Origin of the sequence: Mesorhizobium sp. WSM3866, assembly GCF_002294795.1 — a bacterium.
In the GTDB taxonomy this organism is placed as follows: Bacteria; Pseudomonadota; Alphaproteobacteria; order Rhizobiales; family Rhizobiaceae; genus Mesorhizobium.
The window spans coordinates 1-57,671 of the sequence record NZ_NSGC01000014.1 but is presented as its reverse complement, the minus strand read 5'-3'; the positions used below and the strand labels follow the sequence as shown (position 1 = coordinate 57,671).

51 protein-coding genes and 2 pseudogenes (1 of these 53 running past the window's edge) are annotated in these 57,671 nt (G+C 62.1%); 43 read left to right on the top strand and 10 right to left on the bottom strand.

Features of this window, described 5'->3' with window-relative positions; genetic code table 11:
* A protein-coding gene (locus CK222_RS25870) for a phospholipase D-like domain-containing protein (RefSeq protein ID WP_095776567.1) crosses the window boundary here: on the top strand, positions 1 to 981 show its 3' portion. Its footprint begins 759 nt before the window's first position; the window shows 981 of its 1,740 coding nt (coding positions 760-1,740); its start codon lies beyond the left edge, outside the window; it ends in the stop codon at positions 979 to 981.
* An 18-nt stretch (positions 982 to 999) separates the two neighbouring features.
* Here the strand turns inward: CK222_RS25870 and CK222_RS25865 are convergent, their stop codons facing one another.
* Positions 1,000 to 1,425 (bottom strand): topoisomerase DNA-binding C4 zinc finger domain-containing protein, encoded by a 426-nt coding sequence (locus CK222_RS25865; RefSeq protein ID WP_245420472.1) that lies wholly within the window; start codon positions 1,423 to 1,425, stop codon positions 1,000 to 1,002.
* Between the two features lie 387 nt (positions 1,426 to 1,812).
* On the opposite strand from CK222_RS25865, the gene CK222_RS25860 reads away from it, so the two are divergent.
* Together CK222_RS25860 and CK222_RS25855 are read left to right on the top strand one after the other, a co-directional pair.
* Positions 1,813 to 2,151 (top strand): hypothetical protein, encoded by a 339-nt coding sequence (locus CK222_RS25860; protein WP_095776566.1) that lies wholly within the window; start codon positions 1,813 to 1,815, stop codon positions 2,149 to 2,151.
* Between the two features lie 339 nt (positions 2,152 to 2,490).
* Positions 2,491 to 3,507, top strand: a complete 1,017-nt coding sequence (locus CK222_RS25855) for a restriction endonuclease (protein WP_170954334.1) — start codon at positions 2,491 to 2,493, stop codon at positions 3,505 to 3,507.
* 130 nt (positions 3,508 to 3,637) lie between these two features.
* Here the strand turns inward: CK222_RS25855 and CK222_RS25850 are convergent, their stop codons facing one another.
* From CK222_RS25850 to CK222_RS25835, 4 genes are read right to left on the bottom strand one after another with little or no spacing between them, the layout of a single operon-like run.
* Positions 3,638 to 6,946, bottom strand: a complete 3,309-nt coding sequence (locus CK222_RS25850; protein WP_095802354.1) for a UvrD-helicase domain-containing protein — start codon at positions 6,944 to 6,946, stop codon at positions 3,638 to 3,640.
* On the bottom strand, positions 6,943 to 9,594 hold the full coding sequence (locus tag CK222_RS25845) for a PD-(D/E)XK nuclease family protein (RefSeq protein WP_095776563.1): 2,652 nt from the start codon (positions 9,592 to 9,594) through the stop codon (positions 6,943 to 6,945). The genes CK222_RS25850 and CK222_RS25845 overlap by 4 nt, the downstream gene beginning before the upstream one ends.
* Positions 9,595 to 10,299, bottom strand: a complete 705-nt coding sequence (locus tag CK222_RS25840) for an RES family NAD+ phosphorylase (protein ID WP_095776562.1) — start codon at positions 10,297 to 10,299, stop codon at positions 9,595 to 9,597.
* Between the two features lie 2 nt (positions 10,300 to 10,301).
* The gene (locus CK222_RS25835; RefSeq protein ID WP_095776561.1) at positions 10,302 to 10,691 is read right to left on the bottom strand and encodes an antitoxin Xre/MbcA/ParS toxin-binding domain-containing protein; all 390 of its coding nucleotides are present in this window, start codon (positions 10,689 to 10,691) and stop codon (positions 10,302 to 10,304) included.
* A gap of 156 nt (positions 10,692 to 10,847) precedes the next feature.
* Between CK222_RS25835 and CK222_RS25830 the strand changes: the two genes are divergently transcribed.
* From CK222_RS25830 to fni, 16 genes and pseudogenes are all read left to right on the top strand, one after another.
* On the top strand, positions 10,848 to 11,555 hold the full coding sequence (locus CK222_RS25830; protein WP_095776560.1) for a multiubiquitin domain-containing protein: 708 nt from the start codon (positions 10,848 to 10,850) through the stop codon (positions 11,553 to 11,555).
* Positions 11,552 to 11,881, top strand: coding sequence for a hypothetical protein (locus CK222_RS25825; protein WP_095776559.1), 330 nt, complete (start codon positions 11,552 to 11,554; stop codon positions 11,879 to 11,881). Before CK222_RS25830 ends, CK222_RS25825 begins: the two co-directional genes overlap by 4 nt.
* Entirely contained in the window at positions 11,878 to 12,396 is a 519-nt protein-coding gene (locus CK222_RS25820; protein ID WP_095776558.1) for a hypothetical protein, read from the top strand. The genes CK222_RS25825 and CK222_RS25820 overlap by 4 nt, the downstream gene beginning before the upstream one ends.
* Positions 12,383 to 13,279 carry a ThiF family adenylyltransferase gene (locus tag CK222_RS25815; RefSeq protein WP_095776557.1) on the top strand — a complete coding sequence of 299 codons (897 nt, stop codon included), beginning with the start codon at positions 12,383 to 12,385 and terminating at the stop codon, positions 13,277 to 13,279. The genes CK222_RS25820 and CK222_RS25815 overlap by 14 nt, the downstream gene beginning before the upstream one ends.
* Positions 13,280 to 14,717: 1,438 nt before the next feature.
* Positions 14,718 to 15,071: a hypothetical protein gene (locus CK222_RS25805; RefSeq protein WP_141245930.1), complete on the top strand. Its 354-nt coding sequence runs from the start codon at positions 14,718 to 14,720 to the stop codon at positions 15,069 to 15,071.
* A 705-nt stretch (positions 15,072 to 15,776) separates the two neighbouring features.
* Positions 15,777 to 16,211 (top strand): hypothetical protein, encoded by a 435-nt coding sequence (locus CK222_RS32510; RefSeq protein WP_176477741.1) that lies wholly within the window; start codon positions 15,777 to 15,779, stop codon positions 16,209 to 16,211.
* Between the two features lie 15 nt (positions 16,212 to 16,226).
* Positions 16,227 to 16,616 (top strand): hypothetical protein, encoded by a 390-nt coding sequence (locus tag CK222_RS31905; RefSeq protein WP_141245931.1) that lies wholly within the window; start codon positions 16,227 to 16,229, stop codon positions 16,614 to 16,616.
* A 230-nt stretch (positions 16,617 to 16,846) separates the two neighbouring features.
* On the top strand, positions 16,847 to 18,049 hold the full coding sequence (locus tag CK222_RS25795) for a cytochrome P450 (protein ID WP_095802352.1): 1,203 nt from the start codon (positions 16,847 to 16,849) through the stop codon (positions 18,047 to 18,049).
* A gap of 91 nt (positions 18,050 to 18,140) precedes the next feature.
* Positions 18,141 to 19,430 (top strand): cytochrome P450, encoded by a 1,290-nt coding sequence (locus tag CK222_RS25790; protein ID WP_095776553.1) that lies wholly within the window; start codon positions 18,141 to 18,143, stop codon positions 19,428 to 19,430.
* Position 19,431: 1 nt separating this feature from the next.
* Positions 19,432 to 19,740, top strand: coding sequence for a ferredoxin (locus tag CK222_RS25785; protein WP_095776552.1), 309 nt, complete (start codon positions 19,432 to 19,434; stop codon positions 19,738 to 19,740).
* Positions 19,727 to 20,572, top strand: a complete 846-nt coding sequence (locus CK222_RS25780; protein WP_095776551.1) for an SDR family oxidoreductase — start codon at positions 19,727 to 19,729, stop codon at positions 20,570 to 20,572. The genes CK222_RS25785 and CK222_RS25780 overlap by 14 nt, the downstream gene beginning before the upstream one ends.
* A complete protein-coding gene (locus CK222_RS25775; RefSeq protein ID WP_095776550.1) occupies positions 20,572 to 21,915 on the top strand; it encodes a cytochrome P450 in 1,344 nt (447 codons plus the stop codon). The genes CK222_RS25780 and CK222_RS25775 overlap by 1 nt, the downstream gene beginning before the upstream one ends.
* A 136-nt stretch (positions 21,916 to 22,051) precedes the next feature.
* Positions 22,052 to 23,059 (top strand): polyprenyl synthetase family protein, encoded by a 1,008-nt coding sequence (locus CK222_RS25770; protein WP_170954335.1) that lies wholly within the window; start codon positions 22,052 to 22,054, stop codon positions 23,057 to 23,059.
* Positions 23,060 to 23,368: 309 nt separating this feature from the next.
* Entirely contained in the window at positions 23,369 to 24,919 is a 1,551-nt protein-coding gene (locus CK222_RS25765) for a hypothetical protein (RefSeq protein ID WP_095776548.1), read from the top strand.
* A pseudogene (locus CK222_RS25760) lies at positions 24,916 to 25,817 on the top strand (hypothetical protein). Before CK222_RS25765 ends, CK222_RS25760 begins: the two are co-directional and overlap by 4 nt.
* 85 nt (positions 25,818 to 25,902) lie before the next feature.
* A complete protein-coding gene (fni, locus tag CK222_RS25755; protein WP_095776547.1) occupies positions 25,903 to 26,952 on the top strand; it encodes a type 2 isopentenyl-diphosphate Delta-isomerase in 1,050 nt (349 codons plus the stop codon).
* Positions 26,953 to 27,062: 110 nt separating this feature from the next.
* Here fni and CK222_RS25750 read toward each other — a convergent pair whose 3' ends face one another.
* Entirely contained in the window at positions 27,063 to 27,989 is a 927-nt protein-coding gene (locus CK222_RS25750; protein ID WP_095802376.1) for a dihydrodipicolinate synthase family protein, read from the bottom strand.
* A gap of 18 nt (positions 27,990 to 28,007) precedes the next feature.
* Entirely contained in the window at positions 28,008 to 28,646 is a 639-nt protein-coding gene (locus CK222_RS25745) for a LysE family translocator (RefSeq protein WP_095776546.1), read from the bottom strand.
* A 746-nt stretch (positions 28,647 to 29,392) separates the two neighbouring features.
* On the opposite strand from CK222_RS25745, the gene glmS reads away from it, so the two are divergent.
* A complete protein-coding gene (glmS, locus tag CK222_RS25735; protein WP_095802351.1) occupies positions 29,393 to 31,216 on the top strand; it encodes a glutamine--fructose-6-phosphate transaminase (isomerizing) in 1,824 nt (607 codons plus the stop codon).
* Positions 31,217 to 31,415: 199 nt separating this feature from the next.
* Here glmS and CK222_RS25730 read toward each other — a convergent pair.
* Positions 31,416 to 31,688: pseudogene (locus CK222_RS25730) on the bottom strand (coproporphyrinogen III oxidase); the annotation flags it as partial.
* Positions 31,689 to 32,282: 594 nt separating this feature from the next.
* On the opposite strand from CK222_RS25730, the gene hemN reads away from it, so the two are divergent.
* The 15 genes from hemN (at position 32,283) to CK222_RS25645 (ending at position 48,030) form a co-directional block, all read left to right on the top strand.
* On the top strand, positions 32,283 to 33,608 hold the full coding sequence (gene hemN, locus CK222_RS25720; RefSeq protein WP_095802350.1) for an oxygen-independent coproporphyrinogen III oxidase: 1,326 nt from the start codon (positions 32,283 to 32,285) through the stop codon (positions 33,606 to 33,608).
* 421 nt (positions 33,609 to 34,029) lie between these two features.
* Entirely contained in the window at positions 34,030 to 34,419 is a 390-nt protein-coding gene (locus tag CK222_RS25710; RefSeq protein ID WP_095776542.1) for a hypothetical protein, read from the top strand.
* A 565-nt stretch (positions 34,420 to 34,984) separates the two neighbouring features.
* Complete coding sequence (locus CK222_RS25705) at positions 34,985 to 37,015, top strand: conjugal transfer protein TraG (RefSeq protein ID WP_095776541.1); 2,031 nt, start codon at positions 34,985 to 34,987, stop codon at positions 37,013 to 37,015.
* A 116-nt stretch (positions 37,016 to 37,131) separates the two neighbouring features.
* Positions 37,132 to 37,545, top strand: a complete 414-nt coding sequence (locus CK222_RS25700; protein ID WP_095776689.1) for a CopG family transcriptional regulator — start codon at positions 37,132 to 37,134, stop codon at positions 37,543 to 37,545.
* Positions 37,542 to 38,510 carry a P-type conjugative transfer ATPase TrbB gene (gene trbB / locus CK222_RS25695; protein WP_095776540.1) on the top strand — a complete coding sequence of 323 codons (969 nt, stop codon included), beginning with the start codon at positions 37,542 to 37,544 and terminating at the stop codon, positions 38,508 to 38,510. The genes CK222_RS25700 and trbB overlap by 4 nt, the downstream gene beginning before the upstream one ends.
* 11 nt (positions 38,511 to 38,521) lie before the next feature.
* The gene (locus CK222_RS25690) at positions 38,522 to 38,830 is read left to right on the top strand and encodes a TrbC/VirB2 family protein (protein ID WP_095776539.1); all 309 of its coding nucleotides are present in this window, start codon (positions 38,522 to 38,524) and stop codon (positions 38,828 to 38,830) included.
* Positions 38,830 to 39,102, top strand: a complete 273-nt coding sequence (locus tag CK222_RS25685; RefSeq protein WP_095776538.1) for a VirB3 family type IV secretion system protein — start codon at positions 38,830 to 38,832, stop codon at positions 39,100 to 39,102. The genes CK222_RS25690 and CK222_RS25685 overlap by 1 nt, the downstream gene beginning before the upstream one ends.
* Positions 39,096 to 41,546 (top strand): conjugal transfer protein TrbE, encoded by a 2,451-nt coding sequence (gene trbE, locus CK222_RS25680; protein ID WP_095776537.1) that lies wholly within the window; start codon positions 39,096 to 39,098, stop codon positions 41,544 to 41,546. The genes CK222_RS25685 and trbE overlap by 7 nt, the downstream gene beginning before the upstream one ends.
* A complete protein-coding gene (gene trbJ / locus CK222_RS25675) occupies positions 41,543 to 42,268 on the top strand; it encodes a P-type conjugative transfer protein TrbJ (protein ID WP_095776536.1) in 726 nt (241 codons plus the stop codon). The genes trbE and trbJ overlap by 4 nt, the downstream gene beginning before the upstream one ends.
* Positions 42,269 to 42,301: 33 nt before the next feature.
* Complete coding sequence (gene trbL / locus CK222_RS25670; protein ID WP_095802349.1) at positions 42,302 to 43,624, top strand: P-type conjugative transfer protein TrbL; 1,323 nt, start codon at positions 42,302 to 42,304, stop codon at positions 43,622 to 43,624.
* Positions 43,625 to 44,356 (top strand): conjugal transfer protein TrbF, encoded by a 732-nt coding sequence (gene trbF, locus CK222_RS25665; protein ID WP_095776534.1) that lies wholly within the window; start codon positions 43,625 to 43,627, stop codon positions 44,354 to 44,356. It begins immediately after the preceding gene.
* Positions 44,346 to 45,374 (top strand): P-type conjugative transfer protein TrbG, encoded by a 1,029-nt coding sequence (gene trbG, locus CK222_RS25660; protein ID WP_095776533.1) that lies wholly within the window; start codon positions 44,346 to 44,348, stop codon positions 45,372 to 45,374. The genes trbF and trbG overlap by 11 nt, the downstream gene beginning before the upstream one ends.
* 11 nt (positions 45,375 to 45,385) lie before the next feature.
* Positions 45,386 to 46,603, top strand: coding sequence for a TrbI/VirB10 family protein (locus CK222_RS25655; RefSeq protein ID WP_095802348.1), 1,218 nt, complete (start codon positions 45,386 to 45,388; stop codon positions 46,601 to 46,603).
* 13 nt (positions 46,604 to 46,616) lie between these two features.
* Positions 46,617 to 46,904 carry a DUF2274 domain-containing protein gene (locus CK222_RS25650; RefSeq protein ID WP_095776531.1) on the top strand — a complete coding sequence of 96 codons (288 nt, stop codon included), beginning with the start codon at positions 46,617 to 46,619 and terminating at the stop codon, positions 46,902 to 46,904.
* Positions 46,905 to 47,271: 367 nt separating this feature from the next.
* On the top strand, positions 47,272 to 48,030 hold the full coding sequence (locus CK222_RS25645; protein ID WP_095776530.1) for a Crp/Fnr family transcriptional regulator: 759 nt from the start codon (positions 47,272 to 47,274) through the stop codon (positions 48,028 to 48,030).
* Here CK222_RS25645 and CK222_RS25640 read toward each other — a convergent pair.
* Positions 48,027 to 48,446 (bottom strand): hemerythrin domain-containing protein, encoded by a 420-nt coding sequence (locus CK222_RS25640; protein ID WP_245420474.1) that lies wholly within the window; start codon positions 48,444 to 48,446, stop codon positions 48,027 to 48,029. The two genes, CK222_RS25645 and CK222_RS25640, sit on opposite strands and share 4 nt — an antisense overlap.
* A 240-nt stretch (positions 48,447 to 48,686) precedes the next feature.
* On the opposite strand from CK222_RS25640, the gene ccoN reads away from it, so the two are divergent.
* The 8 genes from ccoN to ccoS all read left to right on the top strand — a co-directional run bounded on the left by ccoN (position 48,687) and on the right by ccoS (position 56,761).
* Positions 48,687 to 50,297, top strand: coding sequence for a cytochrome-c oxidase, cbb3-type subunit I (gene ccoN, locus CK222_RS25635; RefSeq protein WP_095776528.1), 1,611 nt, complete (start codon positions 48,687 to 48,689; stop codon positions 50,295 to 50,297).
* An 11-nt stretch (positions 50,298 to 50,308) separates the two neighbouring features.
* Positions 50,309 to 51,040, top strand: a complete 732-nt coding sequence (ccoO, locus tag CK222_RS25630; RefSeq protein WP_095776527.1) for a cytochrome-c oxidase, cbb3-type subunit II — start codon at positions 50,309 to 50,311, stop codon at positions 51,038 to 51,040.
* 10 nt (positions 51,041 to 51,050) lie between these two features.
* Complete coding sequence (locus CK222_RS25625) at positions 51,051 to 51,206, top strand: cbb3-type cytochrome c oxidase subunit 3 (protein ID WP_095776688.1); 156 nt, start codon at positions 51,051 to 51,053, stop codon at positions 51,204 to 51,206.
* On the top strand, positions 51,203 to 52,066 hold the full coding sequence (gene ccoP / locus CK222_RS25620; RefSeq protein WP_095776526.1) for a cytochrome-c oxidase, cbb3-type subunit III: 864 nt from the start codon (positions 51,203 to 51,205) through the stop codon (positions 52,064 to 52,066). The genes CK222_RS25625 and ccoP overlap by 4 nt, the downstream gene beginning before the upstream one ends.
* Positions 52,067 to 52,297: 231 nt before the next feature.
* Positions 52,298 to 53,839, top strand: a complete 1,542-nt coding sequence (gene ccoG, locus CK222_RS25615; RefSeq protein ID WP_095776687.1) for a cytochrome c oxidase accessory protein CcoG — start codon at positions 52,298 to 52,300, stop codon at positions 53,837 to 53,839.
* Entirely contained in the window at positions 53,836 to 54,333 is a 498-nt protein-coding gene (locus tag CK222_RS25610) for a FixH family protein (RefSeq protein WP_095776525.1), read from the top strand. Before ccoG ends, CK222_RS25610 begins: the two co-directional genes overlap by 4 nt.
* A complete protein-coding gene (locus CK222_RS25605) occupies positions 54,330 to 56,609 on the top strand; it encodes a cation-translocating P-type ATPase (RefSeq protein ID WP_095776524.1) in 2,280 nt (759 codons plus the stop codon). Before CK222_RS25610 ends, CK222_RS25605 begins: the two co-directional genes overlap by 4 nt.
* Positions 56,606 to 56,761, top strand: coding sequence for a cbb3-type cytochrome oxidase assembly protein CcoS (gene ccoS / locus CK222_RS25600; protein WP_095776523.1), 156 nt, complete (start codon positions 56,606 to 56,608; stop codon positions 56,759 to 56,761). Before CK222_RS25605 ends, ccoS begins: the two co-directional genes overlap by 4 nt.
* 253 nt (positions 56,762 to 57,014) lie before the next feature.
* Here the strand turns inward: ccoS and CK222_RS25595 are convergent.
* The coding region (locus CK222_RS25595) for a TCP-1/cpn60 chaperonin family protein (protein WP_280951792.1) at positions 57,015 to 57,671 on the bottom strand (657 nt) is incomplete at its 5' end.

The window sequence follows — 57,671 nt, the reverse complement described above, 5'->3', positions numbered from 1 at the left end:
ATCGTCGGCGCTGCGAAATCCAACATATTCGTCCTGTCCACGTTCGTTGCTTCTCAGTCCGATGAACAGGGCCGGGATCGTCGGGAACGCATCGTGCGAGCCCTGGAGGATGCGTGTAAGCGCGGCGTGAGATGCCACCTCTTTTTCGGCACTTCGCTCGATCGCGCCAAGCATGCCGCAGCCATGCAGGAACTCTATCTGCGCCTGTCTGCGGCGCGGCAAACCAGAGGATATCTCTTGGTGCAGAGGGATCCCGTCGAGAGCCATGCAAAGTTCCTCGTTGCCGACGACGGCCACGACGGTGCGGTGGTGCTGATGGGATCGTGCAATTGGCTTCACTCTCCCTTCTCGGCCGTTGAAGTCTCGGCCGAACTCAGAGAGGCCAACGCGGCCGCAGAAGGGCTGGATCTGCTCCGCGAGATTGTCTCCAGGCTTTCAAGTGCCAGCCGATCCGTGGAGGTACTGCAGTTCATGGCGTCCGAGCTGCGGCGCCAGCGAAACATGCTGTCGACCTCTGAAGAGGCGCAAGCGCCGGCCGCGACGCTGACGATCCTGCATGCCGCTGACCACGAGCGCTTGTTGCGCGCTGCGGCCCACGATGCGCAACAGCGCTTCATCTGCTGTACCAACAAGGTGGGCGCGAACATGGTGCCGGCGCTGTTCGATCCCGCCGAGGTCGCCGGCCGGCGGCTCAGCCACGTGCGCATCTATTATTCGCGCCGAACCGGACCGGTGAAGCGCAGCCACGTCACAAAGCATCGAGAACGGCTCCACGGCATCGTGGACCTCACAGGTGTGCCCGAACCGCAGTTGCATGCGAAGTTTCTGGCCTGGGACTCCGACCACGTCGTCGTCAGCAGTCTGAATTGGGGGTCCCAGTCAGGACTCGAGGACAATCCGCTCGATGAAATCGGCCTCTATCTCGAGGGACCCAAGTTGGCCACGTCCTTGCTTGAGACCTTCGAGCGTGAACTCGAATGAGATGGGCGCGGCGCTCTGCTATTTCAGCGGTGCCGTATGCTCGCAGTTGGGGAACTGGCTGCAGCCCAGGAAACGGCGATTGGCAGGTCCAGTTCGCTCGACCAAGTGACCGGCGCGACATGCTGGGCATTGACGCAGAAGCTCGCCGTCTATCGTCTCAAAGCGGAGGTCGTTGCCGGCAATCTCGGAGAGCTCACGGATGTAGCGGGATGGTTCCCGAACGTTGGCGAGCAGGAAGACGCCGCGGCTGGCGCGAGTCAGGGCCACATAGAACAAGCGCCGCTCCTCCGCATATTCGAACGCTTCGGGTCGCGGCATCACGAGATTGAGCAGCTCATCGTCCTCGATCCGGCTCGGTACCCCATAGTCGCCTTCGCTGACATCGAGCAGAATCGTGTAGTCCGCCTCCAGCCCCTTTGCCCGATGGAACGACAGGCCCGACACCTCGATGTTGTCGAACCGGGGCGTTGAACCCTTCGAATTTCGGAGGCGTCTACGAGCCGTTTGGTGATCCTGGGCACACCTAGTCTCCCATCGGCCCTAAGATCCCGCGTAAGCACCACGTAAGCACGGGGGAAAGTCAGGGCGTAGTTTTGGATAGGAACGGTCGCATCAAAGGTAGGAAATATCCAGCGCTTTCAAATGGATATCGTACTGCAGCGTGCCCTATTGTGTTTTTCGGATAAAGCAGCTTTAATTGCTCCGAACGCGCCATCAAGGAGGCGATATCCTTGAGAGCCCAGAACGAGGCGAAGGCCTTCGCGAAACGTGCAACGGACGAGGTGGATTGTCGCCGGCAATCGCTGATCAGGCTCAGTGGACAGGCCTTGGATGAACAGGATCGCGCCGATTTCTTTCGCACGCCGCTTGCCGATCAGGGCGGAATCCTTCCACTCGATCCTTGCCGAGAGAAGCTCCGCCGACTTTGGGATAGCTGAAGAGGTCCTGATGAGGTTTGCGAAGACGCGACGTACGGAACGCGTTGCGGCAGAGTGGCGATTGAGACTGGACGATGAGGCCAAGAAGCTTTTTGGAGATGGCGCCGCGCGTATCGTCAGGCAAGCTGTTGATGGCAAGCTCGATGGGCGCCCGCCGCTGATCTATTGCCGGGACGAACGCACTTTTCTGGCTGCACTCGGTGTGCTGCAATGGATAGCGCAAACGCTTTGACGGGGTTTCATCGACTCCTTCTGAGTGGCTTGTTGGATAGTTCCTTGATCTTATGACTACGTTACGATGCGGTTCATGCAGCGGGCACCATGCCTTCCACGAGGTGCCATGACGATCAGGCAGGCGATTTGCGCTTCCGTCTACAACTAGATTCGCTGGTAGCTTATGTTTCTTCATACTTTGCGGGTAGCGAATGATCGTCAGGATCTTCGGTTGAACTCGGACGTCTAGATGCGCGCGCTAGTCGAGCAGTGGAACCATCTCGAACCTCCGCCTACAATCGGGCGTGAGAGGGAGCGTGCCAGGCTTCTCGAGGCACTGCGGCAACCGGGACAAATCGTGGAACTCGTGGCATCAGTCGGCATGGGAAAGACCACGCTGCTGAAGCGAGTTTCCCTCGATGCGCAGGAGACTTTCGGGGGAGTGGTGGAGTACTTCGCGGGTAGCGATGCCTTCCCTTTGAGCGCAGCGGTCGATGTGATCGCCCAAAACCTTCGCGAGGCGCGCGGGCACAGTGTCCTTGTGATCGATGCAGCCGATCCGTTGGATCCAACTGATACGCTCAAAGCGATCGATCGCCTCTCCTCGGGGCCGTGGTCCTTCTCAACGGTTATCGCCTCCCACAAGGGACTAGGGCTCAGCGGTCCCATCGTCGAACTTTCTCCGCTTGGTGGTTCGGCATTTCGGGAACTGCTTGAGTCTCAGTTCGACGGAGCCTTGGACGCGGCCGGCATGGAACGGTTATGGGAGGCGACGCGCGGCAACCCGCTGCTTGCCCGGCTGCTGGGAGAGCATTGGCGAGCTGGGAAGATCAGAGAGGTTGGTGAATTCACGCGGCTCTTCGATCCCTGGAACAGGTCTGGGCTGCTCGGTCCAGATGGTCGGCCGTTGCAGCAAGGCAGCAAATCGGAGCAACGCATCATCACCGATGTGCGTGAGGTCAGCGACGCCCTGCTCCTCCAAGTTGCGAGCAATCCGCGGCTTCTATACGAGATGCCGCCGCGCCGGTTCGAGGAACTAGTAGCCGAGCTCCTGGAGCGTGCCGGCTACTCCGTCACCCTGACGCCCCAGACGCGAGATGGCGGCAAGGATATGTACGCGGCTCGTAGCGACCAGTTTGGCGCGTTCCTTTATGTCGTTGAGTGCAAGCGGCACTCGCCTGACCGACCTGTTGGCGTCGGGGTCGTTCGGGCACTGTACGGCGTTGCGCAACGCGAGCGCGCAACCGCTGCAATGCTGATGACGACATCCTACTTCACTGGCCCCGCGCGTGAGTTCGCCGAAGACCTCCAATATCAGATTGCACTCAACGACTATTTCAATCTACGCCACTGGCTCGATCAGTACGGCCAGTGACGGAAGCCGTTCGAACGTAATCACCCGAATTTCGACTAGGCGACACCATTGCCAAAGCAGCACATCACCTTTCGGAGCGCCGCCAATGCAATCACCTCGGTGCAAGATGCCTCCTGCCAGTCGCTCGTTCTCAGCCCGGACGGTCAACTTGACTCCGGCTGGCGCTTTCCACCTGAACAATTTCGCTGAGAGTTAGGAAAACCAGCATCCCTTGGTCAGCACCCGTTGCGGCTAGATAGTCTCTCAGCTGACCGGCATAAGCGCTTCGAACGGCGGGGGAGGGGTTGATGTCTGACTTCCAATCAATCACCACCTCGACCTTTCCAGTTCTGATTGCGAGCGCATCAGCGCGGCCTGCGAGGAGGAAACCCTCGCCTGACGCCCAAATCGCCACTTCGGGCACCAGCCAGGGACGAAGCGCTGCGACCTCCGGCAAAGCGATCGCCCGCAAGGCACAACCCGCCATTTCTGATGGGTCAGGTCGCGGTTCTTCGTCGGTCTCCGTTACGAGTTGGCCTAGCAAAGCGCGCGCTCGGGCAACTACTGCCTCACCTTCAGTCGGAAGCTCGCCAGTGAGGAACTCCTCCATGAGCTTATGCAGGACAATTCCACGCAATGCGCCCGCACCCGCGACCTCTACAGTTTGACCCGGTGCGTCGGTGACGATGACAGTATTGAGCGGATCATCTGGGCGATCCTGATCATGGTCGCTCGGGCGACGCCAGACGATCGACGGAGCGCTCTCTTTGACCTTGCGCTGTTCCAAGGCGAAGACATCTGCCGTCTGCTCATTGCCGCTGGTGCTTTCTGGGCGGACGTCGGCGGCCACGAAGTCCGAAACGTTCAGTTCCGGGAGATCCACCTGCCGCAGATCGATCGAACTGAACCACGAGCCTTTCGAAGCCTGCGGGATGTGCGGAAGGATCAGCAGGTCGCGCGCCCGAGTACATGCGACGTACCAAATTCTCTCGCGCTGATTGGCGTCTTCCTGACTTTCTTCGGCGCGCGCCGCTGCCAGGTCCAGTGGAGACACGCCTCCAAGCATCCAGTGCAAGCTGTCGTCCGACTGCCGGTGAACAAACCGGTCTGGCCGATAGAGCTCTGTCGTCGAATTGATGGGGATCACGATGGGCCACTCCAACCCCTTCGCGCTGTGTATCGTGACAACCTCGATTGCATGCTCGGCTGCGTCGATGCGTCCTTCGGGTGCCCTTGCCTTACGCTGCCAATCGGCCTGGAGATCGCGCACAAACGCGCCCAACCCTGAAACTCCATAGCTTCGCGCACGCTCGATCAATGCATCGAGGTTCGCGATCGCACGCGCGTTCCGGTTCCGGTGCCGGGCGGCCACGATCACCCGGGCGTTCAGACGTTCGATAGCCTCCGCAAGAATCAAACTCGGCGTCGAGATCGACACTCGGCGTCTTAGGTGCTGCAGCTGCTCCAGGATCGATCTTGCGAGCGGATGCCGCACGAGGGTCGCATCGGTTCTCGCATTGAAGAAGCTGGGCCGACCTTCGATGGGAGGAAGGGCAGCGGTGATATCGAGAAGCTCTTGTTCGGCCAGCCCGACCAGTGGTCCGCGCATGAGCGCACCGAAAGCGAGGGTGTCGGATGAGTCCGCCAATACACGGAGCAGTGCAAGGATGTCTTGCGTTTCCTGACGCCGCATAAGGCTTTGGCCTGCCTGAGAAGAGACGGAGAGGTCACGCTTCTCCAGTGCACGCTCGTAGCGCCAGAGCTCGGTATGACCCGGAGAAAGAAGCGCAATATCCCCAGCGCGAAGCGGAGAGAGGGAGCCATCCGCACGTGGAATCATAACATTGCCGATCAGGCGCTCGCAGATGTCGGCAACCCGCTCCGCCTCCGCCTCCCGGAACATGTCCGCGTAGACGCGCCCCTCGGTCTCCACATGAATCGTGAATCTCGTCACGCAAGGCACGGGATAAGCACCATCCGGTATCGTCGGAGCCAAAGCGACATATCTGGGCTGCGAGCCCATGCCAAAGATCCCCTCGAAGCACGTGTTCACATGCTTGATGATGGCGCTCTGAGATCTGAAGTTCGCTGTGACGTCGATGACGGCACCGTCATCTTGTGCGCTGATCAGCCGACGAGAGAGTTCATAGGCCTCGATATCGGCGCCGCGGAAACGATAGATGGCCTGCTTCGGGTCGCCGACGAGAAACAGCGATCCCGGCCGCAATCGACTGTCTTCCCAACGCTTCAGACGATCTTCGTTTGCAGCAATTGAGAACAAAATCTCGTTCTGGATGCGGTCGGTGTCCTGAAATTCGTCGACCAGGATATACCTGTAGCGCTGCCCAATGGCGCGGCGCACCGCTTCGTGGTCACGGACCAATGTACGCACATGGAGGAGCAGGTCATCGAAATCGAGCACCGCAGCAGCCCGCTTCTGTCGCTCATAGTTATCGAGAAGCAGATCCAGTGACGATGACAGTTCACAAACCAATCTGCTCGCGATGTGACCGATCAGCTCGTTCCAGGCGTCACTGACGACTTGGTAGCGTTGAAGAGTAAGATCGCTGGCCGTCTCTTCGCGATAGGCACCGAGGACCTCGGCGGCTTCGCCATAGGCCTTGAGTTGAAGGCCTTTGCTGGTGAATAGCCGTGAGTGACCTGCGTCGCAGAGCTTCCAAAGCGTTGCGAAATCCGGTGGCCGCTCAAATGCGTTCTTGTATCGAGCAGCCAGTCGCTGCAGTTCCAGAGCGATTTCTCGCGGCCAACGGTGATCACCAATACTCGCCTGCCACTTGTCGAAGTCATCGACGGCCTGGAGGAATACGATGTCTGGACGCCGGTCCGCCGGTGGCGCGATCGGCGTCGCGTCGGGGTGTTTCCTGCGGAGCAGGGCGAGCTCTCGGATCAGATCTAAAACCTGAAGCGGGATTTGCTCGGCGAGGACGACAATAGGGTCCTCGTCGACCGCATGCTCGCCGAGGCGCCGCGAGAACCAAGCGGAAAGTTCGCCAAGGAAGAGCCAGTCCGCGACGGTCGCATCAACGATGCGCGCACCTGGGTCCAGTCCGGCCTGAACGCCATGGCTATGAATGATGGCTTGACAGAAGCCGTGGATGGTCGTTGCCGTAAGTTCGTCAAGCCGAGGGGCTGCGGCCGCGAGTGCTGCGCGCTGGGCGGATGTCAGTCGATCCGGCAGCACCGGTTCGAGGAATGCGGGTATCGCATCCGCCAAGAGCGCGTCGACTGTTTCCCTGATGCGACGATTGAGCTGGCTTGCAGCGAGTTCTGTGAAGGTGATCGCCGCTATATCCCCAGGCAGATGACCGCTGGCGAGCATCATCGCGACACGCCCCGCCATAAGCGAGGTCTTGCCGGTTCCAGCGGCGGCCTCGACCAGGAGGATAGAGCTGAAATCGGTCATCGCCCGCCGACGGTTCTCCTGATCGACCAGCGTCATGTGGTGGAATTCCAGAGCTTGCCGAGCTTCTGGTTGGCCGCGCGGAATTCGGAGCTTTTGCGGCGAAGGTAGCTCTCCCGGTCCGCCGGCAGCGCCAGGCGCATGTCGTCATAGTGAACGTCCTGCTCCCACCGAGGCGCGATCTGTCCGCTGCGAACAATCCCGACCGCCGCGACGAGATAGCTCGTCGCTTCAGCGATGGCGCTATCGAGCTCGTCACCTCTCAATTCGAATTTGGCAGGATCGTCAGCGAGATAGATCAGCCTGGCGACGATCGTCCTAATTTCAGGAAGAAGTGTTCGGACCGCCATCGCGTATAGGACCCGCTGCAGCTCGCGTCCCTGGCCGAGGGCGATGCGCTGGGTCTTCGGAGGCGGTTTGGCGCTCTTGTAGTCGGTGATCTGAGCGCCGTCGCCAGACGCCCGGATATCGAGCCGATCCATTCGGCCACCATAGACTAGACCTGCCTCCGCAATTGGGATCTTGACCGTCGCATCCCATGGCAGTTGGACCGCCACAGGCTGTTCCTGGCCGAACGGTATTTCACTCCAGCTACGTGTGTCGGCCCTGGTGGGATCATCCGAAGCAAGTCCCCTGGATGTCCGTCGAGCCGCCTCTTTCACCGTATGACGCCAGAGAACGGGTGGCGGGACCGAGCGTTGCAAGGGCCACGACGTCAAGATTGTCGCCGATGCGGCCGCGATGGCGGCCTCGATTTCCTCTAGAGTTGCACGCGCAAACCCGGGTTTCGGCTCAAGGCTGGAGATTGCACCGCTAATCAGCTCGTGTACGAGCTCGCCAAAGGCGATCGGGTCGAGCTGGAGCGGTTCGGGCTCCAGGCGGATCGAACGCCAGTCAAGCGCGTAGCGCCACACGAAGCCGAGGGGATCCCGCAGCAGACGCTGGAGCGATGTTGTCGATTGCGTTCGAGACAGAGCGGTCACGATTGCCGGATGATCTGGTGCGACCAAGCCGTCATGGGGTGTCAACCCAGAGTTCCATTGCCAATCTCGCCAGCAGAGCTGGCTCTGTCGGACGTGCTCGACTTGCGCTGCGTCCCGCGGCCGGGCCAAGAGGCGGTCCGCCTCGCTGAATGCATGCCCGGGAATGCGATCTCGCTTATGAAGTATCTCGTCCGCGGGCCATAGTGAGCTTGGTGACAGGAGGCTGCCTTTCGCACTCCGCTCCGGCCGCGACAGGACTAAAGCCTCGCGCGTTCCAGCCCGAATGACTTCGAAGTGTTGCCGATCACGTTCGGCCATCGTGACCGGATGAAGCCTGCGCCGGTCGAGAAGATGGTCCGGCATAAGGGGATCGTCGTTCTCGAAGCGTGGCCATGATCGGCTGGTCAGGCCGAGCAAACGGGTGAACGGTCGCGGGCACGCCGCCAGATGGGACGCAGGGCACCACACGACGCTGTTGGCCGGCTCGCGACCGTCGCTCACCCGCAAAGCCTGCAAAGAAAGCGCGACAGCGTGGGGCGGTGTGCTTCTCAACGCCTCGTTCCACATAGCTAAACTCGCACCTGAGAGCAGCAGGAGGCCGGCTTCCCGGCCCGAATCAGGCCCGCGCGCGAGAAGTTCAAGAAGCGGGAGAAGAATGCGTTCAGTGAGGTCGTTCGTCTGGCGCTGCGGCCGGGCCGCCGCCAGAGCTTCACGCCATTGGTCGAGGGTCTTGAGACCAGCGCGGCGCGGTATCGCCGTGAACCAATCGTCCGGAAGAGAGCTCACGAAGGGCCGAGCCGGCAGGCGCCTGAAAAGCCTCCACACGCGCTCCTGACTAAGGCCGCTGATCAGGATGTCGGCTAACGCCGCACACGCTTGCCCGTCCGGCGTGCTGAGCGCGGGAACGCCGTGCGAGAAATGGAGCGGGAGAGCAGCATCGCGTGCGTAGGCAAGGAAATGCTCATCCCAATCTGGCGTCGCCGTTGCAGCGATGGCAATTTCCTCGGCCTTCACCTCGCCCGATGCCAGAAGCTCACGCACCCATCGCAATGCTTCTACAACTTCGGATTTGGGGTCGGCGCTCACCTCCGCGGTCGAGCGCGATGGGCTGGACGGTACTCGGCTGCGCACCTTGCCGTCGAACCATCCGTTTTCGACTTTGCCCGGCATATCCCACGCCACGTCGGTGAAACGCGCAATCGCATTCAGCAAGGGACGCCATATGGGGTCGACGTCGACGATCCCAGCGAGTGTTACCGGTCCAAGCAGGACGTTCGCCAGGGAAACACGCGCGAGCGCTTCGTCGCGCAGGTCGCGGGGTAGCAGTCGAGATGGAGGGAGACGGCCGCGTATGCGCTTCTCGACCAGATGCAGATCGGCGAAGCGGCCGACCTCTTGAGGAAGAGACGATAGGTCAATATCGGCCCGCCATGCTGCGTCGAGAGACTGAAGGAGCGCTCGCGGCATACCTGGCAGGCTCGCAACGCGACTGATGTCGCGAAAGCCGCCAGCCGCCAATGCCGCCTGAATGGCTGGATAGAGAACATCCGTGCCCGCAGGAGTTATGAACCCGCCGGCGAGGCGGGCTGCAAGGAACGGAAGTGTCAGGATATCACGAACAAGCCTGCGCTCGCGCGCCGCCGTGGCACGCTGACTACGAAATGCTAACGGGCCATCGACAACCAGCGTCTCCCGCATCAACATCTACGCGGCCGCCATCGGCTGCGGGATGATTTCGCTACGCTCTATGTCTCGATCGGCACCGAAATCATAGAGGCGACCAATCCGCTGGCCGTCCCAACGGAACCGGTAATGGGCGCCTTGCACGCCCTTCTCCAAAAGAACGTCATCGTTGAAAATACTGATGAATGCGCTGCCGGGCAATTCGGCCATGTTGAAGATGACGCCATCGACACCATCCTCATACAGGCGCTGGCCGATTTTCCATCTGGCGGCCTGAGAAGTGTCTGGCGTCACTCCCCGCAGGTCGACGAAGCTTCCCATGACTTTGTTGGTTATCATCCGCATGTCAACGCCGCAGGCCGGCTCGTCAGTGCGAGAAAGAAACTCCTCACGTCTGATGATCGCTCTGGCGAGAGCGCCGCGCTCGTCGGATGCCAGCTCCATGACTGAATACGGGGGAGGCAGGAAGTGCGTCCCTTCCGGCATGGGATACGAGAAGGGTGCGTGATTCCAGTTCTGAAGTTTCGGCGAACTGGAATCCGCAGATATGTTCCCACCGGTAATCCGAGACTTGGCGGCAAGACGCGGGTTCGTGATCGTCTCGAGCTCGGCGGCAAGCGCCTGCATCTCCCGAGAGCCGAATTTCTCGTAGATGTCGATCGTAGGATATTTTGAAGGGATCAGTCGGCGATAGTGCCCGTCGACTGCGATCTGCGGATGTTCCAAACTTACCCTCCGCGTTGGGCATCGACATATTGTCGTACCCTAATAATGTCGCTCAAATTCCCGTTCAGCATGATGTCCAGGGCGGACGTTCCCTCGAAATATCGATTTGGTCGGCGAATCCACTTCACGGCAGCATCAGGTGAGTCGAGCAGGATAGTAAGGGCCTTATAGATAGAGCCCAAGTGTGAGATCCGCTCCAGCGTATCCACAGAAACGTCGCCGCCATCTTTACGCCAACGGAAGTATGTCGAGCGGGCCGGCGATCCCAGCAGCTTGATCTGCTGATCGGTGCTCAAGTCCCAGATTTCCGCGAGTTTGAAGAAGAAGTCGAGGGGGGTGGGCTGTGCCCTGTGAGGCTGGTCTGTGGGTGCTGTCCATTTTTTCGTATCCATCGGGGCTCCTCGATGAGTGTCAAATCGGACTTGATTTGCAAAATCAGTCCGATTATACACAGTCTCATAACGGACTGAATCGAGACTATCTGTCCCTTCCGGGATTTCGTCAAGGTCTGGAGCGTTTGTCCGTGCGCTCCGAAATGGAGAGAGAATATGGAAACGATTCTGATGAAGGCCGATGGCGACCGGAAGCATGGCAACGGTACCTTTCAAGTCGAGGTCGGCGATAAGAACTTCGATTTCGCCGCGGTCACGTTCGACGACGCCAAGATCACAGGCGCACAGGTCGCCATGTCGATCGGCAAGCATCCCGTCGAAGACTTCGTCGTGTTGCGGCATCTGAAGACGGGCGAGTTGGAAACCTTGCGCCCGACCGAAACGTCTGAGCTGGATAAGAGCAAGGTCAACCGCTTCTTCGTGGTGGAAGGCGGCGTCACGCACCGCTTCTTCATAGAAGGCCTGGCGATGGAGTGGCCGCGCAAGAAGCTGATCGCCTCGCAGATCAAGTTTCTTGCCGGCGCCGGCGACGAGCTGGCGCTGATCCTTGAGCGCCCGGGCCTCGACCAGATTTTCGACGATGATGACGAGGTCAATATCGGCGGCGACGAGGTCGAGCGCTTCAAGCTGCGCAAGCGCAAGAAGACGGTGACGGTAATCTACGGCGGCGATGTCGAGTTCGAACTCGAGCGCCGCGTTTACACCACCGAAGAGCTGATGAGCGTCTTCGGAGTTCCCCCTGGCTACAAGCTCGACATCATTGGCTCGGATGGCGTCTTCCGTGAGATGGCTCCGGGCGAGCGCCTGAAGGTGAAGGACGGGATGGAATTCGCCTCCCATCCGCCGGTGGGGCAGTCGTCATGACGGCCCAGCTCCAACTTGCGGCATTGCGGCGGATTAATCGCCTGGCAGAACTGTGGGACGAGGGGGGCCAACCCCTCGTCTTTCTCCCGAACATGAACGTCCTGCACAACGGGGGTACCGTGACGATAGACGGTCTGCTCTGTCCGCGCAGCCATTCGAGCTACACGACGCGCCTCTTCCTGTCGAAGCCCTTCCCGAACCGCGGTCAGAACTGGACGGTCCACCAGATCATGGGCCGCGCGTGGCACGCGATGTCCTTCAACAATGTGCCTGCCTCGTTGCCCTGGACAGAAATCCTCGCAAACCACCTGGGGCAGCTCAAATGAGAGTAAGCCTCAAGATCGCCGGTCCGCTGCTCGACCAGGTTCGGTGCGACCTAGCAAGGCCGCACGTCTTCGCGCACGAGCGTGTCGGCTTCCTGACGGCAGGCGCAGCCATAGAGCCAGATGGCCTGTTGCTGTTGGTTCGCGGCTACGTGCCGGTCGACGACGAAGACTACGAAGTCGCTCCCGGTGTCGGCGCAAGGATTGGCTCTAACGCCATGCGCAAAGCCGCGCAGGCGGCCTATCGGCCGGCCTCGACCCTCCTCCATGTCCATACCCACGGTGGTCGCGGCCTTCCGCGTTTCAGCGGCGTAGATCTTGAGAGTGGCAACACGTTCGTGCCCGGGTTTTTCCAGTCGTGCCCGAAAATGCCGCACGGACTGCTGGTTTTGAGCAACGACGGCGCAACTGGCTTGCTGTGGCTTGAGCCCGGCAAGCGCTCCGTTCCGATCGACCGTTTCATCCGCGTTGACCAACCGGTCGTCGCGCAATGGAGTGCGAAATATGAGCTGGCTTGATCGTCAGAGCTTTTTGGGCCCGCACAGCGAACGGCGATTGGGTGAAGTGACCGTCGGCTTGGTGGGCCTCGGCGGAGGCAACTCGCATGTTGCTCAGCAACTGGCCCATGTCGGCATCGGCAACTTCGTGCTGGTGGACGAGGACCGCATTTCGTTGACCAATCTCAACAGGCTGATCGGCGGCACCTGGTGGTACGTGCTGAAGCGCGCAGTCAAGGTCGAGGTCATGAGGCGAATGATCGAGGCCATCAATCCGAGGGCCCAGGTCGAAATCCATCGCCAGCAGTGGCAACTCGTGGGTGACGCGCTCAAGTGCTGCGACGTCATCGTGGGCGGCCTCGACAACGTGCGGAGCAAAGACGAGCTCGACGCCTTCTGCCGACGCTTCCTCATCCCATACATCGACCAGGGCATGGACGTACACAAGCTTGAACCTGGGCACGGACATCTTGTTGCAGGTCAGGTTGTCCTGTCCCAGCCGGGTAGTCCGTGCCTACGCTGCCTTGGCATTGTCACCGAGGAGGCGTTGGCCGAGGAAGCCCGTAAATATGGCGCTGCCGGCGGGCGTCCGCAGGTCGTGTGGTCCAACGGTGTGCTCGCCTCGCTGGCGGTAGGACTGGTCGTTCAGATGGTCACGCCATGGAACCGACGGGCCAGGGCAGGTGCCTATCTCTCGTATGACGGCAATACCGGCCTGGTCTCCGAGGCCGACCGGTTCCGGCGTTGGTCGGCGCCTTCTTGCCCGCACTATCCGCCGGCGGCGGTCGGCGACCTGAGCTTCGACATTCGCAGGTATGTAGAAAAGAATCCGAAAGCCAAACGGCCTACAGGTTGGATTCGCTGGGTGCCTAGTTGGATTCCAAGGTGTATGCGCAACGGTTGAATTTGGCCCAATGTCGCCCCGCATAGCAGTTTGCAGCTGACGGCCCGAGGCGAGGGGTACATTGCCGCCCGTAGATGTTTCTCCTCGGACGATTGCGGCACCTTCGGCGTTCACCATCTGTGCTCGAAAAGTCGCATAAAGGGCATTATGTTATGATGTCCGGAATTATTTGGCATTTCATGGGGTTTACCCAGTCCGGAATTATGGCCGCGGGTGTTCCGCCTATACCATTGAAAACAAGAGAGTCTTCAGGTCGTGCATAGGGACTCCCGATCTAAACACCGGGTTTACCAATGGCCCCCATCACAGCTAATTCTGGATTGGCGTTAAGTCGTTGGATTGGCGTAGAATCTGAGCGCCTTTATTGGTCAACCCGCTTGCGGTAGGCAACGGATTGGTCAACCCAAAAACCCAGGATTGGTAAACCGAAGTAGCAGCCCTATCGACCAAGATTCAGCTCTGTACTTCCCCGCGAGCGCGGCGGCACATTGGGCGAACAGCACAGTGCCAGAACTCGACAAACAGACAAGGGCCTACCAAAGGTCGTCCGATCGTCTGGAAAGGATGCTCTCTCGATTGTAGCTGGATACGTCGGGGGAGGTAAGATATTGTTCCCTAGCCCAGCTAGTGACCAGTAGTAGGCCTATGACTTTTTCTTCGTTAGTTCTAGAATGCCGCCGACTATGACTGCGACGCTAAAAGCTCCCAACAATGCCAGAGAAGCCACCCGCCAGAAGTCGAGGATGCCTCTGCCCGAGTTAGCTCGGTCGCGCCATATACAGACACGTCCGTATTCATCGTTTCTCCTTCTAGCACATGAAGATCAGTCAATGTCGACTGCCGGAAGGCAGAATCGCCGCCGTGCAATGAGAACATCAAGACTCGTGCCAACCGCGCAAGGAAGCTTCGCGGAGGTTCTAATGCTTCCGAATGGCGCCGCTTCTGAGGCGAACTCCATTGTGGCCGCCATGAACATGTGCGCAAACACCCTCAGGATACTGCCCGTCCACGCATGAGCCGGGTCGGCAATTGAATGGGGTCCGAAGCGGGTCGCTCACAACCATTCGAATTGAGCTGCCTTGGCTGATGGTTCCATCATCGTCATCGGCGGCAGCTCTTCCGGAATCGCCATCGCCTGGAGTTGCTCCGCGCCCGACGCAGGGCTGCGGCGAACCGTTTGCCAGCAACGTTGTCAGCGGCAGCATCCCAACCGCATGTAGATGGTGATATGCGATTGACCATGGCGATCCTGTCGCCATACTCAGCGGTCTTAGCGTTGGAGCCAGCCTCGGCGATCATGGCTTCGGTGGTGACGAGCAGGCCGGCGACCGGGGCGGGGTCCTGGAGAGCAGTGCGCACGACCTTGACCGGGTCGACCGGTGGTGGCCAGCGAAGCGCGCAGCAGCGCGACGCCGCCGCCGTGCGGAAGCCTCGATCGTTGGCACGCGCCTACCGGCATCGCCGACAGGCGCCGAATGGTGAGATGGTCATCCTGCGAACGGACGAGATCTCGCTGACCCGCCCGGTGTGCCTGCTTCGAGGTCGCGCCCTTTGTTCTCAAGGATCTTGCCGGCAAGTCAGCGGCGCCAACTCCGACCAGACCTGCCTGCACGACCAGTTGCGCGGGATGGTCCAGGCGACCGTTCGTGATCTCGACCGGATCGACGCCGTCCTGGGACAGGAAAGCAGGCGCGCCAGCTACGAGGAAATGGCCGACCACATCCGGCGCGCAGCCATCTCGACCGGCGAACTGGAGGTGACCCCCGGCTACAAGGAACTTTTCGCAAACTGACCAGCTTATGGCGCCGTACCGACCCACGCTTTGCGGGCGCGTTCCGGTTCACGCTCCGGGTCGATGCCACATGACGAGTCTAACAACCCTTGTTAAGTTGTCCTTTGCGCCTTTCGTGTTTCCGGACTTGACATCCTGACTTCTGGGACGGACGGCTGTCGAGATCGGTCGCGAAGGCTAACGAGGTCATCGGGCGGGTCGCGACAGACGAGCTCCCGTATCCTGGCCAGTGGTCAGCCACCGACCTTGCGTTCCTCGCGGACTGCAGACGCTTCAACGCGGAAGTGCGAACGCGGTTCGAAGGGGATTACCCGGACGTACGTCAGCCGACACGCGCAATCGAGGCGTTCGTCGACTCAATTGACCGCTATTCATGTTCAGTGCTGCAAGTTCCGGCTGCGCCGAAGGTGAAGGAGGCGCTTGCCCGGACTGCGGCCCGCGCTGTGACCTTCGCGCTCGTCGGACTCTCTGTCGCGACTTACCCCGTCGTACCTGATTTCGCCATTTCCATCGCAAGGAGTCTGGGCTAGGGCTTCGCAAGCTCAGCTGGTTCGACCGCAACTGGATGGCCGAGCCAGTCCGTCTCTCTGCAAGCCATGACCCGGGCGGCCGTTGAATAGCCGATCAAAGACTTCGCGCGTTCACCGCGGTTTCGAGAATCAACCCAAGGACGCGAGCAAGCCGGGTGCATCGTGGGCTTCGTCTTTGATCAGCCTTGTCACCGAAACGACGCCGATGTCGTCCGGCTCGGCGAAGTCTGAAGTGTTGATGGCCTTCAAAAGCGCGGCTAAACGACAACAAGAGTTGGTTGTGTTGCAAAATTTTTTCTGTGTCATGAAGGTCAGTCGGGACCGGCCGCTTTCATGCCGCGAGTACGGCCATGAACGGAGGCTGACGCGACTCAGAAAGAGGCCTACGGGTGCGTACGTGGGGTGCTTTTTGCGCTACAGCCGCGCCTCCACGCGCCCGAAGGCAGCGGACGGTAGATCCGCTTCCGAGCGATTGGTAGTGGATCAAAAGCTCCGGAGATCTGCGCCGCTGACCATCGAATTCCGATGGTTCTTCCGCGCCGCCCCACATGATTTGAGCGCCAACATCAGCAATCGCTGGTGCCCTGATGTGCCGGTCAGGCTTCAATGACGGGGAAGTGGGAGGATGGCGCGTTTGCGGGGTGTGTCGCCGGTCTGGGGTGGGATGATCGTATACTATCCGACACTGTTCTGTCGCTTTTGTTGGGTCCCTGCCACCGGTCTTTTTCGCCGAGCTCTTGTCTGGCCTCACGATAATCCGCTCAAAAGCAATCACAATGTTTTTTCTTCTGCCGGGTCGGCCAAGTTGGCACGAATTTTGAAACTCCTTCGTTGGGAGCCGAGGCCGCCGGCCGACCTTCATTTCGTGGATGACACCGCGATCGATGGAACGAAGAAAGAAAAGCAAATGTCAATCCGCATCAAGATATCATTCTATGGCAAGGCGGCCTCGGCGAGGCCGCCCCGTACTGAAACAGGCGCCGCCCTTGTCGACCCTTGCGCCGGAAAATCTTGATGGCCGGCTGCGACTCAAAGGCCGGCCCACCACACTCGCTCAATCCTGCCTTCAAAGGCGCAGGATAAGTTCTGCATCTCGCCCCGCGCGGTATGGCTGGACAGTTATACGTTGGCCAATCTTGATAATCGAGCCGGCTACGCCGCGGAGGACGTCTACATGCCGTCTTACGTCATTCGCTCCCCGCAGCGCCTTCCGCCCTTCCATCGCTTAGAGAGTGAAGTGCCACCATGTCCGAACACCCCTTGCCGACACTGCCGATGTGGCGCGTCGATCACATCGAGCCCTCGCCCGAGATGCTGGCGCTACGCGCCAACGGTCCGATCCACCGCGTGCGCTTCCCGTCCGGGCACGAAGGCTGGTGGGTGACAGGCTACGACGAGGCCAAGGCGGCGCTGTCCGACGCGGCGTTCCGGCCCGCGGGAATGCCGCCGGCGGCATTCACCCCGGATTCGGTGATTCTCGGTTCGCCGGGGTGGCTGGTCTCGCACGAGGGGGGCGAGCACGATCGGTTACGTACGATCGTGGCGCCGGCCTTCAGCAACCGCAGGGTGAAGCTGCTCGCGCAGCAGGTCGAGGCGATCGCCGCGGAGTTGTTCGACAAGTTAGCTGTCCAGCCCCAGCCCGCCGACCTGAGGCGCCACTTCTCCTTTCCGCTTCCGGCCATGGTCATCAGTGCGCTGATTGGCGTGCTCTATGAGGATCACGCCTTTTTCGCCGGGCTGTCCGACGAGGTGATGACGCACCAGCATGAAAGCGGCCCGCGCAGCGCATCGCGTGTGGCCTGGGAAGAACTGCGCGCCTACATTCGCGGCAAGATGTGGGACAAGCGCCAGGATCCGGGCGCCAACCTGCTGACGGATCTGCTCTCGGCGGTCGACCAGGGCAAGGCGACCGAGGAAGAGGCGATCGGCCTGGCGGCGGGCATGCTGGTGGCGGGGCACGAGAGCACCGTGGCGCAGATTGAATTCGGCCTGCTGGCCATGTTCCGCCATCCGCGACAGCGCGAACGCCTGGTCAGCGATCCATCCCTGGTGGACAAGGCGGTGGAGGAAATCCTGCGCATGTACCCGCCGGGCGCGGGCTGGGACGGCATCATGCGCTATCCGAGGACCGACGTGACTATCGCGGGCGTGCATATCCCCGCGGAGAGCAAGGTGCTCGTCGGCCTGCCGGCGACGTCGTTCGATCCGCGCCATTTCGACGACCCGGAAATCTTCGATATCGGACGCGACGAAAATCCGCACCTGACGTTCTCGCACGGGCCGCACTACTGCATCGGCATGGCGCTGGCCAGGCTGGAACTCAAGGTGGTGTTCGGTTCGATCTTCCAGCGCTTTCCCGCGCTGCGCCTGGCCGTGGCGCCCGAAGCGCTGAAGTTGCGCAAGGAGATCATCACTGGCGGGTTCGAGGAGTTCCCGGTGCTCTGGTAATTCACGGACGCCGCCGGGAATCGCAATCTCTCCGCAACTTGCCGGCGGCCCTGGCGCGCCGGTCAGATCAGCCAGCCAATAGGTAACCAAGATGGACGTGCAAGAAACCATGGCAGCATGCCGGGACGCCTTCGCCGAACTCGCCTCGCCAGCGTGCATCCACGACCCGTATCCATTCATGCGGTGGTTGCGCGAGCACGATCCGGTGCATCGCGCGGCGTCAGGCCTCTTTCTGTTGAGCCGCCACGCCGACATCTACTGGGCGCTCAAGGCCACAGGCGATGCGTTTCGGGGACCGGCTCCGGGCGAACTGGCGCGCTATTTCCCGCGTGCGGCGACCAGCCTTTCGCTCAGTCTGCTGGCGTCCACGCTAGCGATGAAGGAACCACCGACGCATACGCGTCTGCGCCGGCTGATTTCGCGCGATTTCACCATGCGCGAGATCGACAACCTGCGGCCGAGCATCGCGCGCATCGTCGCAGCGCGCCTGGACGCCATGGCGCCCGCGCTGGAGCGCGGGGAGGCGGTGGACCTGCATCGGGAATTCGCGCTGGCCTTGCCTATGCTGGTGTTCGCCGAACTGTTCGGCATGCCCGAGGACGACATGTTCGGGCTCGCCGCCGGCATCGGCGCCATTCTGGAAGGCCTGAGCCCGCACGCCGGCGATCCCCAACTCGCCGCGGCGGATGCGGCCAGCGCCAAGGTGCAAGCCTACTTCGGTGAGCTCATCCGGCGCAAACGCACCGATCCCCGCCACGACATCGTCTCGATGCTGGTCGGCGCACACGACGACGATGCCGACACGCTGTCAGATGCGGAGTTGATCAGCATGCTGTGGGGCATGCTGCTGGGCGGCTTCGCCACCACTGCTTCGAGTATCGACCATGCGGTCTTGGCCATGTTGGCGTTTCCCGAACAGCGGCACTGGCTGCAGGGGGACGCCGTGGGGGTGAAGGCATTCGTCGAAGAAGTCCTGCGCTGCGACGCGCCCGCCATGTTCAGCTCCATTCCGCGTATCGCCCAGCGCGACATCGAACTGGGCGGCGCGGTAATCCCAAAGAACGCGGACGTGCGCGTGCTGATCGCGGCCGGCAATCGCGACCCCGAAGCCTTCGCCGATCCCGACCGCTTCGATCCCGCGCGGTTCTACGGCACCAGTCCTGGCATGTCGAGCGATGGGAAGATCATGCTGAGCTTCGGCCACGGCATCCACTTCTGCCTCGGTGCGCAACTCGCCCGGGTGCAGTTGGCCGAGAGCCTGCCGCCGATCCAGGCGCGCTTCCCCACGCTGGCATTGGCCGAGCAGCCGACCCGGGAGCCCTCCGCGTTCCTTAGGACGTTTCGCGCGCTGCCGGTGCGGCTGCAAGCGCAGGTGGGCTGAGATGCGCGTGGTGGTCGACCAGGACCTGTGCGGAACCACCGGGCAGTGCGCGCTGACGCTGCCGGGCACCTTTCGCCAGCGCGAACCGGACGGAGTGGCCGAACTGTGCGTGGCAACGATTCCGCAGGCGCTGCACGCCGCCGTGCGGCTCGCAGCCAGCCAGTGCCCAGTCGCCGCCATTCTGGTCATCGAAAGCGACGCTGGCGATGAGGAGCTCGCCAGCGCCGACCCTGCGCCTTCTCCGGTGGAGGTCGAGCGGCATGCCGCGAAAGACCAACGCAATCCAGGAGGACACGATGGGACGGTTTGAAGGCAAGGTGGCGGTGGTGACCGGCGCCGGCGCCGGCATCGGCAAGGCATGCGCCCTCGCCATCGCGCGCGAGGGCGGCAGAGTGGTGGTGGCCGACATTGATGCCTCGGCGGCCATCTCCTGCACCACGCAGATCGCGGCCGAAGCAGACCACACGCTGGCCCTGGCCATGGACATCGCCGACGCGCAGGCGGTGGCAGCGCTGTTCGAGGCGGCGCAGCGGCACTTCGGTGGGGTCGACCTGCTGGTGAACAACGCGAGCGCCATGCATCTGACCCCGCGCGACTGCGCGATCCTCGACCTGGACCTGGCGGTCTGGGATCAGACGATGGCGACCAATCTGCGCGGCACGCTGCTCTGCTGCCGACAGGCCATCCCACTGATGATCGCCCGCGGCGGTGGCGCGATCGTCAACATGTCGTCATGCCAGGGGCTCAGCGGTGACAGCGCGCAGACGTCCTACGCCGCGTCGAAGGCGGCGCTGAACATGTTGTCGGCCTCGCTCGCCACGCAGTATGGTCATGCGCAGATCCGCTGCAACGCCGTTGCGCCGGGTCTCATCATGACCGAGCGTCTCCTCGCCAAGCTTGACGAATGCATGCAACGGCATCTGCGCCGGCACCAGCTCCTGCCGCGTGTCGGCCGCCCCGAGGACGTGGCCGCGCTGGTGGCGTTCCTGCTCTCCGACGATGCTGCCTTCATTACCGGGCAGGTCGTGTGCATCGACGGCGGCATGCTGGCGCATGTGCCGACATACGCCGACGGAGGCAACAGCCCCGCCGCGCGGCCTACCGGGGGCATCGCCGAAGCGGCCGCGGAGCAGCACTGCTGATGGACATGCTGCTCAACCCCCTGGACCGTCGGCACCGGCTGCGGCATGACATCCCGGTCATGCCCGGCGCTTTCCCGCTGATCGGGCATCTTCCCGCCATCGTCTGCGACCTGCCGCGCCTGCTGCGGCGCGCGGAACGGACGCTGGGCAGCTACTTCTGGCTGGATTTCGGCCCTGCCGGCCACCTGATGACCTGCATGGATCTGGATGCGTTCGCACTGCTCCGACACAAGGACGTGTCCTCGGCGCTGATCGAAGAGATCGCGCCCGAATTGCTTGGCGGAACGTTGGTCGCCCAGGACGGCGGCGCGCACCGGCAGGCGCGCGATGCGATCAAGGCAGCGTTCCTGCCGAAGGGGCTGACCCAGGCCGGGATCGGCGACCTGTTCGCGCCCGTCATCCGAGCGCGGGTGCAGGCGTGGCGCGACCGCGGCGACGTAACCATCCTGCGCGAAACCGGCGACCTGATGCTCAAGCTAATCTTCAGCCTCATGGGAATCCCCGCGCAGGACCTGCCGAGGTGGCATCGCAAGTACCGGCAACTGCTGCAGTTGATCGTCGCGCCCCCAGTCGACCTGCCCGGACTGCCCTTCCGGCGCGGCCGCGCCGCCCGCGACTGGATCGACGCGCAGTTGCACCAGTTCGTCCGCGACGCGCGCGCGAATGCCGCGCGCACCGGGTTGATCAACGACATGGTGAGCGCCTTCGATCGCAGCGACGATGCGCTCTCCGATGACGTACTGGTCGCCAACATCCGCTTGCTGCTGCTCGCCGGTCACGACACCACCGCCTCGACGATGGCCTGGATGGTGATCGAGCTGGCGCGGCAGCCTGTGCTGTGGGACGTCCTGGTCGAGGAAGCGCAGCGCGTAGGCGCGGTGCCGACCCGGCACGCGGACCTGGCGCAGTGTCCGGTCGCCGAGGCGCTGTTCCGCGAGACGCTGCGAGTGCATCCGGCGACCACGCTCCTGCCGCGTCGCGCGCTGCAGGAATTGCAGCTCGGCCAGCGGCGCATTCCCACGGGCACCCACCTGTGCATCCCGCTGCTGCATTTCTCGACCTCGGCGCTGCTGCACGAGGCGCCTGATCAGTTCCGCCTGGCGCGGTGGCTGCAACGCACGGAGCCGATCCGGCCGGTGGACATGCTGCAGTTCGGTACCGGCCCACACGTCTGCATCGGCTACCACTTGGTATGGCTGGAAATGGTGCAGTTCTGCATCGCCTTGGCGCAGACCATGCACGAGGCCGGGGTGCGGCCGCGTTTGCTGAGCGGCGTCGAAAAAGGCCGGCGCTATTACCCGACCGCACATCCGTCCATGACAGTCCGCATCGGTTTCTCATGACCTGGCATGGCATGCCCCGTGTGGCGAGGCAGCGGCGCCGGCGACGGGCAGCATTGCAGCACTCGGCGCAACCGCTCGGCGCCGGCAAAACTGCGGCGGCTCGGCGCTCGCAGTGGCCGTGTCAGGTACAAGGACTATGAACAACATGCAGACCGGTTCCACGCTACACGACGACCGAACTGGCGTTTCCGCGCTCGGCGGATTGGCCGCGCAGGCGCGCGGCGCATCCGGCGCGCTACCGCCGGAGATCTGGATGCAGGACGGCGCAAAGCGGGTCGAACAGGCGCTTGCGCGTCTTCTCTGCGCCGAAGATGACGGTGAGACCGAGCTGATGGCGGCCATGCGCTACGCCACCTTGCACGGCGGGAAGCGCACCCGCGCCTTGCTCTGTCTGGCTGCCGGCGCACTGGCCGATACGCCGGCGCACATGCTCGACGACGTCGGAGCCGCCATCGAGATGATGCACGCCTGTACCCTGGTCCACGACGACCTGCCCGCGATGGACAACGACGTGCTTCGCCGCGGCCTTCCGACCGTGCACGTCAAGTTCGGCGAAGCCACTGCGATCCTGGTCGGTGATGCGCTGCAGGCGCACGCCTTCCTGACCTTGGCGACGCTGGATGCGCCGGGTAACAACCGTATAGCGCTCGTGCGCGAACTGGCGCAGGCGGTGTCCGCCGAGGGTGCCGCAGGCGGGCAAGCCTTGGATCTGTCGCTAGTCGGAAAGCACGTCGAGCTGGACAGGATCATGGCGATGCACCGGATGAAGAGCGGGGCGCTAGTACGCGCGTCCGTCCGCATGGGCACGCTATGTGCCATTGCGGAGGATACGGTGCACGCTGCGCTGTACCGTGCGCTCGATCGCTACAGCGCCTGTTTCGGGCTCGCCTTACAGGTGGTCGACGACATTCTCGACGCGACAGCCGATGCCGCGACGCTGGGCAAGACCCCCGGCAAGGACGCGGCGGCGCAGAAGCCGACTTGCGCGTCGATCATGGGGCTGCAGGCAGCGCGCCAGTTCGCGCTGGATTTGTTGCGCGACGCCGGGGAGGCCATCGCCCCGCTGGGGCCGCGTGCGGAACCGTTGGCGCAGATGCTGCAGCGGGCCAAAGCGTATCTCTGCAAGCACGCGCCATGCGCATGAGCGCGCCCGTCCGAATGAAGTCGCCCATGTGCCGCTGCGATCGGCCGGGGCCAGCGGTGCATGCTGCGCTGCGTCCGAGTCCGCGGCGATGGTCAGCGATTGCCCAGCACGGCCGCGGCACACCGGCGCGCCGCGCGCAAGCCTATGCAGCGCACCGGCGCCAGCATCGGGGCGCGTCGCCGCGCCGCAGCAGGGCGGCCGCCCGGCGTTGCACATGCGCCGGGCCGCGACGCGACGGGCCTGCGGCGAGGCGCGCGGCGTCTGCCCGATCCTGATTCTCGTCAACCGTCTGCCGAAGGAACATCCCGCGTGAACGCGCTGTCCGAACAGGTCCTTTCCGAACTGCGCCACCTGCTGAGCGAGATGAGCGATGGCGGCGCCGTCGGTCCGTCCGTGTACGACACGGCGCGAGCTCTGCATTTCCACGGCAACGTCACCGGACGGCAGGACGCCTACGCGTGGCTCATCGCGCAGCAACAGGCCGATGGCGGATGGGGAAACGCGGACTTCCCGCTGTTCCGCCATGCGCCCACGTGGGCGGCGTTGCTCGCACTGCAACGTGCCGATCCTATTCCCGGCGCTGCCGACGCAGTCCAGGCTGCAACCCGATTCCTCAAGCGTCAGCCCGATCCCTACGCGGATGCGGTGCCGGAAGACGCGCCGATCGGCGCGGAGCTGATTCTGCCGCAGTTATGCAGCGAGGCTTCATCCCTGCTGGGCGGCGTGGCGCTTCCGCACCACCCGGCGCTGTTGCCGTTGCGGCAAGCGTGCCTGGTCAAGCTGGGGGCGGTGGCGACGTTGCCGAGCGGCCATCCGTTGCTGCACTCCTGGGAAGCCTGGGGGACATCGCCGACCACGGCATGCCCGGATGCTGACGGCAGCATCGGCATCAGTCCGGCGGCCACCGCCGCGTGGCGTGCGCAGGCCGTGAGACAGGGGAGCACGCCGCAGGTTGGGCGCGCCGACGCGTATCTGCAAACGGCATCGCGGGCGACGCGCAGCGGCATCGAAGGTGTCGTTCCCAACGTCTGGCCGATCAATGTGTTCGAGCCATGCTGGTCGCTGTACACCCTGCATCTGGCCGGGCTGTTCGCGCATCCCGCGCTCGCTGAGATGGTGCGCGTGATCGTCGCGCAGCTCGAGGCCCGCCTGGGCGTGCGCGGTCTGGGCCCGGCCCTGCACTTCGCGGCCGATGCGGACGACACCGCCGTTGCGTTGTGCGTCCTACGCCTTGCAGGCCGCGACCCGGCGGTCGATACGTTGCGCCGTTTCGAAATCGGCGAGCTATTCGTGACCTTCCCCGGCGAGCGCAATGCTTCGGTTTCGACCAACATCCATGCCCTGCATGCGTTGCGACTATCGGGCAAGCCCGCCGCCGGCGCCAGCGCCTACGTCGAGGCCAATCGCAACCCGCACGGTCTATGGGACAACGAAAAATGGCATGTCTCTTGGCTGTATCCCACCGCGCATGCGGTCGCTGCGCTGGCTCAAGGCAAGCCCCACTGGCGCGACGAGCGCGCGCTGGCGGCGCTGCTGCAGGCGCAGCGCGACGACGGCGGCTGGGGCGCCGGTCGCGCGTCCACATTCGAGGAAACCGCCTATGCGCTGTTCGCGTTGCACGTGATGGACGGAAGCGAAGAGCCGATAGGGCGCCGACGCATCGCGCAGGCCGTGGCGCGTGCGCTGGAGTGGATGCTCGCCCGCTATACGGCGCATGCATTGCGGCAGATGCCGCTGTGGATCGGCAAAGAACTGTATTGCCCCACCCGGGTAGTGCGCGTGGCCGAACTCGCCGGGTTGTGGCTGGCGCTTGGTTGGGGGCAGCGCGTGCTGGCCGAGGGAGCAGGAGCGGCGCCATGACCCAGACCGAACGCGCGCTGCAGCAGGTGCTGGAGTGGGGGCGTTCCCTGACCGGGTTCGCCGACGAGCATGCCGTGGAAGCGGTCAGGGGCGGCCAGTACATCCTGCAGCGCATCGACCAGAGCCTGCGCGACACCAGCGCCCGCACTGGCCGCGATCCGCAGGATGAAACGCTGATCGTGACGTTCTATCGCGAACTGGCGCTGCTGTTTTGGCTCGACGATTGCAATGACCTTGGGCTGATCGCCCCGGAGCAGCTCGCCGCGGTGGAGCAGGCGCTGGGGCAGGGCGTACCGTGCGCACTCCCCGGATTCGAGGGCTGCGCTGTGCTAAGCGCTTCGCTGGCCGGGCTCGCCTACGATCGTCGCGACTATGCTCAGCTTCTCGACGATACCCGGTGCTACTGCGCGGCGCTGCGCGGCGGAGACGCGCAGGCAGCAGGGGCGGAACGCTGGTCCTACGCCGAGTACCTGCACAACGGCGTCCATTCGATCGCCTACAGGAACGTGTTGTGTTGCCTGTCGTTGTTGTGGGGGCTGGACATGGCGACTTTGCGCGCGCGTCCGGCGTTTCGCCAGGTCCTGCGGCTCATCTCCGCGATAGGGCGCCTGCAGAACGATCTGCATGGACGCGACAAGGACAGGTCGGCCGGCGAGGCCGACAACGCGGCGATTCTGCTGCTGCAGCGCTATCCGGCTATGCCTGTGGTGAAGTTCCTCAACGACGAGCTGGCCGGCCATACGCGCATGCTGCACCGAGTGATGGCGGAAGCACGCTTTCCCGCGCCGTGGGGACCGTTGATCGAGGCCATGGCAGCCATCCGCACACAGTATTACCAGACCTCGGCCAGCCGCTACCGCAGGGACACTGCGGGGGAGGCCAGCGTGGGCCGGCCTGAAGGCGCGGGAGGCGGCGACGTGCGCGCGCTGCCGTCAGTGCGATCCGACGCAACGCCGTCGCCCGATGCGACCGATGGAGCGAGCATGAACGACTCCGCCCTGAGCCGGCGCAAGGACGACCATCTTGGCATCGTGCTGGATCGGCGAACGGCGCCGGCCACGGTCGCCGCCGGCTGGGAGTATATCCGTTTCGAACACTGCGCATTGCCGGAGTTGGACCTGACGCAGATCGACCTGCGCGCCTCGCTGCTAGGCAAGACTATGCGCGCGCCGCTGCTGATCAGCTCCATGACCGGCGGCACGCCTCGCGCCGAGGCCATCAACCGGCATCTGAGCGAGGCAGCTCAAGCCTTGGGGATCGCGATGTGCGTCGGTTCGCAGCGCGTGAGCCTGCAATCCCGCAACTCCCAGGGGCTGACGCGCGCGCTGCGACACCTGGCCCCAGACATCCCCCTGTTGGCCAATATCGGCGCCGCGCAACTGCGCGAGGCCGACGGCCTAGACTTGGCGCGCCGGGCGGTTGATGCGCTGGAGGCCGATGGACTGATTGTCCATCTCAATCCGCTGCAGGAAGCGCTACAGCCGGAGGGCGACCGCGACTGGCGCAGCGTCCTGGCGCAGATCGCTCGTGCCGCGCGCAGTGTGGGCGTGCCGATCGTGGCCAAGGAAGTGGGCTCGGGCCTGTCCGCCTCGGTGGCCTCTGCGCTCGTCGAGGCGGGCGTGGCGGTGATCGATGTCGCCGGCGCCGGAGGCACCAGTTGGGCCGCGGTGGAGGGCGAGCGGGCCCGCGATGCCGCGGACCGTGCAGTGGCGATGGCGTTCGCCGACTGGGGGATTCCGACCCCGGGCGGGGTGCAGGCGGTACGTCGGGCGCTGCCAACGGTGAAGTTGATCGCTTCGGGCGGAATCCGCGACGGCGGCGACGTGGCCAAGGCCATCCGCCTGGGCGCGGACTTCGCCGGCCAGGCGGCCGGCGTGCTGCCCGCGGCGACGGTGTCCACCGAGGCGGTTGTCGCGCATTTCGAGATCGTCATCCGCCAGTTGGCAGTCGCCTGCTTCTGCACCGGCTCGGCTGATCTGGCGGCGTTGCGTCAGGCGCGCTTGTTGCCCTCGGCGCATCTGCCCGCCGGTTAATGCCGGCATCGTCCGCACGTGGTCAAAACGCCAGTTGAGCAGGGATCTAATTCTGCGCCGCCCAAACTTTCATCTCTCGAACGCTCGCGGAACGCCCACGCGCCGGCTGCCTAATCTAGCAGTTGCACTGGGCATGCTCTGTGCTCGGCTATCTCGAGCTTCTCCAGTGCCTGCCTGATGTCGTCTCCGGCGTCCTCCGGCAACGGCAAAATGGGGCGCGGTGGCTGGACGTGCGCCAGACCGAGGTATTCGGCGACGACGAACATAACGCGGAAGCTGCCGTAGCGCTTGAACACCGTCCAGAGCGGCTCGAAAGCGCGATTCAACCGAGTGGACTCCACCGCGTCGCCGGACTGCGCCGCACGCGTCAGCGCAAGCGCCGGGACCGCCAGCAGACCTGCCGCAACGCTGTACCAGGTGTCACATCCGGCGAGTAGGGCATCCGCCGCGCCCCAATCGCCGCTGTATCCGATTGTGAACGTGTCAGGCGTCATCGACCGCAAGCGTGCCAGTTCTCCCGTGTAATCCTCATTCACCGCCAGAGGCATTTTCACGGCGACGATGTTGGACACCTCTGACAGCCGGGCGATCAATGCGTCGCTGAATGTGAAGCGCGTGGTGCTTGGATTGTTGTATATGCACAAAGGCAGTTCCCCCGCCTCGGCAACCGCGACGAAGTGCTGGAAGACTTCATCCTCGTTCAGGGGAACGTAGGACATGGGTGCCAGGAGCAGGCCGTCAGCGCCAGCGCATTTTGCATCGCGCGCCAGAGCCTGAGCTTCGTCGGTACGCAATGCACCCACCCCCACGACAAGAGGCGTTTTGCCGCCGATGCATTCCACGGCAGCCTGAACGGCACGCTTGCGCTCTTCCCTCGTGAGGTAAGCATAACCGCCCGTGCTCCCCAAAAGGCCGATGGAGTCTGCTCCCGCTCGTTGAATACGCTCGAGAAAACGAGCCAATGCCTCGGTCTCGACATGCCCTTCCGCATCGGTTGGCGTGAGGGGGAACGCCGACATGCCGCGAAACAAAGTCATCATCCATTCCTTTCGAAGCTACATAGGGGAAAGCAGCATGCGCACCCCGGCGAACACGAAGAACATCGCCAGCAGACTTTCGATCCAACGGCGACAGCGGCGATACAGAGCCACCAGCGGCGGTGTGGAGAAGACAATGGCGTAGCCGCAGAATATCGTGACACTTAGGACGGCGCAGCCACCCAATATGGCCGCCATGGTCTGCCACGACGAATTCGGGCCGATCCCCAGTGTGACGAGCGCGATCCATGCCAGCACGGATTTAGGGTTCGCCAAATGCATCAAGAGACCCCTTCCATAGAGCTCACCCCGTGAAAAAGCGACTTCGTCGGTCGAGGCGCGCACCGCCAGCTTCTCGTTCGACGTAAGCGCCGACCGTCCCGCCCTGAAGGCGAGGAATAGCAAGTAAAGGCCCCCGAAAACCTGCAGGACGAGCAGTGCCTGGGCGTACCTGGCCAAGAGGGCGGAGATGCCGGTCGAGGCCATAAAACCCCAGAAGATCGAGCCGCTGACGACGCCAGAGGCGAGTATGAGCGCGGCACCCCTGCCGCGCGACATGGCAACCCCCATGATGCGCATGTTGCTCGGGCCGGGGCTCCCTGCGGCAATGACATAAGCAGCAAAGACGATGAGCAACTGATGGAGATCGACATTCATTCTCTCAGCCCTTGATAATCTCGATCGGATGGATCGCACCGGATTGCCACGGCCATGGATCCGCCGACCGGAAACGTCATCCGGGGGCGATGGCAATTTCTTGGCTCGCAATTTTGCATCAAGGCATTCAATCTTCCGACCAGGGCATTCGTCGCATCCGTCAATGCGTCGTCCGGCACGGTCTCCAACGCAGGTGACGCAAATGTCGTCGCGCCATCGTGCCTCCCCGTTCATCATTGTGTCGGGCATTCCACTCCCGTCAGAAGTGGCATCGACGTGGACGCTCGCGGCTCTAAATCCCCATGCAATATTCTCTATTCGACGTCGATGATGGGACCCTCAGACATCCAGGCAACTCCATCAATTCGAGCGCAAGCACCAAGAACGGCGCGACCGGTCCCGATCGCTTCCCTGACTGCAAGCCAATATTGCAGTTTACTGGTTCAAGATAAACTGCCACTTTCTGAGATTTTCAGCGGTCCAGTATAGGAGGATTCTCGCAGTACGGGAGCGACGGGTCGAATTTGCTCAAGAAGGCGCGGCCGCAAGAGCGGTCGCAGGTTGAACAGCTCCATCACCCGCAGCGGCCCCGGTTCGTCCATCCATAGCGTGGATGAGAGTTATCCTAATAATCAATTTTACTGATCTTACTGGATTTCATTAGAGGATTCTAACTGAGCGGGCCGGGCGCGTGTTCGGCCTCGTCTGCGTCGGCTGAAGCTGCCGGGAAGAATTCGGAGAAAAACATGTGCGGGATTGTTGGCATCGTTGGGCAACAGCCGGTGTCGGAGCGCCTGGTCGACGCGTTGAAGCGTCTGGAATACCGCGGCTATGATTCGGCCGGCATTGCGACGATCACCGAGGGCACCTTGCACCGCCGGCGCGCCGAGGGCAAGCTCGTCAATCTCGAGACGAGACTGAAGGAAGAGCCGCTGAGTGGCACCATCGGCATCGCCCACACCCGCTGGGCAACCCATGGGCCACCGACGGAACGCAATGCACACCCGCACTTCACGGACGGTGTGGCCGTCGTCCATAACGGTATCATCGAGAATTTCGCCGAGCTGAAGGACGAATTGGCGGCGACGGGAACCGAGTTCCAGACCGACACAGACACCGAGGTCCTTGCGCATCTTTTGGCAGGACACCGCCGGGCGGGCATGGGGCGCGGTGAGGCGGTGCATGCCATGCTGAAAAGCGTAAGGGGTGCCTACGCGCTTGCCATCCTCTTTGAAGATGATCCGTCGACCATCATTGCGGCGCGCAATGGACCACCGCTGGCGATCGGTCATGGCGATGGCGAGATGTTCCTGGGCTCCGACGCGATCGCGCTTGCTCCATTCACGAATGAAATCACCTATCTCGTCGACGGCGACTGGGCCGTAGTCAGCAGGACGGGCGCCGACATCTTTGATAACGACGGCCTCCCCGTCGCGCGTCCGCGCCAGACCTCCATGGCCGCGGCCACTCTGGCCAACAAGGGCAATCATCGCCACTTCATGGAGAAGGAAATCCTCGAGCAGCCCGAGGTCATCGCCGATGCGCTCGGTCAGTATACCAACCTCATAGAAAATGGCGCCGATGCGGTATTTGGCATCGACTTCGCCAGGATCCCGAGCTTGGCGATCTCTGCCTGCGGCACCGCGTATCTCGCCGGACTGATCGGAAAATACTGGTTCGAGCGCTATGCGCGCCTGCCGGTCGAAATAGATGTTGCATCCGAATTCCGCTATCGCGAGATCCCGTTGTCGCCGCAGTCGGCGGCTCTTTTCATTTCACAGTCGGGCGAAACCGCCGACACGCTGGCATCGCTGAGGTACTGCAAGCAGCTTGGGCTAAAAATTGGCGCCGTTGTCAATGCGTGCGAATCGACCATCGCTCGGGAGGCTGATGTGGTCTTCCCGATCCTTGCCGGCCCGGAGATCGGCGTCGCCTCCACCAAGGCCTTCACCTGCCAGCTCACCGCTCTTGCAGCACTCGCCATCCACGCAGCCAAGGCCCGCGGAACAGTGACGGAAGCTGAGGTGCAGGCGCTCGTCGGGAGCCTCACCGAAATGCCGCGCCTCATGAGGCAGGTACTGGACAGCGTCCAGCCGGAGATTGAGCTTCTGTCGCGCGAACTGTCAAAGTTTCATCATGTCCTGTATCTCGGCCGTGGCACAAATTTCCCACTGGCGATGGAAGGTGCGCTGAAGGTCAAGGAGATTTCCTACATCCACGCCGAGGGCTATGCGGCAGGTGAATTGAAGCACGGTCCTATCGCATTGATAGACTCGAACATGCCAGTGATCGTCATCGCGCCACATGATCGCTTTTTCGACAAGACCCTCTCCAACATGCAGGAAGTGGCCGCCCGCGGAGGGCGCATCATCCTCATCACCGATGGCAAAGGGGCAGCCGCATCGAAACTCGATACGATGCACACGATCGTGCTGCCGGCCACCGACGAGATTGTCGCGCCGATGATCTTCTCGCTGCCGATACAGCTTCTTGCGTATCACACGGCGGTCTGCGTGGGCACAGATCTCGACCAGCCACGCAACCTGGCGAAATCAGTCACCGTCGAATGATTGGGAAGCTTTCATAGGTACGCTCGCAAAATTGGCAAAACTCCAAGCCCCTTCAACCGGTGCAGGCGCGCACCGCCTGGGTGGAACATGCCGGTTAGCAACGATTGGTTATCCCTTTGGCCGCCCCTCACGCTGCTTGGGCTGGGCCTACGGGCAAACCCGGTCGAGAAGAGCATCGAATACGCAGCAATGGCGCTAATCACCGATGCTCCTGCCGCACGCGGATAAACCCCTCCGATGTCCACTATCACGTCCTCGGCCAGGATCGCCGAGCGTCTAGCTGAACTAAGAGAACGGATCGGATCAGACCCGTGGGCCGCACAGATTGCCGGCACGTCAGCGGCTCGATGATTGCGGCTCGCGCGTGGTCTTCGTCGGTGAGACGGTAGCCCCTTGACTTCGCCAGGCGGCCAGTTGCGATGTGCCGGCTGTAGCCATCCCGTGTAACCTCCTTCTGGGCATAACGCTCGCCGGTACCCCCGGCCAGTCGCAAGAGGATCGAGCGATGATCGGACGCTTCCAGGAACCGCTCGAAGGTTCGGTCGAGCGGACGACCGAAATAGCGGCCGCACAGCACGAGATTGGGCGAGACAAAGACAGGGACGATCAGCGACTTGAAGGGCGCCTTGACGTAAGTGATCGGCCTGTTAGAAGGATCCTGCGCGGCGAGCGCGGGCACGCCGGCGGCGGTCAGCGCGTCGAGGTCTTTGGACGCCAAGGTTGCATTCCGCCGATCCGGTCGATATCGAAGCTGGGATACTGGCCGAGCTCCGCATCCGACTAGTCGGATGCGCCATGCCGCCTTCCAGCAGCATCTCCTCGCCCAGGCGGACGCTGAAGGGAAGGGGATAAGATACTAGCCCCAAACCGTGTGCACGATACTCTCGACGGGAAACCCATGGCGCTTGTCGCGGACCAGCGCGTCCTCATACCGTCGCTGTCCAGCCAAGGCTGAACAGCGCTTATCGCTGCGAATCAGACCGAAAGCGGAACGGCCTGATATAGCGCAGAGACTCAGGAGAGCGCAGTGGTAAGGATGGAAGGCATCAACATGGGACGGTAAGTATTGCAGACCATAAAAGATCGCGAGGCCCGCCTGCCTTGGTACACCATCTATCCGACTGTCTCGGAGTTCTCTGGGGCGGTCGGCGCCGAGGCTTATGAGGAATGGCTCAAGAACCTACCGGCTGACGATCCGGCGTCACTCTACTTGCACGTTCCGTTCTGCCGATCAAAGTGCTGGTTTTGCGGCTTTCCCACCGCCATCACTCGCCATGATGCGCCGATCTTCGATTATCTGGCGGCGCTGCGTGACGAGATACGTTTGGTCTCGGAGCACGCGCCGCAGGCGCTGCCCGTCAGCGATGTGCATTTTGGCGGCGGAACGCCAACTCTCATGGGGCCAGTAGAGTTTCTCGCCCTGATGGAGTTCCTGCGCCGCCACTTTGCGCTCGCGAAAACGGCTACGATCGCCGTTGAGATCGACCCACGCACGTTCACGGCCGAGATGGCCGAAGCCTTGGAAGCAGCAGGCGTGAGCCGCGCGAGCCTCGGCGTGCAGAGCTTCGATCCCATTGTTCAAAAAGCGATCAACCGGGTCCAAAGCGAGGCGCAAACGGCGGCTGCCGTCGAAATGCTGCGTCGGCATGGAGTGAGAAGCATCAACTTCGACCTCATCTTTGGTCTCCCGCATCAAACGGTGCAATCTTGCGTCGAGACCACGAGAGCGGCGGTCGCCATGCGCCCCAACCGGCTTGCGGCGTTCGGCTACTCGCACATCCCGTCCTTTATTAAGATTCAGCGCCTCATCGAGGAGGCATCTCTTCCAGGCAGCGCTGCCCGCGCCGAACAGCATGCGGCCATTGCTGTGACGCTGATTGCCGCCGGCTACCGAGAGATCGGGCTCGACCATTTCGCCTTGCCCCACGACGATCTCGCCCTAGCACAGAAAACCGGTCGCCTGCGACGCAACTCGCTGGGTTACTCGGCCGACACCTGCAAAACCGTGATCGGTTTCGGCGCGTCGGCTATCGGGCGTGTCGGCGAGGGTTACGTCCAGAACGAGGTTACACGGGATTCCTACAGCCGGCACATCGCAGCTGGCCGTCTGGCGACGTCAAAGGGCTACCGTCTTACGGACGAAGACCGCGCGCGAGCCGCAATCATCGAGCGACTAATGTGCGATCTCAAGGCCGATGTGCCGGCAATCTGTGCCGCCCACGGGTCTGATCCGATCCATTTTCTCGAATCAGCTGAACGCTTGGCGATGCTTACCAAGGACGGAATTGTGGACATCGAAAAGGGTTTTGTCCGCGTATCGCGGCAGCATCGCTTTGCGATTCGCGCTGTTGCTGCCGCATTCGATGCTTTTCTCGACCGGGTTGCCCCGTGAGACAGCCAACGAGTGTGAGGGAGGCCAAGGCGACGCCGAAGCGAAAGTCGACGCACATGCGGTTTGCCTTCTTGTAGATCAGGATTTTTTAGCCGTCGCCGGCGTAGCGGGCCTCAAGCGGCTTCCCGCCCTCCAAGAAGGCCGCGGTGAGGGCGCAACGAGCCTCGAGATCTGCTTCCGATATGCGGACGGCTGCACAGGCGACGCGCAGATAGGCCAAGCGGGGAAGCAAAAGTTTCTCAAGAGTGGTGAAGAAGCCCGGCCTCGTTAACGCCAGCGAGCGCCCCTCAGGAGCGGCAGCCAAGGAGCAGCCGTTTATCGGCGATCGACTAAAACGATCGGTCTTTGTGGAGTTGGTCGACACCTGTGAACAAGCCGTGTGCGACATTGCAATAATCCATCTAATGGCTCAACTGCCCACATGGCCGTGAATGAACTGGATTTGTTGGTTTTCCAGATGGCAGTGGAAAGCGTCCGCTCACTCTGCTTGAGCTTCAATGACAAAGCGGCGGAAATAGCAGCGAGGAGCCGCGGAACCCTGCTTTTCGACGTGCGGGTTGACGATGACGCCGACATTCAGCGGATCGCAGCCATCCGATATCGAGACGACCAGATGGGTGTGGTGGCGTTGGACAGACAAGGCCTTGTTAGCCGCTACTGCGTCGTAAATGGTACCTTTTCCCGCTTCATTGTGCCGTTGGAAAATTGGACCAGCATGCCGGTGTCAATGCAGGCCAAAATCGATGTCACTCACCTTGCTAGCCTGTTCCTAGGGGCGTTGCGAAATGCGGGTCATATGCTTGGCAACTAGCGCTTGGCGGAACGCGTCTGTGGAATCCGCGTGGGCGTTGAACCGGTGGCCCATCGAGTTTCTGCAGCGCGCAGATGTGCCACGGCCGGGGAGTGATAGCCGCCTGTTCGACAGCATCGCCGGCGAACCTTGACACACAAGGAATGTTGGCAATTCGGCGTCCGAGAAGATCGCCCAAGATATCCTCAGCGCCCAATATGTCCCAGCTCGCCTGAGAAATTCCCATGGCGGCCAGGCTCACCTCGCGATCCGATCTCGATAGGCCTGTTGTGCCTCAGATCGGACTCGATGTTCAGGATTCCTCAGCGGCTTGCCCGCACCGCCACCGCCAGCTCTCCTACCAAATATCCGACGTGCTCACGATAAGCACGAACGATACGGGCCCCGCTCCGACACAGCAGTCAAGACTTGCTCGGGAATGCGCGAATATCGATACACATCTCGAAGGGAGAGCAACGGCGCGCCAAACAGCCTCATCGCACCAAGTCGTACATAGGGTGTATTCCCGTTCCGGCCGCGCCGGGCGATTCTCGATCCACCTCTCCAGAACGGCGGAGCAATCTCAGTGACGCCCACAAAGCTTCTGATTGGGCAGATCGCCATTGTGTTCGCCATCGTTCTCCTCGGCGTGTGGGCTGCCACACAATGGTGCGCTCATATGCTAGCCTTTCAGGAACAACTCGGCGCGCCCTGGTTTGTCGCGGCTGGCTGGCCGATCTACGAGCCGTGGAAACTGTTGGAATGGTGGTTCCAATTTGATGCCTATGCGCCCGAGGTATTCGACAAGGCCGGCATGCTTGCGGGCACCAGTGGATTGATGGGTTTTGCCGCTGCGATCGCTGGTTCCCTCTGGCGCGCGCGTCAGCGCGGGTTGGTCACTACCTATGGCTCCTCTCGATGGGCGGCGACGCGGGAGATCGAGAAAGCAGGGCTGTTTCAGCCGGCAGGCGTCTTCCTTGGCAAACTGAATGATCGGTATCTGCGTCATGACGGGCCAGAGCACGTCATGGCGTTTGCGCCGACACGTTCGGGCAAGGGCGTCGGACTGGTTGTGCCAACTCTTGTCTCCTGGTCCGGATCGGCCGTCATTCACGACATCAAAGGCGAGAACTGGCAGCTGACCGCCGGCTGGCGGTCGAGGTTCTCGTATTGCCTATTGTTCAATCCGACTGATCCGCGATCGGCCCGCTACAACCCGCTCTTGGAAGTGCGCAAAGGTCCGAACGAGGTCCGCGACGTTCAGAACATCGCCGACATCTTGGTCGATCCTGAGGGCGCGCTGGAGCGGCGTAATCATTGGGAGAAGACCAGCCATTCACTCTTGGTCGGCGCCATCCTGCACGTCCTCTATGCCGAGGAGGAAAAGACACTCGCTCGGGTCGCCACGTTCTTGTCGGACCCGCAGCGCTCATTTGTTGCAACGCTACAGCGGATGATGACGACCGACCATCTGGGCGCGGCGGAAAGGCCTCAAGTACACCCCGTTGTGGCTTCTGCGGCGCGCGAGGTGCTGAACAAGTCGGAGAACGAGCGTTCAGGCGTCCTCTCGACCGCCATGTCTTTTCTCGGGCTCTACCATGATCCGACCGTGGCTGCGGCCACTTCGTCTTGTGACTGGCGGATTGCCGACTTGATGGATGCCGCGCGACCTACATCGCTCTATCTGGTCGTGCCGCCATCTGACATTTCGCGCACCAAGCCTTTGGTGCGACTGATCCTGAACCAGATCGGCAGACGGCTCACGGAGCGCCTCGAGGGTGACCCAAAGAAGAGTCGCAAGCATCAACTGCTCATGATGCTGGATGAGTTTCCGGCGCTCGGTCGCCTCGACTTCTTTGAGACCGCGCTCGCCTTTATGGCCGGTTACGGAATTCGCGCCTACTTGATCGCGCAATCGTTGAACCAGATCTCCAAAGCGTATGGCGAGAACAACGCCATTCTGGATAATTGCCATGTGCGAATTGCCTTTTCCTCCAACGATGAGCGCACGGCCAAGCGAATCTCGGACGCGCTTGGCACGGCCACGGAATTGAGATCGATGCGCAACTATGCGGGCCACCGGCTGGCGCCCTGGCTCTCGCATGTCATGGTGAGCCGCCAGGAGACGGCCCGCCCGCTGTTGACGCCGGGCGAGGTGATGCAATTGCCGCCCTCGGACGAACTGGTGCTCGTTTCGGGATTGCCCCCCATCCGCGCCAAAAAGCTGCGCTACTACGAGGATCAGAACTTCACCGAACGGATGCTGCCTGCGCCGGTGCTGCATGACGGTCTCTACCCAGACTGCCCTGCGCCGCGCCAAGACGACTGGACTGGCCAAGTACGCCGAGTCGACCGTCGTCTTGCCTCCGACGACGAAAACGCTGGCGCCGCGCTTGCGGACGAGGGAGGTGTTCAGCAGCAGCGCCATCCCGGCCTGCCCGAAGAACATACCGCCGTCACCCGGGAACCGGACCAGGACGATCTGTCCAGACCCGCAGACGATGATAGCGAGGCGATGGCCGACAAGCGCGTCATGGACCGGATCTCCACCGTCGGGCGTGCCTATGGCATCAACGAGGGAAGGGGCGATGACAAGGATATCGTCCCCGGCTTCTGAAGGCCGGCGCGTAGCCGGCGTACTTCAGCGTAGATAACGGCCATAAGCGATTTCGGGGGTTTGGCCGATGCTTGTTCCCGTCGCCGGCGCAACGCCGGCCCGTCGGAACGAGCCGCATGAAGACCCACCGCATTCGTCACCAGTTTCTGCTCGAACCCGAATTGAGCGAGAGGCTGGAGAACCTCAGTCGCGATCCCTCGACGACCAAATCAGCCATTGTGGCCAAGGCTGTTGAGGCGTTCATCGAGCGGCGTGGCGAGAACGAGCTCGACCGGCGCTACGGTGTGCGGCTCGATCGTCTTTCACGCGACCTCGTTCAAGTCCGGCGCGATGCCGAAATGATCCTGGAGAGCCTGGCGCTCTTCATTCGCTTTTCGATCACGCTTCACGCGCACACGCCGGTTCCAGACAAGGCGACGCAAGCCATTGCTCAGGACCGTTTCGACAAATTCATCGAGCAGGTCGGTCGCCAGATTGCTTCCGGGAAACGGTCTCTCGGCAAGGAGAACGGCAGGGGAGGGGAACGATGAGCTCTCATCCGGAGGCCGACCATCGTCGCCGCGCGATGCTGCGCACCGCCATGGGCCCTGCGATCACCGAGGCGCTCTCCGATTCATTGGTGATCGAGGTGATGGTCAATCCCGACGGCGCGCTGCGGCTCGACCGGTTGGGCGAAGGCCGCGTCGATACGGGCGTGCACATGCATCCTTCGGAGGTGGAGCGCATTATCCGCCTGGTCGCGTCCCATATGCGCGCCGAGGCTCATGCCGACAACCCGATCGTCAGTGCGGAACTGCCGTCGGGCGAACGATTCGAAGGACTGCTGCCGCCTGTGGTGCTGGCGCCGTGCTTCGCCATTCGCAAACCAGCGGCAAAACTCTACACGCTGGCCAATTATGTCGCCGACCGCATCATATCGCCGCTGCAGGCCGATGTGCTGAGTAAGGCAGTGCGCGAGCGGCGCAATATCCTGGTCGCAGGCGGCACGTCCTCGGGCAAAACGACCCTTGCCAATGCGCTGCTGACCGAAGTCGCCGACTGCGACGAGCGGGTGATCCTGATCGAGGATACGCGCGAGCTGCAATGCGCAGCAAAGGACTGCGTTGCCTTGAGAACGAGGCGTGGTTCTGTAACGCTTGCCGATCTCGTGCGCTCGACGCTCCGGCTCAGACCCGACCGCATCATTGTCGGCGAAGTGAGGGGCGCGGAAGCGCTCGATATGCTCAAGGCATGGAACACGGGCCACCCCGGCGGCATCGCCACCGTTCACGCCAATTCGGCGCGCTCGGCTCTTTACCGTATTGAGCAACTCGCTCAGGAGGCCGTCGTCACCGTTCCTCGACGCCTCATCGCCGATGCGATCGATCTGATCGTCTTCATCGCCGGGCGCGGATCATCGCGCCGCATCGACGCGATTGCTGAGGTCACCGGTCTCGACGGCAGCGGCGATTACGCCGTCACCCAGCTCACGCCTCCTCAACTCCAGCAGCTTTGAAAGGTCACTTCATGCTCAAGAAGCTTCGCTTTCTTTCGTCCACCGCGCTCGCGCTTCTAGTCACCGCCCCGGCATACGCGGCTGGTTCCGGCATGCCCTGGGAACAACCGCTGCAGCAAATTTTGGAATCTGTGCAGGGCCCGGTCGCCAAGATCGTCGCGGTGATCATCATCATCACCACCGGCCTGACGCTCGCCTTTGGTGACACGGCCGGCGGTTTTCGCCGGCTTATCCAGATCGTCTTCGGGCTGTCGATCGCATTCGCGGCATCGAGTTTCTTCCTCTCCTTCTTCTCCTTCGGCGGCGGGGCACTCGTCTGATGGCCACCGGAGAACAGCATATCGACGGCTTCGAGGTACCGGTTCACCGGTCGCTGACCGAGCCCATCCTGCTTGGCGGTGCGCCGCGAGCGGTAGCGATCCTCAACGGCACAGTTGCCGCAGCCATCGGGCTCGGCCTTGAGCAATGGATAGCCGGGCTGGTGCTCTGGACTGCCGGCCACACGCTGGCGGTCTTTGCCGCCCGCCGCGATCCGGACTTTGCCAGCGTGCTTGTCCGGCACCTTCGTCTGAGGGGGTGGCTGGCATGCTGAACCTTTCGGAATATCGCGGGAAGGCCGACCGGCTTGCCGACCATCTGCCCTGGGTAGCACTCGTCGCGCCGGGCATCGTGCTCAACAAAGACGGCAGCTTTCAGCGGACGCTGCGGTTCCGCGGCCCCGATCTCGAAAGCGCGACGGAAGCCGAACTCATCGGCATTTGCGCGAGGGCGAACAATGCGCTGAGACGCCTCGGCACCGGCTGGGCATTGTTCTTCGAGGCAGAACGCGTCGAAGCGTTGGGCTATCCGGCCTCGCGCTTTCCCGACGCGGCGTCGTGGCTCATCGATGAAGAACGGCGCGCGGCTTTCGAGGGCAAGGTCGCGCATTTCGAGAGCCGCTACCATCTAACATTGCTGTTCATGCCGCCAGCGGACAGCCAGGCTCGTGCGGAAAGCGCGCTCGTCGACTCTCATCATCCAGAAGCCGAAAGAGACTGGCGCCAGGAGCTATCGCGGTTCCGCGACGATACCGACCGTGTGCTGGATCTGCTGTCCGGCTTCATGCCCGAAGTGCGCGCGATCGACGATGCCGAGACGCTGACTTACTTACACGGCACAATCTCGATGCGTCGCCATCCGGTCACAGTACCGGAAACGCCGATGTATCTGGACGGCATCCTAGTCGATGCGCCGCTCACCGGCGGCTTGGAACCGATGCTGGGCGATCAGCATCTTCGCACGCTTTCAATTCTTGGTTTCCCGAACCTCACTCGCCCCGCAATCCTCGATGCCCTCAACCATCAGGATTTTGCCTATCGTTGGACGACGCGTTTTATCCCTCTCGACAAGACGGAAGCGACCAAGACGCTTACCCGGTTGCGGCGGCAGTGGTTTGCCAAGCGCAAATCGATCGTGGCTATCCTGCGCGAGGTTGTAAGCAACGAGCCCGTTCCGCTCGTTGACAGCGATGCCGACAACAAGGCGCTCGATGCCGACGAAGCACTTCAGGCATTGGGCGGGGATCATGTCGGCTTCGGCTATCTCACCACGACCGTGACGGTGTGGGACGAGGATCGCCAAGCCGCCGCGGAGAAACTTCGCGCGGTCGAGCGCATCGTCAATGGGCTCGGCTTCACGACAATCCGTGAAAACGTCAACGCGGTCGAGGCGTGGCTCGGGTCGCTGCCAGGCCATGCCTATGCCAATGTTCGCCAGCCGCTCATTCACACGTTGAACCTTGCCCATCTTATGCCGCTGTCGTCGGCGTGGGCCGGTCCGTCGACAAACGAGCATCTCGCCAAGGTCACCCGGCAAGAGGCCCCTCCGCTTCTCTTCGCCGAGACCAGCGGGTCGACCCCGTTTCGGCTTTCCACTCATGTCGACGACGTCGGTCACATGCTGATCGTTGGTCCGACCGGTGCCGGCAAGTCGGTCCTGCTTGCGCTGATCGCACTTCAGTTCCGACGCTATGCCGGCGCCCAGGTCTATGTCTTCGACAAAGGCAATTCAGCCCGCGCAGCAACACTCGCCATGGGTGGAGAGCACCACGCACTGGGTGCCGACGGGGCGCTTTCGTTCCAACCGCTGCGCAACATCGATGACCAAGCCAGCCGGAGCTGGGCGGCCGAATGGATTGCCACCCTCATCGCGCATGAGAACGTCACCATCACGCCTGAGGTGAAGGAGGCAATCTGGTCGGCGCTCGGCAGCCTCGCCACCGCGCCGGCGCAGGAACGCACGCTGACCGGCCTTTCGGTCCTGCTTCAGTCCAATGCGCTGAAGTCCGCATTGATGCCCTACACACTAGATGGCCCCTACGGCCGGCTGCTCGATGCCGATGACGATCGCCTGGCTCTGTCCGACGTGCAGTGTTTCGAGACCGAGGAGCTGATGCACAGCCAAGGCGCTGTGCTGCCGGTGCTCACCTATCTGTTCCATCGTCTCGAGGAGCGGTTCGACGGACGGCCGACGCTGCTCATGCTCGACGAGGCTTGGGTCTATCTCGACAACCCGCTGTTTGCCGCCCGCATTCGCGAATGGCTGAAGGTGCTGCGCAAGAAAAACGTGTCGGTGATCTTCGCTACGCAGTCGCTTGCGGATATCGCCGGCTCTTCAATAGCGCCCGCGATCATCGAGAGCTGCCCGCAGCGGATTTTTCTTCCGAATGACCGCGCCGTGGAGCCACAGGCGAGAGCGGCCTATGAGGGCTTCGGTTTGAACGAACGGCAGATCGAAATGGTCGCCCGCGCGATGCCGAAGCGGCAGTACTATCTGCAGTCGCGTCGCGGCAACCGCCTCTTCGAGCTGGGCTTGGGTCCCATCACACTCGCACTTTGCGGCGCCTCCGACCCAGCCACACAGACGCTGATCGACAGCGTCTTGTCCGAAGACGGGCAGGAGAATTTTGCCTCCCGATTTCTCGATGCGCGTGGCCTCGGTTGGGCCGCCGAGCATCTCCAGCAATTCCCTCAACCTGACATGGAGCAATCGTCATGATGCGACGCCGCCTTCTCTCCAGCCTGATCACTCTTTCCCTAATCGCCAAGCCATTGGCCGACTATGTCCAGCCAGCCTATGCCCTGATCGTCTTCGATCCATCGAACTATACGCAGAACATGCTCTCGGCCGCGCGCGCGTTGGAGCAGATCAACAACCAGATCCAGTCGCTGCAGAACCAGGCGACCATGCTGCAGAACATGGCGCGCAATCTTCAGAGCATGGACTTTTCCTCGGTTGGCCAGCTTACCGGTTCGCTGCAACGGATCGACGGGCTGATGGACCAGGCGAGTGGCCTGAGCTTCGATGTCGGCAAGCTCCAGGACCAGTGGCGCCAGCAGTATCCAGAAAGCTACGACGCCACGATCAAGGTCAGCGACGTGGCGAGCGCGGCTCGCGAGCGTTGGCAGAGTGCCATGCAGGCGTTCCGCCAGACCATGGGTGTCCAGTCGCAAATTGTTGAGAATGTCCGCGGCGATGGCGACCTGCTTGCCGACCTTGTCAACCGCAGCCAAGGCGCGGCCGGTGCGCTTCAGGCAAGCCAAGCCACCAATCAGCTGATCGCGCTTTCGACCAAGCAGCAGATGCAGATCCAGACGCTGCTTGCGACGCAGTTCCGCGCCGAGGCCGAGGATGCCGCCCGCAAGGCGCAGTCCGAGGAAGCTGCCCGACAGACGACAAAACGCTTCCTGGGCACCGGCACCGCCTATCCCGGCAACTGATCACTGGCACTTCAACATGAGGAAGGCGGCGGCATGAACGACCTTGGCGTCATCGATCGCTTCATGGAGACTTTTATCCGCTATATCGATAGCGGGTTCGGTCTTCTTTCGGTCGACGTCGCCTTCCTCACCACCATCCTGATCGGCATTGACATCACACTTGCCGGCCTGGCCTGGGCATTCGGCGGCGAGCCCAACATTCTCGGCCGCCTCATCCGCAAGGTGCTCTATGTCGGCGTCTTCGCCTTCATCCTGAACAATTTCAAGAACCTCGCCGACACCATCTACCGCTCCTTTGCCGGCCTCGGCATCAACGCATCCTCCGGCAATCTCTCCGCCGACAATCTCCTGCATCCAGGCCGCATTGCCGCGACCGGCTTCGAGGGCGCTTGGCCGCTTCTCGATCAGGCGAGCCAGCTCCTTGGCTTCCCGGAAATCTTCGGCAACGCGCTCACCATCTTCGTGCTGCTCATAGCCTGGTTCCTGGTCATCATCGCCTTCTTCATTCTGTCGATCCAGCTCTTCATCACCATCCTCGAGTTCAAGCTCACCACCCTGGCTGGCTTCGTACTTGTGCCCTTCGCGCTCTGGAACCGATCGGCGTTTCTCGCTGAACGCGTTCTCGGCAATGTCATCTCGTCGGGCATTAAGGTGATGGTGCTCGCGGTGATCGTCGGTATCGGCTCCACGCTTTTCGGCGAGTTCGCTTCGGCGCTCCATGGCAAGGAGCCGGATCTGGCGGCGGCCATGTCACAGGTGCTGGGCGCGCTGGCGCTTCTCGGGCTCGGAATCTTCGGCCCTGGGATCGCCTCGGGCCTAGTCTCTGGCGCACCGCAGCTCGGGGCCGGCGCCGCGCTCGGGACCACGGCGGCCGCTGCCGGATCGGCGCTCGTTGCCGGGGGAGCTGCCTTTGCCGGTGTGCGCTTGGCAACCGGCGGCGGGCTTGCCGCCGTCCGAGCCGGCACGACCGTGGGCTCGGCAGCTTCCTCGGCTTGGCAGCTAGGACGAGCAACCTCGCCCGACTCCGGCCTGTCCGGTGTGGCTGCTGGAATGCAGGGTGTGGCAAGCGCCGCCGGCGGCGCCGCGATGCGAGCAGCAGGATCTGCTGCGGGGAGCTTCGGGCCTGGCGTCAATGCCGGGCGCGAAGCCGCATGGACCGCCAGCGGCGGTGCGCCGACCGCGTCAATGACCGGAGGTCCGGCCGGTTCTGCTCCTACTACCGCGCCCAATTGGGCGAGACGCATGCGCGCCGAACAGACCGCTCGTGCCCATCGCCACGCCGCCGTCCAAGCCGTCCGCGACGGTGACAGACCGGGCGGCACCGCCAATCCCTCTCTCAATGACAAGGACGACTAGATGCTCTTCAAGCGACCCGTTCAACGTTACGGCAAGACGCCCGAGCCGGTCACGCCATATCAGAAGGCCGCCCAGCTGTGGGATGAGCGCATCGGCTCATCGCGGGTGCAGGCCCGGAATTGGCGGCTGATGGCTCTTGGCTGCCTGGCTTTGACGACTGGGCTCTCCGGCGGACTCGTGTGGCAGTCGATGCAGAGCCGTGTCGTGCCATACGTCGTCGAGGTCGACCGCTTCGGTGAGGCGCGCGCCGTTGCACCGGCAATCCGGGACTACGAGCCGTCCGATGCACAGATCGCCTGGCATCTCGGCCGCTTCATCCAGAATGTCCGTTCGATCTCCACCGACCCAGTGCTGGTACGGCAGAACTGGCTTGCGGCCTACGACTTTGCCACGGACCGGGCGGCGCTTTTCCTCAACGAGTACGCCAAGTCGAACGACCCCTTCGGTAAGATCGGCACGCGCAGCGTGTCGGTGCAAGTGACCAGCGTGATCAGGGCTTCCGACAGCTCGTTTCAGGTCAAATGGACTGAGCAGGTTTTTGAGCGCGGCAGCCTTGCCAGCACGACGCGCTGGACCGCGATCCTCACCATCGTGATCCGCCCCCCGAGCAATACCGACCAGCTGCGCAACAACCCGCTCGGCGTCTTCATCAACGCCATCGACTGGTCGCGTGAGCTCGACAGCGCCGCGCCAACATTCGTTTCCCCGAAGGAGCCTGCAAATGACAAATAGAGTCCCATCATTCCGTGCCGCGCTACTCCTGTTCGCGTCAGCAGCCGTCCTTCCCGCTTGCGCCTCGAAGCCGGTGCCACCGCCTGAGATTTCCTACGATGCTGCCGATTTCAAACCAGCTGCGATCGAAAAGCCGCCGGAGAAATCGGTGAAGATTGTCCAGGTCCCAAAGCCGCTACCGCTACCGGGCCAGTTGCAGCCCGATCCGGATAAGATCGCTGAGGAAAAGCGCTCCCCTGAAGAAAGGGTAACCGATGCCAACAAGGCGGCGACGCAGCAACCCACGAGATATGGCTATGTCAATGCGGTCCAGGTCTATCCCTTCACCGACGGCGCACTTTATCAGCTCTACGCCGCGCCGGAGCGCGTCACCGATATCGCTCTACAGCCGGGCGAGAAGCTAACAGCCGTGTCGGCTGGTGACACCGTGCGCTGGGTGATTGGCGACACCGTCAGCGGCACCGGTGACAATCAGCGCACCCATGTGCTGGTCAAACCGTTCGCCCCGGCGCTTAGCACCAATCTGGTGATCACCACGGAACGGCGCACATACCATTTGCAGCTTCAAAGTACCGAAAAGACTGCCATGGCGGCGATCTCCTGGACTTACAGCGAAGACCAGATCATCGCGTTACGCCAGCGGAATGCGCAGGCCGACGCCGCCATGCCGGCAGCTTCAAATGTGGCGCTCGAAAGCATTCGCTTCCGCTACTCGATAAACGGTGACACGCCGCCTTGGCGGCCGATGCGTGCCTTCGACGACGGCAACAAGGTTTATATCGAATTCCCGCGGCGCATTGATCAGGGTGAGGCACCGCCACTCTTCATCGTCGGTGCTGACGGGAGCAACCAGCTCGTCAATTACCGCATGCGCGGGAACTATTACATCGTCGATCGTCTCTTTGCCGCCGCCGAATTGCGCCTCGGCGTCAAGCAGCAGCAAGTGGTCCGCATCACCAGGATCGACGGCCGGCAACCGCCGCGGCGAATACCGCTCTTCGCGCGGTCCAGCAGGTGAGGGGAGCACTCATGACCGACAGTTTCCCACCAGATGCACCGCCGAAACTCGATCCCGAGCAGCTGCAGTTGCGGGCTTCTCCTCGCCGCGCGGTGCGGTTCAGACGCGGCGTGATCGTCGCCATCGCTGCACTTGGATCTGGCGCAATTCTGGGCGTCACGATGATAGCGCTTCAGGGGACGGCGTTGCGCATCAGAGAGCAGGCGGAAGACCTCTACAACACCGAACGTAAGCCAACCGCGGAGGGACTTGAAACGCTTCCCAAGGACTATTCCGTAATGAAGCCGAAGCTTGCCGTGCTTGGGCCACCTCTGCCCGGCGATCTCGGCCGCCCCATTCTTGAACGCCAGCGACAGCTTGGCATCGCCCCGGGGCAGGAGGCCTCCGCCGAGGAGGACCGGCTTGCCCAGCAGGCGATCGAGGCACGTGAGTCGCAAGTCATGTTCCGGATCGAGAACCGGCCCAGGGAAACGAAGGTCGCCGACAATGCGCAGGGAGCGCGGCCGCCGTTTGAAGCACCACTTGCACAACCCGATGCGGGAGACGCCAAGGCTTCCGTTGCACCGGCTGAGGGTGATCAGAACAATCAGCAGCGCAAGCTCGACTTCGTCAGCCAGCAGAGCACAAATGGGATCTATAATCCGCACGCGCTGCAGACTCCGGCTTCGCCCCACCAGCTGATGGCCGGCAGCGTGATCGCCGCAAGCCTCATCACCGGCATCAATTCCGACCTGCCTGGCCTCGTGGTTGCACAGGTCACCGAGAATGTGGAGGACACAGTCACCGGCAGCACCTTGCTCATCCCGCAGGGCTCGCGGCTCATCGGCACCTATGACAGTGTCGTCGCTTTTGGACAGAAGCGCGCGTTGCTAGTCTGGCAGCGCATCGTGATGCCCGACGGGTCGTCGATTGAAATCGACAATCTGCCAGCGACAGATACTGCCGGCTATGCAGGGCTGGAGGACCAGGTGGATTTCCACACCTGGCAGCTGATCAAGGGAGTTGCTCTAGCCACGCTGTTGGGCGTCGGCACCGAGTTGAGCTTTGGGGACAACGAAAGCGATCTGCTCAAGGCAATCCGCGAATCCACTCAGCAGAACGTCAGTCAAGCTGGCCAGCGCATCACCGAAAAAAACCTCAATATTCAACCCACCATTATTGTCCGTCCTGGTTGGCCGCTGCGCGTCATCGTGCACAAGGACCTCGTGCTACGACCATACACAAATTGAATAGGAGCCGCTCATGGCGAACTTGAAGTTAGGAAAGCTTCCGGACCGGACGCCTTCCAAGATCACCATCACCGTCAGCGCGGGCCTCAGCCAAGCACTGAAGGACTACGCGGCGCTTTACCGACAGACCTATAATGAGTCTGAGACAGTAGCTGAGCTCATCCCATTCATGCTGGTCGGGTTCTTGGAAGGCGATCGCGCGTTTGCCCGGGCCAGAAAGGAAAGCTTGCCTGCCGCCGGCATGTCAGAGAAATTGCGACGCGTGTCAGGTTCAGGTTCCGAGTTATCGAAGGCTGAGTAGCGGAGCCGCAATGGGGTGCGTCGCTGACATTCAGTGAAAGAATCGCCAAACGAACAATCCAAGGTCCTGAGCGGATACAAACTGGAGCCCTGCCTGCGGGTTCCGGCGGGCCTCCTCTGCCATGCGACCCCCATTGGGAATACACGCGTCGTCAAAGGATCATAAAGTGGCGCCCTATGTCTCGCCAAGCCTGGCAGCTAATTCCGGTCTCATTGGTGGTCCGTCGTTTTTGCCTCGCCGGAAGTCTGGACTCGTCAAAGAGTCAAAGCCCTGATTTCGGTCAGCCTCCGCACGGACAAACTGCCGCAAGGATTTCTCTGCCATCGCTTGCTATCCTGCCGAACTTGGGATCGATGGCGCGAGCGTAATGACAGTACAGCAGGACATTCACAGTTCCGGCATTCCCGTTCTTTGCCTGTCTTGCGCCGCGCGGCATCGCGGGATCTGTGGTGCGCTCGATCGAAACCATTTGGTTTGGCTCGCCAAGACTTCGTCGCGGCACAAAATCGAGCCGGGGGTCGAACTGATCGCCGACGCCGCGGCTGTTGACAGCTATTCAAACATGCTTTCAGGCGTTGTGAAGCTGACGAAGTGCCTTTCGGACGGCCGCCAGCAGATTGTCGGTCTTCGGTTCGCACCGGATTTTCTGGGCCGGCCCTTCAAGGTGAAAAGCACGATCAATGTGGAAGCGGCAACCTCCGTCTCGCTGTGCTCGTTTCCGAAGGCGGCCGTTGAACGGATAATGAAGGAATCACCGGAACTCCAGCTTCGCTTGCTCAAGCAGACGCTGAACGAACTCGACGAGGCACTTGAATGGATGGTGACTCTCGGGCGCAAGACCGCACCCGAGAAGGTGGCGAGCTTTCTCGTCATGATCGCCCAGAATATGGATTCCAGTATCGACCCGGCGGCTAGGTCCTCATGCTTCGATCTGCCCCTGACACGTGCCGACATCTCTGATTTCCTTGGACTGACGAACGAGACCGTGAGCCGCCAGCTTACGCGGTTGCGGGCTGACGGCGTGATCCGGATCAAGAACAACCGCCATGTAACGGTGGACAGCATGATCCGGCTGGAGCAGCGCTGCGGCGGCCGAGGCTCGCGGCAACCGGCCTTTGAGACCTAAGCGCCTGCGTCGCTTATTGCGATCCGCGGCAGGACGTGCTCGCGTTCGAAAGCGATGTGTCGCCGCAAGCCTTCGAAGAAGCCTCGTAGCATGAACCCGACAGCTTCCGGGCTCTCTATCGGATTACCATGACCTATCGCTAGGAGCGTTTCGGCCACCGCGCTAGCGAAGCATTGATCCTCAAGGTGCTCGACGCGCAACCGGCTGGTAGAGGCAAGTTTGCCCTCGGCCGGCGTCAACTGCGCCTCATACGCAGGGAAGACCACCGTCTCCTCAAACCCATGAATGTCACGGAGCAGCGGAACGATTTTCTTGGCCGTTCCAAGACATTTGAGGCGGTCGACGTTCGGCAGTGCATCGGCAATGCTTTCCAGTGAGTCGCAGAGATTCAGCTTTTCCCGATGGGCACGCTTCATGACCTCGCCCGGAATCGCCTCTGTGCCGGCCCGACGCGAGGAAGCTGCACTTGTCCGTGAGTGGGGTCGCCCGTGCTGCGTTTCCTCGTTCAAATCGCCACCTTCTGATTCACCGAACTCGATGCTGCCCGAAGCAAAATCGTGCGGCTCTGACATAGATCAGGGCAAGCAGGCGGCAACTAGGGAATTAATGCACCGCGGTTTAGCGTCGCGCATTGGAATCCTGGTCGGGGACATGTCATGAAATTTGGCACGGAGATCGTCCTTCTAAGCCTGTTTGCCTTTGGCGCCCTCGTAGCTGCCGGCCTGGGGGTGGATGAACCTTTTCGCCAGCACATGTGGGTTTTGTTCTTCGCCGTGGCTGGCTTCACTGCGATCCTGCTGCGCAATACGGATTTCAAGCCCGCGGCGCCGATCGACCCATCCGCCTATGTGGATGGTCCAATCCGCTACGGCGCCATCGCGACGGTGTTCTGGGGCGTCGTCGGCATGCTCGTCGGCGTGCTCATCGCGCTGGAGCTTGCGTACCCTCAGCTTAATATCGGCCCTTGGTTCAATTTCGGCCGTTTGCGCCCGCTGCACACATCGGGAGTTGTCTTCGCCTTCGGCGGCAACGCACTGCTTTGCACATCGCTCTATGTTGTCCAGCGCACCTGCCGCGCCCGGCTGTTTGGCGGCAATCTGGCCTGGTTCGTCTTCTGGGGTTACCAGCTGTTTATCGTCATGGCCGCGACCGGCTACCTGCTCGGCATCACCGAGGGCCGCGAATATGCCGAACCCGAATGGTACGTGGACCTCTTGCTGACCATCGTCTGGGTTGCCTATCTCATCGTGTTCCTCGGCACCATCCTGAAGCGCAAGGAACCGCATATCTACGTCGCCAACTGGTTCTATCTATCCTTCATCGTGACCATCGCGATGCTGCATGTGGTCAACAACCTGTCGATGCCGGCCTCTTTCCTCGGCTCGAAGAGCTACTCCGCCTTCTCCGGCGTCCAGGACGCCTTGACGCAATGGTGGTATGGCCACAATGCGGTCGGCTTCTTGCTGACGGCCGGCTTCCTTGGCATGATGTATTATTTCGTGCCCAAGCAGGCGAGCCGCCCGGTCTATTCCTACCGGCTGTCGATCATCCACTTCTGGGCGATCATTTTTCTCTACATCTGGGCCGGCCCGCACCACCTGCATTACACCGCCTTACCCGACTGGGCGCAGACGCTCGGGATGGTGTTCTCGATCATGCTGTGGATGCCGTCATGGGGCGGCATGATCAACGGCCTGATGACCCTGTCGGGCGCCTGGGACAAGCTGCGCACTGATCCGATCATCCGCATGATGGTGATGGCAGTCGCCTTCTACGGCATGTCGACCTTCGAGGGTCCGATTATGTCTATTAAGACGGTCAATTCCCTGTCGCACTACACGGATTGGACCATCGGGCACGTCCATTCCGGCGCGCTCGGTTGGGTCGGCATGATCTCGTTCGGCGCGATCTACTACATGGTGCCGAAACTGTGGAACCGTGACCGACTCTATTCGCTGCGGCTCGTCACCTGGCACTTCTGGCTGGCGACGCTGGGGATCGTCGTCTACGCCGCGGTGATGTGGGTGTCCGGCATCATGCAAGGCCTGATGTGGCGCGAATACGACGAGCAGGGGTTCCTCGTCTACTCCTTCGCCGAAACCGTCGCGGCCATGCATCCCTACTACGTCATGCGTGCCATCGGCGGTGCCATGTACCTCTCCGGTGCCATGATCATGGCCTGGAACATCACCATGACCATCCTCGGATACCAGCGCGAAGAGCAACCAATGCCGGGTTCCGAGCCCGCCCTTCGGCCGGCCGAATAGGGAGCCAGACAATGGGCTTGACAGACAAACACGCGATCATCGAGAAGAACGCCACGCTGCTTCTCGTTGGCTCTCTTCTTGTCGTCACCGTCGGCGGCATCGTCGAAATTGCACCGCTGTTCTATCTCGACAACACGATCGAGAAGGTCGAGGGCATGCGTCCCTACTCGCCGCTCGAACTTGCCGGACGCAACATCTATGTGCGCGAGGGGTGCTACCTCTGCCACAGCCAGATGATCAGGCCTTTCCGGGACGAGGTCGAACGCTACGGCCACTACAGCCTGGCGGCTGAGTCCATGTACGACCACCCCTTCCAGTGGGGCTCGAAGCGCACCGGCCCTGACCTTGCACGAGTCGGCAACCGCTATTCCAACGAATGGCACGTTCAGCACCTTGTGGATCCACGTTCGGTGGTGCCGGAATCTATCATGCCTCGCTATGCCTTCCTGAAGGACGCTCCGATCGAGGTGAAACACTTCTCGACACATCTGGTTGCGAACGCGGGTGTTGGCGTCCCGTACTCCGATGACATGATCGCGCACGCCAATGCCGATCTAATGGCCCAGGCCGACCCGAATGCCGATAGCTCCGGCCTCGAGAAACGCTATCCGAAAGCCAAGGTCGGCGATCTGGACGGCAATCCGCAGCAGGTGACCGAGATGGATGCCCTCGTCGCCTATCTGCAAATGCTGGGAACACTGGTCGATTTCAAGACCTATGACGATGCAGCCGGCTACCGCTGAGGGGGACGCAATGAGCTATGATTTGATGCGGGAATCCGCGGACAGCTGGGGTCTGCTTGCTATGGCGCTCTTCTTCGTCGGCAGCATTGCCTTTGCCTTGCGTCCCGGCGGCAAAACACAGGCCGAGCAAGCCGCCCAGATTCCACTCAAGGGCGACCGAACATGAGCGACGAGCACATCGACGAAGTCTCGGGCATCTCAACGACCGGTCATGAATGGGACGGGATAAGGGAGCTCAACAACCCATTGCCCCGATGGTGGGTGATAACCTTCTACATCACCGTCGGTTGGGCGGTGGCTTATACAATCGCGTATCCCGCTTGGCCCATGCTGTCTTCCGCAACCAAGGGTGTGCTTGGATATTCCAGCCGCAACGATGCCAAGAATGAGCTGGCGGCGGCGGAAGCGGCGAAAGGCAAATACGCCGCGGCGGTGGACTCGAAAAGCGTCTCTGAAATTGCGTCGGACTACGCCTTGCGCGAATTCGCGGTCGCGGCCGGCGGCGCCGCATTCAAGGTCAACTGCACGCAGTGCCATGGCTCCGGCGCCCAAGGGTCGAAAGGTTTTCCAAACCTGAACGACGATGACTGGCTGTGGGGCGGCACGACCGAGCAGATCCAGCAAACGATCGCGCACGGCATCCGCTTCGCGTCAGATCCGGACACGGGCCTGTCGGAAATGCCGGCCTTCGGCGACATCATCACCGCCGATCAGATCGCACAGGTGAGCGCCTATGTTGCCAGCCTTTCCGGCAAGGTCCGCGATGCAAGTCTGATTCAACCCGGCGCCAAGATTTTCGCAGAAAACTGCGTCGCCTGTCACGGCGACAATGCGAAAGGCAACAGGGAACTCGGCGCACCCGACCTGACCGACGCGATCTGGCTCTACGGATCGGGCGAGACAGCCGTCGCCGTCCAGGTCCGTGCGCCGAAGCACGGCGTCATGCCGGCCTGGATCGGGCGTCTCGGCGAGACCACGGTTAAGGAAATTGCGGTTTATGTGCATTCGCTTGGCGGCGGAGAATAGGAACGGAAGCCTATTCTCAGCCCTCCCCCGCCAAGCGACGAGGCCCGGCTTTGCCGGGCCTCGACACCATTCCGGCATGCGGCGAGTTGTACCCTGCTGCAAGGCGACGCGGTCCCATTCGGCGAAGCGGGCTCGCTGCAAGAGCGGACGTCTGTCGACGCGGACAAGTCCGCCGCACAACGATGCATAAGCCGTGGGCAAGTGGAGATACAGGTGCCGGATAAAACGCAGATGGAGCGGCTCGAGGCAAAAGTGGTTAACTCCGCCAAGACACGACAGCCGCTCTATGCACCGCGCAAGAAAATCTTCCCCAAGCGCGCCTCGGGTAGCTTCCGCCGCTTCAAGTGGCTCGTGATGGCGATCACGCTGGGCATCTACTATCTGACTCCCTGGCTGCGCTGGGATCGAGGACCGTTTGCTCCTGATCAGGCCGTGCTGATCGATCTTGCCAACCGCCGCTTCTATTTCTTCTTCATCGAGATATGGCCGCAGGAATTCTACTATGTCGCCGGCCTTTTGATGATGGCCGGAACCGGCCTCTTCCTGATCACGTCCACCGTCGGCCGCGCCTGGTGCGGCTATATCTGCCCGCAGACGGTATGGGTCGATCTTTTCGTGGTGGTGGAGCGAGCCATCGAAGGCGATCGCAATGCCCGCATAAAGCTCGACGCCGGCCCATGGACGGTGCGTAAACTGGTACTGCGCGTATCGAAGCACGCCATCTGGCTGGTCATAGCGGCAGCCACCGGCGGCGCCTGGATCCTCTATTTCGCCGACGCGCCAACGCTGATCAGCGAGGTATTCACCGGCACCACCGCTCCGGTCGCCTACGTCACCATCGCGGTGCTGACGGCGACCACCTACACGTTCGGCGGGCTGATGCGCGAGCAAGTCTGCACCTACATGTGCCCGTGGCCGCGCATCCAGGCTGCCATGCTCGACGAGAATTCGCTCACAGTCACCTACAATGACTGGCGCGGCGAACCTCGTTCGAGGCACGCCAAGAAGGCCCACGCGGTCGGGCAGCGGCTCGGCGACTGCGTCGATTGCAATGCCTGTGTCGCGGTGTGCCCCATGGGGATCGACATTCGCGACGGCCAGCAGCTCGAATGCATCACCTGCGCGCTGTGTATCGACACCTGCGACGGCGTCATGGACAAGCTCGGCAAGGAGCGTGGGCTGATCTCCTACGCAACGCTCTTTGACTACAATGCCAACATGATGCTGGCGACAGCAGGCGGCTCCAGTTCGATCAATCCGTCGCTGGTCAGGACTGCTGTCGGCACCTTCTGCGATCAGGTGGCGTATTTTCACATTCGCAAGATCTTTCGGCCGCGCACCTACGTGTACATAGGCCTGTGGTCGATGATCGGGCTGGGCCTGCTCTATTCGCTGCTGACGCGCGATAGGCTCGAACTGAACGTCCTGCATGACCGCAATCCACAGTTCGTGACGCTGTCCGACGGTTCGATCCGCAATGGCTATACTGTCAAACTGCTCAACATGATCCCCGAGCCAAGGACAATCATTGTCGCGTTGCAGGGCTTGCAGGGAGCCGAAATGAGCGTCGTCGGCAGTGATCTGCCGGCAGCTCGCTTCTCCAGCATCGCGGTCGAACCCGACCGGCTGAAGATACTGAAAATTTTCGTGCGCCAGCCAGCGGGTGAGGTGCGACATGTTGCACAAACCTTCAAGTTCCGGGTCGAGGATAAGGCGAACTTCGAATCGGACGAATACACGGCCACCTTCAACGCACCGGAGATCGCCAGATGAGCACCCATACGCGAAATACGCGTGAGTTCACCGGCAGGCATATGCTGCTCACCATTCTCGGCTTTTTCGGCGTGGTTGTCGCCGTCAACCTGACCATGGCGGCGCTCGCTAGCAAAAGCTGGACCGGTCTTGTCGTCGAGAACACCTATGTGGCCAGTCAGCTATTCAACAAAAAGGCCGAGGAAGGGCGCGCGCAGGCGGCACTCGGCTGGACCGGCAACCTGACGATCGCTCGGAGTGAGGTCCGCTACAGCTTAAGCGATGCCACCGGCAAGCAGGTTCCCGTGCATGGCGTGAAGATACTGTTTCGTCATCCCGCTTATGAGGCCAAGGACAAGTCCGTCACTCTTGCCTTTGCTTCGGCTCAGGAGTTTGCAGGACAGGATGTGCCTGAGGATGGCGTCTGGATCGTCGAAGTCGATGCCGACGTCGGACTCGCGGAGCCCTATCGCGACGTTCGCCGGATCATGATTTCGCAAGGAGCGCTGCAATGAGCTGCTGTGCACCCGGCGCGGAACTGCCGATGGATCTGACCGGTACCACATCGGTCCTGCCGTCTGGCCAGGAGATCAGATTGGCGAGCCACTTGGTTGGCGATGATCTTCGCCAGATCGACCTTTCAGTTCCGACAGTTCATTGCGCAGCCTGCATCCAGACGATCGAGAAGGCTTTGGGAAAGCTCGATCGCGTCGAGAGCGCCCGCGTCAACCTGTCGACGAAACGGGTCTCGGTCAGATGGCGTGGTTACGACGTGCCACCGTTCGTCCTCGCGCTCGGGCGGCTAGGCTACCAGGTGCATCTGTTCGACCCCGAGGTCGGCGACAAGAACAAGACATTATCCGAACTGATCCGCGCGGTCGCGGTTGCTGGTTTTGCGGCGGGCAACATCATGCTGTTTTCGGTCTCGGTCTGGTCCGGCGCCGAAGGCGCGACCCGCGACTTGTTCCACTGGGTCTCTGCGCTGATCGCCCTCCCAGCGCTTGCCTTCGCCGGCGGCATTTTCTTCCGCTCGGCCTGGAACGCGCTGCGCCACGGCCGCATGAATATGGACGTGCCGATCGCGGTCGGGGTGTCGCTGGCCTACGCCATGAGTCTCTATGAGACGATCAATCATGGCGATCACGCCTATTTCGACGCGTCGGTATCGCTGCTATTCTTCCTGTTAATTGGGCGTACGCTCGATCATGTCATGCGCGAGCGGGCCCGGACCGCCGTAAACGGTCTGTCGCAGCTGGCGGCGCGTGGTGCCATGGTGCTGCGCGGCGAGGGCGCGCGCGACTACCTGCCGGTTGTCGAGATCGAACCGGGAATGCAGCTGCTCATCGCAGCGGGCGAAAGGATTCCTGTCGACGGACAGATCATTCGGGGATCATCTGATCTCGACTGCTCCCTGGTCTCCGGCGAAAGCACGCCCAGAAACGTGGCGCCAGGCGTCCTCGTGCAGGCTGGGGTACTCAACCTTACCGGCTCGCTCACGATTGAGGCGACAGCCGCCGCGAAGGACTCGTTCCTGGCGGAAATGGTTCGGTTGATGGAGGCGGCGGAGGGCGGCCGCTCGCCCTATCGCCGCATCGCCGATCGTGTCTCCGCCCTCTATGCTCCGGTGGTCCATCTCACGGCCTTAATAACATTCATCGGTTGGATGGTTGCGGTCGGCGACTGGCACCTGGCAATGACGACTGCAATTGCCGTTCTCATCATCACGTGTCCATGTGCGCTCGGCCTCGCCGTGCCGATCGTGCAGGTGGTCGCGGCGCGGCGTCTGTTCGAAAGCGGCATCATGGTCAAGGACGGTTCGGCCATGGAGCGCCTGGCGGCGATGGATACGGCGGTGTTCGACAAGACCGGAACGCTCACGCTCGGACAGCCCCGGCTCGTCAATGCGTCGTCGATCGATCCGGCCGTGCTGGCGATCGCCGCCGATATGGCCGCGCATTCGCGTCATCCGTTTTCAAAGGCCATAGCCGGTTTTGCCGCTGCTGGGGGGCAGCACAAGTTCGATGCCGTCACAGAGCATCCGGGGTTTGGAATTGAAGCCACTGTCGCCGGAAGTATCTGGCGGCTGGGCCGGCGCCGATGGGCTAGATGTAAGGCCCGAACCTATGGCGAAAGCGGGCATGGCGGAACAGTTCTGACGAAAGACGGGGGCATTGTCGCATCCTTCGTTTTCGAGGATGCCTTGCGCCCCGATGCCGGGGCTGCCTTGGCGCAGTTGAACGATGCCGGGGTTTCGGTCGAAATGCTGTCGGGCGATACCGCAGACGCCTGTGGCGATGTCGCAAGAATATTGGGCATCGACAGTTTTGTTTCGGCGCTGCTGCCGTCCGGGAAGGCTGAGCGGATCGAAGTGCTGACAAAGGCCGGCCACAAGGTCCTGATGGTGGGCGACGGGCTCAACGACAGCCCAGCGCTGGGCGCGGCGCACGTCTCGATCGCTCCAGCCACCGCCGCCCATGTGGGCCGCAACGCCGCCGATTTCGTGTTCCTGCGTGAAAGCCTTTCGGCGGTACCCCTTGCGCTGGGCGTCTCGCGAAAGGCAGGGCGGCTGATCCGCCAGAACATAGCCATCGCGATCATCTACAACGCCGTTGCCGTTCCGATCGCTATCCTCGGCCACGTCACGCCGGTAATCGCGGCGGTCGCGATGTCCGCCTCATCGCTGCTGGTAATCGGAAACGCGCTGAGGCTGCAGGGCTTTATGCTCGCCGAGCTGACAAGGGCTTCTTCGGCAAGGCGTTCCGGCATTCGCTCATCAGCGCGGGCGTCATGACGACACTCGTCTACCTCATACCAGTCGCCCTATTTTTGGGCGCACTGGGGCTGTCTGGCTTTCTATGGGCGTTGAGAAGTGGCCAATATGAGGATCTTGATGGAGCCGTTCAGCGCATCCTCATCGACCAGGACGACAAGCCCGGACGCTGAGCAACCGCCGCTGAAGCCTGCGCCGGCGGAACACCGACGGAGCACTGTGAAGGAGATCGCGCCATAGGCCATGGCCTAATGCACTGTCAGCCGCCTGGGCAAGGAAGGGCGAACAGAATGAAGTCAGTCATTGGTGTCCGCCGTGAAAGTGCCGCCGTGTGTAGCCTTGCGAATGGGCGATCGGGCTTGGCTCCGCGGCAGAGAAGGGGCGGCATCGCTGCCGCCCCTCGAGATTGTTGCAGGTGCGTGGACCTTAGAAATCCATACCGCCCATACCGCCCATACCACCCATGCCGCCGGGCATGCCGCCCGGCATACCGCCGGCAGCTTCCTTCTTCGGAGCTTCGGCGATCATGGCTTCGGTGGTGACGAGCAGGCCGGCGACCGAGGCTGCGTCCTGGAGAGCGGTGCGGACGACCTTGACCGGGTCGACGATGCCCATGGCGATCATGTCGCCATATTCGCCGGTCTGGGCGTTGAAGCCGAAGGTCGCGCCTTTGTTTTCGAGGATCTTGCCGGCCACGATCGAGGCTTCCGCACCAGCATTGGCCGCGATCTGGCGAGCCGGAGACTGCAGCGCGCGACGAACGATGGCGATGCCGGCGGTCTGGTCGGAGTTGACGCCGCTGACAGTGATGGCCAGCGAAGCACGCAGCAGGGCGACGCCGCCGCCGGGAACGATGCCTTCTTCCACGGCCGCGCGGGTCGCGTTCAGCGCGTCGTCAACGCGGTCCTTCTTTTCCTTGACTTCCACTTCGGTCGCACCGCCGACGCGGATCACCGCAACGCCGCCGGCGAGCTTCGCCAGACGTTCCTGCAGCTTCTCCTTGTCATAGTCCGAGGTGGTCTCCTCGATCTGCTGCTTGATCTGGGCAACGCGGCCCTGGATCTCGGCCTTCTTGCCGGCGCC

What these genes read in the sequence shown, in the direction of transcription:
- CK222_RS25860 (WP_095776566.1), top strand. Translation starts at nt 1,813, where the DNA reads ATGAACAGGATCGCGCCGATTTCTTTCGCACGCCGCTTGCCGATCAGG.
- CK222_RS25850 (WP_095802354.1), bottom strand. Translation starts at nt 6,946, where the DNA reads ATGACGCTGGTCGATCAGGAGAACCGTCGGCGGGCGATGACCGATTTC.
- CK222_RS25845 (WP_095776563.1), bottom strand. Translation starts at nt 9,594, where the DNA reads ATGTTGATGCGGGAGACGCTGGTTGTCGATGGCCCGTTAGCATTTCGT.
- CK222_RS25835 (WP_095776561.1), bottom strand. Translation starts at nt 10,691, where the DNA reads ATGGATACGAAAAAATGGACAGCACCCACAGACCAGCCTCACAGGGCA.
- CK222_RS25830 (WP_095776560.1), top strand. Translation starts at nt 10,848, where the DNA reads ATGGAAACGATTCTGATGAAGGCCGATGGCGACCGGAAGCATGGCAAC.
- CK222_RS25825 (WP_095776559.1), top strand. Translation starts at nt 11,552, where the DNA reads ATGACGGCCCAGCTCCAACTTGCGGCATTGCGGCGGATTAATCGCCTG.
- CK222_RS25820 (WP_095776558.1), top strand. Translation starts at nt 11,878, where the DNA reads ATGAGAGTAAGCCTCAAGATCGCCGGTCCGCTGCTCGACCAGGTTCGG.
- CK222_RS25815 (WP_095776557.1), top strand. Translation starts at nt 12,383, where the DNA reads ATGAGCTGGCTTGATCGTCAGAGCTTTTTGGGCCCGCACAGCGAACGG.
- CK222_RS31905 (WP_141245931.1), top strand. Translation starts at nt 16,227, where the DNA reads ATGGCGCGTTTGCGGGGTGTGTCGCCGGTCTGGGGTGGGATGATCGTA.
- CK222_RS25795 (WP_095802352.1), top strand. Translation starts at nt 16,847, where the DNA reads ATGTCCGAACACCCCTTGCCGACACTGCCGATGTGGCGCGTCGATCAC.
- CK222_RS25790 (WP_095776553.1), top strand. Translation starts at nt 18,141, where the DNA reads ATGGACGTGCAAGAAACCATGGCAGCATGCCGGGACGCCTTCGCCGAA.
- CK222_RS25785 (WP_095776552.1), top strand. Translation starts at nt 19,432, where the DNA reads ATGCGCGTGGTGGTCGACCAGGACCTGTGCGGAACCACCGGGCAGTGC.
- CK222_RS25780 (WP_095776551.1), top strand. Translation starts at nt 19,727, where the DNA reads ATGGGACGGTTTGAAGGCAAGGTGGCGGTGGTGACCGGCGCCGGCGCC.
- CK222_RS25775 (WP_095776550.1), top strand. Translation starts at nt 20,572, where the DNA reads ATGGACATGCTGCTCAACCCCCTGGACCGTCGGCACCGGCTGCGGCAT.
- CK222_RS25770 (WP_170954335.1), top strand. Translation starts at nt 22,052, where the DNA reads ATGAACAACATGCAGACCGGTTCCACGCTACACGACGACCGAACTGGC.
- fni (WP_095776547.1), top strand. Translation starts at nt 25,903, where the DNA reads ATGAACGACTCCGCCCTGAGCCGGCGCAAGGACGACCATCTTGGCATC.
- CK222_RS25750 (WP_095802376.1), bottom strand. Translation starts at nt 27,989, where the DNA reads ATGACTTTGTTTCGCGGCATGTCGGCGTTCCCCCTCACGCCAACCGAT.
- CK222_RS25745 (WP_095776546.1), bottom strand. Translation starts at nt 28,646, where the DNA reads ATGAATGTCGATCTCCATCAGTTGCTCATCGTCTTTGCTGCTTATGTC.
- glmS (WP_095802351.1), top strand. Translation starts at nt 29,393, where the DNA reads ATGTGCGGGATTGTTGGCATCGTTGGGCAACAGCCGGTGTCGGAGCGC.
- CK222_RS25710 (WP_095776542.1), top strand. Translation starts at nt 34,030, where the DNA reads ATGGCCGTGAATGAACTGGATTTGTTGGTTTTCCAGATGGCAGTGGAA.
- CK222_RS25700 (WP_095776689.1), top strand. Translation starts at nt 37,132, where the DNA reads ATGAAGACCCACCGCATTCGTCACCAGTTTCTGCTCGAACCCGAATTG.
- trbB (WP_095776540.1), top strand. Translation starts at nt 37,542, where the DNA reads ATGAGCTCTCATCCGGAGGCCGACCATCGTCGCCGCGCGATGCTGCGC.
- CK222_RS25690 (WP_095776539.1), top strand. Translation starts at nt 38,522, where the DNA reads ATGCTCAAGAAGCTTCGCTTTCTTTCGTCCACCGCGCTCGCGCTTCTA.
- CK222_RS25685 (WP_095776538.1), top strand. Translation starts at nt 38,830, where the DNA reads ATGGCCACCGGAGAACAGCATATCGACGGCTTCGAGGTACCGGTTCAC.
- trbE (WP_095776537.1), top strand. Translation starts at nt 39,096, where the DNA reads ATGCTGAACCTTTCGGAATATCGCGGGAAGGCCGACCGGCTTGCCGAC.
- trbJ (WP_095776536.1), top strand. Translation starts at nt 41,543, where the DNA reads ATGATGCGACGCCGCCTTCTCTCCAGCCTGATCACTCTTTCCCTAATC.
- trbL (WP_095802349.1), top strand. Translation starts at nt 42,302, where the DNA reads ATGAACGACCTTGGCGTCATCGATCGCTTCATGGAGACTTTTATCCGC.
- trbF (WP_095776534.1), top strand. Translation starts at nt 43,625, where the DNA reads ATGCTCTTCAAGCGACCCGTTCAACGTTACGGCAAGACGCCCGAGCCG.
- trbG (WP_095776533.1), top strand. Translation starts at nt 44,346, where the DNA reads ATGACAAATAGAGTCCCATCATTCCGTGCCGCGCTACTCCTGTTCGCG.
- CK222_RS25655 (WP_095802348.1), top strand. Translation starts at nt 45,386, where the DNA reads ATGACCGACAGTTTCCCACCAGATGCACCGCCGAAACTCGATCCCGAG.
- CK222_RS25650 (WP_095776531.1), top strand. Translation starts at nt 46,617, where the DNA reads ATGGCGAACTTGAAGTTAGGAAAGCTTCCGGACCGGACGCCTTCCAAG.
- CK222_RS25645 (WP_095776530.1), top strand. Translation starts at nt 47,272, where the DNA reads ATGACAGTACAGCAGGACATTCACAGTTCCGGCATTCCCGTTCTTTGC.
- CK222_RS25640 (WP_245420474.1), bottom strand. Translation starts at nt 48,446, where the DNA reads ATGAAGCGTGCCCATCGGGAAAAGCTGAATCTCTGCGACTCACTGGAA.
- ccoN (WP_095776528.1), top strand. Translation starts at nt 48,687, where the DNA reads ATGAAATTTGGCACGGAGATCGTCCTTCTAAGCCTGTTTGCCTTTGGC.
- ccoO (WP_095776527.1), top strand. Translation starts at nt 50,309, where the DNA reads ATGGGCTTGACAGACAAACACGCGATCATCGAGAAGAACGCCACGCTG.
- CK222_RS25625 (WP_095776688.1), top strand. Translation starts at nt 51,051, where the DNA reads ATGAGCTATGATTTGATGCGGGAATCCGCGGACAGCTGGGGTCTGCTT.
- ccoP (WP_095776526.1), top strand. Translation starts at nt 51,203, where the DNA reads ATGAGCGACGAGCACATCGACGAAGTCTCGGGCATCTCAACGACCGGT.
- ccoG (WP_095776687.1), top strand. Translation starts at nt 52,298, where the DNA reads ATGGAGCGGCTCGAGGCAAAAGTGGTTAACTCCGCCAAGACACGACAG.
- CK222_RS25610 (WP_095776525.1), top strand. Translation starts at nt 53,836, where the DNA reads ATGAGCACCCATACGCGAAATACGCGTGAGTTCACCGGCAGGCATATG.
- CK222_RS25605 (WP_095776524.1), top strand. Translation starts at nt 54,330, where the DNA reads ATGAGCTGCTGTGCACCCGGCGCGGAACTGCCGATGGATCTGACCGGT.
- ccoS (WP_095776523.1), top strand. Translation starts at nt 56,606, where the DNA reads ATGACGACACTCGTCTACCTCATACCAGTCGCCCTATTTTTGGGCGCA.